This is a genomic window from Arthrobacter sp. zg.Y820 (genome assembly GCF_030125555.1).
Taxonomy (GTDB): domain Bacteria; phylum Actinomycetota; class Actinomycetes; order Actinomycetales; family Micrococcaceae; genus Arthrobacter_B.
In genome coordinates this window covers 225039-279971 of sequence record NZ_JASKLX010000008.1, presented here as the reverse complement: position 1 = coordinate 279971, position 54933 = coordinate 225039, and the positions used below count along the sequence as shown (strand labels likewise).

Genomic DNA, 54933 nt, shown 5'->3' with positions numbered 1-54933 from the left:
CACACACAACACGAAAGTAGAGGCCAGCCATGGGTCCTAATGAGAATGTCATCAACCAGGTATCCACACTCCGCGATACCGATCACGACACCAGCCGCGCCGGGGGAGACATCCCGGCTGGCACCCCGTACCACCGGGTGCTCGACCGGAAAACCAAAGGACGCGGAATACCGCGTGGCATTCTTGCCATCGTGCTTCTTTTTGGAGGATTGCTGGGATTTGGTGCCGTCGCCGCGCAGATCAGTGGACAGATTGATCTCTTGCTTGGCCGAGACAGCATTGTCACTGGCGGCACGGAATTCACGACCGTTACGCTGGCTGGTACCTTCGCCTCGAGCGCGCTACTCATTCCGTGGAGCATGCTCATCCAGCGCTGGCTCTACGGTGTCAAGGGGCGCACGATGCATTCCGTTACCGGAGTGTTCCGAGCGGCAGTGCTGGGTCGGGCAGTACTCGTTCTTGTGCCCGTCTGGGCCGTTTATATGACCGTCCTGACTTTTCTTCAGCCTTCCGTAATGACCGACTGGGCCGTAGGTGACCTCCTCTTCATGTTCGTGGTCACGGTCTTGATCGTGCCGCTGCAGACCGCGGGCGAAGAGTACGGGTTCAGGGGGCTGGTCTTTCGCGTGGCTGCTAGCTGGGGGAGAAGCCCTCGCTCAGCCCTGGCCTTGGGGGTGGTCGTCTCTTCGGTGCTGTTCGCGACGATCCACCTGTCCACCGACCTTTGGCTCAATCTTCAGTTCTTGGCCGTGGGCATCACCTTCGCGCTGATCACTTGGCGTACGGGTGGTCTTGAGACGTCAGTCGTGCTGCACGCGGCCAATAATTCTCTTGGCCTGATGTTGGCACTTGCGCTTCACGCCGACCTCAATGCGACGACAGATCGCTCTTCCGGGGTGGGTTCCATGGCTTTCCTTATCCCCGTGGTCCTGTTGGCGGTAATCACCGGGGTGATCTGGTACCGCACGCGGCATACCGGGCCTGTGCTCACCCCGGCACCTTGATACAGCGTTAGTTCCCCGCGCCAGAGCGACAGGCGCAGGGCAGCAATCCTGATAAGGAGCAGTGTTATGACTGACCGTATGAAAGCAGTTGTGCTCGCCCGCTTCGGTGGAGCCGGTGGTCTCGAACTGCGATCCATCCCCGTGCCGACGATGGAGCGCCGCCGGGTGCGCTGCCACCCAAACGAACCCACGTGGCTCCTGGCTTCGCCGGGTGAACAACGCAGCTGAGGAGCTCACGATGCACGCTTTTCCGTTCTTGGACAAGTCCTCGCCTGAGGCTTGGGGCCCAGCTTGGGGCGGTCAGGGAGGTCGTCGCGACGACCGCACGGGAGAACGAGGTGCCCCTGGGCGTTGTGGAGCAGATGAATCTCAGGATTTCCCAGCTCAACGGCTGTGCGTTCTGCGTCCACGTCCACCACCGGCGGGCTCTCCGGGCCGGTGTGCCCGCGGAGCAGCTTGCACAGCTCCCGGTGTGGAGGGAAACGCCCCGGTTTAATGCTGTGGAGCGGGCGGCCCTGCTGGTCGGGGAGACGATCACGCTTCTGCCCGAGCCATCGATCAGGGATCGCGATCTCCTCGCTGCACTTGCCGTGCTGAGTGAAGGCGCCTTCGCGGCAATCGAGTGGTCAGCGATCCTCATAAACACCTACAACCGTCTCTCCATCGCCTCCCACCACCCCGTGCCCGGGGCGAAGCGCCCCCTCAGCCACCAACAGGAGCAACCATGACCCACGACGCTCTGAACTCCCTGGGACACCGCACCGTCCCCGGCCCTCCCCCCGATCTCGGAGAGCGCCTCACCCCGCGGAACGTGCCGTTGGGCGGGCCGCGGGCCATGACCGTGCGCCGCACCCTGCCGCAGCGGACCCGGTCCCTCATCGGTCCGTGGTGTTTCGTCGACCACTTCGGTCCCGACGACGTCTCCGCCAACGGCGGCATGGCCGTGCCCCGCCACCCCCACACCGGTCTCGCGACCGTGACCCTTCTGTTCTCCGGGCAGGTCCTGCACCGCGACTCGACCGGGTTCACCAACACTGTGCGCCCTGGGGAGGTGAATCTCATGATCGCGGGCCGGGGCATCTCCCACTCCGAGTTCTCCACCCCGGACACCACCCGCCTGCACGGGATCCAGCTCTGGTATGCCCTGCCGGACGACCTCCGCCACGGGCCACCGGAAGCCCAGCATCATGTCCCCACGCCGGAGATCAGGCCCGGGGGTACCGTGCGCACATATGTCGGGCGCATCGCAGGCGCCTGCTCACCGATCGACACCCGGACGCCGGCTCACGCCGCCGAAGCCCTCATCAACCCCGGTGAAAGCCTCGACCTGCCGCTGGACCCGAACTGCGAGCACGGACTACTTCTCGATACCGGTTCGGTCTCCCTCACAGCGTGGGAAGCAGACGGTGTCGAGGCCTCTGCGCGAACCGCACTGTCGCCCGGCGCGCTGCACTATCTCCCCGCCGGGCTGCCTGGCGTGCGCGTGCACGCCAGGCCCGGACCAGGCGTCCGCGTCGTGATCGTGGGTGGCCCACCCTTCGACGAGGACATCGTCCTGTGGTGGAACTTCGTGGCCCGCAGCCACGCCGAGATCGTCGCCTACCGCACCCAATGGCAGCGCGAAATCGGCGCCGAGCCGGGTCCTGCACCGGGACCGGTGCGCTTCGGCCCATACCCCTCCGAGCCTTCGGGTGCGCTGCCCGCACCTGAACTACCCAATGCCCAGATCAGACCCCGTACACGAGCGAGAGGACAGCAATGACAACCGAAAGTGAACGCAGCACGACTCAGACCCAGCCCGTCGAGGTGCGCAACAACTCTGAAGAGAGCCGTTTCGACATTCTGGTAGGGGGCGTCTCCGCGGGGTTCTCGATGTATACCCACCATGACGAGGGTCCATCGCGGCAGCGCATCTTCTACCACACCGTGATCGACGGGCAGTTCGACGGGCGGGGCCTGGCCAGCGTCCTCACCCGCACTGCCCTGAGAACCAGCGTCCAGGAGGGGTATCGCCTGGTGGCGGTCTGCCCCTACGTTGCGAGATGGCTCACGACGCATCGGGACGTCGACGACGCCGTCGACAGGGTCCGCCCAGCCCATCTCGCGGCAGTGCGACGGGCCGCGCAAGGGCCGGCTGATCGATCAAGTACATACCGCCCCTAGAGAGGTTAGTGTCATGTCTGCAGTCCACCACCGCTTTGCGACCATCGAGGGCCGCCGGATCTTCTACCGTGAGGCAGGGTCTCCCGAGTCACCAACGGTCGTTCTGCTCCACGGGTACCCGACCAGTTCGGCCATGTACCGCAACCTGATCCCGTTGCTCGCGGACCGCTACCACGTCGTCGCTCCAGACCATCTCGGCTTCGGGCTATCCGATGCCCCGAGCGTCGACGAGTTTTCGTACTCCTTCGACGCCCTCGCCCGAATCACGTCCTCCCTGCTGGCCAGCCTCGAAATCACCAAGTATGCGATCGTCGTGCAGGATTACGGTGCTCCGATCGGGTGGCGGTTAGCCCTGGAGGATCCGTCGGCGATCACAGCGATCATCAGTCAGAACGGCAACGCCTACGAGGAGGGCTTCGTCGAGTCGTTCTGGAAGGATGTCTGGGCCTACGCGCGGGCCCAGACTCCGCAGACAGAAGCGGCCGTGCGGGCCGCGCTCACGCGTGAGGCCATCCGCTGGCAGTACGTGACTGGCGTTGCCGACCCCACCCTGGTGGACCCCGGAACTTGGGAACGGGATGCTTCGCTGATCGGACGACCGGGCAACGACCTCGTCCAGCTCGCCCTGTTCCGTAACTATGCATCCAACATTCCGCTATACCCCCGCCTACACGAGTACTTCCGTAGTACGCAGGTCCCTTTGCTGGCCGTATGGGGGCAAGGCGATGAGATCTTCGGGTCGGAGGGCGCGCATGCGTTCTCCCGGGACCTCCCCAACGCGCACATTGAGCTCCACCCCGGCGGGCACTTCTTGCTTGAGTCCGGGCTCGAGGCGGCGGCGGCGGTGATCCGCTCGTTCCTCAGCGAAGTCGGCTGGATGGGCAACGCCGTCCTGTCCGCGCCGCCCACGCCCACTGTCTGACACGTTCTGTTGGCCGCGCCCGTCGAGGCAGCAAGGTCCCGACCCACCTGATCGAGTTCGACGCCGGGGGTCCGGCCGGCCAGCAGTCAGGATGCATTCGCTGTGGTGCGGCCGTGCCGCACGAGGATTACTGTTCTCCAGCGGAGTATTACGCCGAATTATGCACTGTTACATTCTCGTCGATCAGGCTTTGTTGCGTTTGGTTTACGTGATCATCACGGGCAAGTAACCCAGCAATAATCTTTCAAGAATCTGGCCGCGATTCTCGGACTGGGCCTTTCATGCGGGCCCCCCCGGTCCGCGGTTTGACCCGACCGCAGAACCACTAGCTGGGACTACTTCTGGAACGCTCATCTGCACGCCTGCACAGGTTCTTTTGGCTCGCACGCTGCGCAGGCGCGCAGGGCGATGAGGGCCCGGATTACACCCCGGGTTGTGCCCGCACATCGGATGATGGCCGCCCTAGCCTCAGAGCCGGCAGTGGATATCTGGCGGAAGCGGTGGGCAAGGGCCATCGATGACCATTTGTACCGGGCAGACAAGCAACGCATCAGTCGAAGTGCGCAGCAGCTGGCTACGGGGGCTAGCCAGTTAGCACTCAACCGGCTGGGCTTCCCGTTCAGGGAGCAGGCGGTCCTTGGCCTCTACGCGTTTGCCTGGAGTAAGGATATAGAAGCGCAGTTTTCCGGTGAGGAGCGCTCGTCGCAGCCGGCAATGCACTAAGACAGAAACACGAAACGACGGCAGGCCTCCCGCACAAGGCGGAAAACCTGCCGTCGTCGTGCGTTCAGCCCCGCCGTCGGCCGGGTTCAGGCCGCGGGTGCGGGTACGCCGGCCAGTTCCTCCAGTTGCGCACCGGTCAGCCGGGCACCGAACGCGGGTCCGCCCGGCTGCAGGAACGAGGTGCCGGCTAGGGTCGCCACGGGGACGGGGTCGTAGCCGATCCGGTCCACCACCGCCGAGACCAGGGCGACTGCCTCAGGCTGGTCACCGGCCACCGCCAGGCCAAGCCGCTCCGGATGCCCGGCCGGACGGCGGTCCGGTTCCAGGCTCTGGTAGCCGGTGTGGTTGAAGGTCTTGACGACGGCGGCGCCCGGGAACATCTCCTGCACCACCACGGACGAGCCCCGTGCCCCCGCGGCGAACGCAGGTATCTCGCCATCCACCGGCGGCCAATAGTTCATCGCATCCACCACAACCATGCCTTCCAGCAGGGCGGGGTCCACGTGCTCCAGCCGGTGCAGGGGCACCGCGAGAATCACCAGATCCGCGTTGGCCACGGCATCCCTGGTCCATTTCGGTTCGGCACCCGGGGTGACAATCTCGGCCATCAATGCCAGCAGCGCGGGGTCACCGGAGGCGGAAAGCGAAACCCGGTAGCCGGCCTCGAGCAGGGAGCGGGCGACGGCGGTGCCCACCCGGCCTGCGCCGAGCACGGCGATGTGCAGGCCCTCCGCAGCGGAGGAAGCCCTCTGGTCGGCGGACGCGTGCGGAGAATTGTGGAGAGGCGTGGTCATGTTTGCTGCAACCCGGTATCGGTGGCCGGCATTCCCGGGAGCGACCCACCGTTCCGGTCGCCTGCGGCAGGTGTCAGGCCTGCGGGGGAGGACCGCCGATCAGGCGGCCCAGCGCTTGCGCCGGAGAATCGATCTCGGCTCCGTGGGCAAACAGGATGCGGGCGGGACCGAGCGCGGCGATCCGTTCCAGGGAATCCTCGGCCTGGTCGGCATCCGCAGTGAACACCTCAGGCCCGCGAATGGCTTCTCCCTGGGCGGAGGCGGCTGCGTCACCGATGAACAGCGTCCCGGTCGGCTCATGGAACAGGCTCACGTGGCCCGGGGTGTGACCCGGGGTGGCGAGAACCCCGAGATCCTGAATGGCGTCATCTTCGCCAATTGGCCTTATCCGGCGGGGAGTCCTGATGTCGGGGGCATCAGGTCCGCCCGCGTAGATGGCTGCCAGCGGAGCCCGTTCGGCGATGGCGAACAGCGAACCGATGTGGTCCTGGTGCAGATGGGTCAGGAAGATGTCGCGGACGTCGGAGAAGGTGCCCCCGAGCGCCTCGATTGCTGCTGCAATGCCTGCCTCGGCGTCGGGCATTCCGGTATCAATGATGACGATCCCCGCCGGCTGGGCCACGGCATAGGAACGGACGTCCATTGTCAGCGGATCCGGTCCCGTGACTCCGGGCGGAATCACGACTTCTCCCACCACTTCTTCGATTCCCAAGGGTGTGCTTCCGCTGCCGGTCTGTGCGCTCATGGCCACGCTCCTTTGCTGGAATACGGCTCTTCCAGCGTATTCCGGGGTTGCGGGCTCCGACACCCCTGCGAACGCTTGGCGGCGCCTCGCTGGGAATCCTGCTGAGAATCGTTACTCTCGCTCCATGACCGGATTTCCTGAGCTGCAAAACACTGTCCTGGATACCACCGACGTCCGCGGGCTGGCCGAGTTTTACCGTCAGCTTCTGGGGCTCCGTTATCTGCCCGGGGATGAGCCCGCGCCGCAGGGCCCGGATGACGTGGACTGGCTGGTGCTGACCGATGGGCAGGGCCGCCGACAGCTGGCGTTCCAGCTGGTTGAGCGGCTCGAGCGGACCACCTGGCCGCGCCCGGATGTGCCGATGCAGATGCATCTGGATTTCACCGTTCCGGACCGGGAATCACTGGCGGACCAGCACGCCCGGGCGCTGGGCCTGGGGGCGGAGCTCCTCCTGGACCGCACGGATGATCCGGGCGAGCCGCTCTACGTATACGCGGACCCGGCCGGCCATCCGTTCTGCATCTTCGTGGGCTGAGCCGTTCCTCAGAACCGGCGTGCTGCCACGTCCACCCGGACGGTGGCGTCGAGAGCAGCTTTGATATCCGTCTCCGGCGTCGGCCCGGGGCCCATCTTTGCCAGCTGCGCATCCGACGCGGAGGGATCGGCGAAGTAGATGCGGCCGTAGGCGGCGGTTTCGGGTTCGAACCGCCAGCTGTCGGCGAGGGTGCCGGCGTCGACCGTGTCGAAACCGAGCCGGTCGATGATGGCGGCCGCCTCGGTCTTGGCCTGGGGATCGTTGCCGGCGATGGGCAGCGCCGAGCGGTCAGCGTCTCCGCTGGCGCGGGCCAGAGCCGGGATATGCGTGGCCGTGATGTTGTTGAACGCCTTCACATAGCGCGCTCCGGAGAGCCAGCGGACCACCAGCTCACTGCCATCGATCCCGGCCAGGTCTTCGACCTCACTCTTCCCCTCGAGGACGCCGCGGAAGGATACCGGGCCATGGACGAACGCCGGGCGGTGAAGGTGCTGCTGACTCCGTAGATCGTTCTCAGTGCTGTCCAGCCGGGGCCGCCGTGTGAGCCCGTCGCCAGAACCAGTTGCTGGTTCCGTTCGTGCCGGTGTCACGCGGCCGGCGGAAGCCGACGAACGTCAGGTAGATCCCTAGCGATGCCTCCCAGATGATCTCCGGCAGGGTGGCCAGGGCCGAGGGAACCGAGGTCTGTCCGTAGGCTCCGAAGAGCACGGCAATACCGGAGAGCGACATCAGCGGACCTCCAACCAGGCCGAACAGTGCCATTGGCCGCGGCACCAGGTGCGAGCGGTACATCAGGAATCCGAGCAGCAGCCCGTTCCCGATGCCGACCACAAAGCCCGGACCCAGCAGGAACGTCCAGCCGTGCACTGCCACCAGGGCACGGGCAACGGGCAGATACTCCGCGGCGTCGGCACCGGCGGTCTGCCGCAGCGTCACCACCGCCAGGAGACTGAGGATGCCGATGGCAATGAACGTGCATTCCACAATCCTGGCCGCCAGGTAGCCAATCGCCGCCGTCTCGCTGTAGCGGCGCAGCACGGGAAAGAGTACGACGGCGGTGCCGATGTTGGTGATGATCAGTACCACTTCGCACACGGCGCCGAGGAGGATCCGGGTGTCCGCGCCGGGACCGGTGAGATAGTCCGGGTTGGTGAGCAGCGGTGCGTAAAGGGCGGCCCCGGTGATGGCCGAGATGAAGGTCAGGAGGAAGAGGATCCCGGCGATCCGGGCTGTCCGGTTGGAGGCTTGCATGGTGTTCCCATCGCCAAAGGTGTACGAAGTACACCGTGTGCGATGAACCTAGGTGTATGACGTACACTCTGTCAAGCATCAGTTCCCAGGAAGGTGGCCTCATTGGTACAGGTATCCAAGGACCGGCAGCAGCCATCCGTGTCCCGAGCGCGCCTGAACCGGGAAACCGTGCTGCGCGCCGGCGTAGAACTGGCTGACCAGGTGGGTATCGAGGGGTTCACCATGCGCACCCTGTCGCAGGAGCTCGGGGTGGTTCCCATGGCGCTGTACAAGCATGTGGCCAACAAGCAGGAACTGCTCGAGGGCATGGTGGATCTCGTCTGGAACGAGGTCACCGAGCCGGACGCCGGGCACGGCTGGAAGCGGGGAATGCGGGAACGGGCTGTCTCACTCCGGAATGCCCTTACCCGGCACCGGTGGGCAGGGGGACGGATGGAGGCAGCGGGACGTCCGGGTCCCGCGAACCTGCGGCAGCACAACGCGATGCTCGGATGCCTGCGAGAGAGCGGCTTTTCGTTCCGGACCACCGTCCACGTCACCAGTCTGCTCGATGCCTATGTGTACGGCTTTGCCCTGCAGCAGAAAACGCTCTCCTTCGAGACTCCGGAGGAGTCCGCTGAGGCTGCCGCGGCAACCCAGGATGCTGAATCCGCTGAAGTAGCGGCCAGGTATCCGTATCTGCTCGAAGTGGTGGGGGAGTTGGCGAAGGAAGGCTATGACTACGACGCCGAATTCACGGTCGGGCTCGATGTCCTGCTGGACGGTGTCGAGGTTTTGCGTGGTTCCTGGCGCGACGCCTAGCTTCGTCTGGTGCCGACGGTGTCCGTCGCGTGGGTTAGTTCCGTCGGGTGGCGGAAAACAGTACGGCAGACATAGCTATTGCCGACGGATTAGCGCGCTGGCTTTTCGGCATCAATTTCGTTATTCAATTGATTCGATCGCTGATAACCATTTTGGGCTGTCCAGGTTCCAAACGATGGCAGTATTTCTATAAGTAATTGACTGTCGGGAGTTTCAGGTTGCACTGACCTGACTACTGACGCACGACCCTCATCATAGAAAAGGCACAACCCTTAATGAGCACCACCGAAACAAGCTATATGCCCATGCCCACCACCGCGCCCAAGAAGTCGTTCATGGTGACATGGCTGCTCGCGCTCTTGCTGGGCGGCCTTGGCATCGACCGGTTCTACCTGGGCAAGATCGGGACCGGTGTCCTGAAGCTCCTGACGGGTGGCGGCTTCGGGATCTGGACGCTGGTCGACCTGATCATCACCCTGACCGGCAACCAGAAGGACAAGAACGGTCAGCCTCTCGCCGGATACCAAGAGAGCAAAAAGATGGCGTGGATCGTCACCGTAGTCGTCTGGGTTCTTGGCGTCGTCGTTTCGATGTCTATGCTCTTCAGCGGAATGCTCGCAATCGGCTCGGCCATTGAAAACAGCCCGGCAGTGTCCCAGGGTGGCAGCGGGATGGTACAAGAGGCCCCGGCCCCGGCAGACTCGGAAGCTCCCGCAGCTGACACCTCGGTTCCCAAGGAGTACCAGTCGGCGCTGACGCAGGCCAACACCTACGCCAAGATGTCCCTGAGCAAGGCCGGCATCTTCGATCAGCTGACCTCTGAGTACGGCGGGAAGTTCACCCCGGAGGCAGCCCAGTACGCGGTAGACAACGTGGACGCGGACTTCAATGCCAACGCGCTTAAGTCGGCGCAGGTGTTCCAGGACGATATGGCGATGTCCCCCGATTCGATCCGGGACCAGCTCATTTCCGAGTACGGCTCAAAGTTCACCGCCGAGGAAGCCGACTACGCCATTCAGAACCTGAAGTAAGTCGGCTTAGCCGGACGCACCGGCACTCTCAAGGAATAGCCAGAAGCGGATTGCTTCTGGCTTTTCCTTTGCCCGGATGACACGGCCCGTCCCAAGCCCATCTTCAGAAATCAGACGCACTTGAGGCGACGGTGCGGCCCGGCCGGAACCTCGGTGCGGATCTCGTCGTCGATGCTTACCAGCCCGCCTGTCAGCACGATGCCCATGATTCCCGTCTTGCGAACGATTTTTCCGGCACTGTCGCGGGGTAACACCGCTTTGAGCAGCCCGGTCTGGAAGCGGTCGATCTGCCGGCAGGGACTCCGCAGGCCGGTTACCTGAACGACGGCGTCGGGCCCGATCCGCAGGAGTGTTCCCTCGGGCAGGTCCAGGAGCTCGATGCCGCGGGTGGTGATGTTCTCCCCGAGGTCACCGGGGTGCAGTTCGAAGCCGTCCTGCTCCAGTTCGTCGAACAGCTCCGCATGGATCAGGTGCACCTGCCGCAGGTTGGGCTCCGTCGGGTGGGACCGTTTCCTGAACACATGCTGCACGGTGGTGCCGGAATGCGCGTCTCCGTCGACACCGAGCCCTTCCACCAGCAGAACCGATTCCACCCGGTCCTTGCTGAAACTGTGCTTGCTGCTTCGGCTGACCGAGAGCACTCTTGAACCCGTCGTCGGAGCGTCCAAAGCTGCCTTCCGCATTTCTGTGACAGGTTCGGCCCCGGGATTCGAGCTAGATGTCATTTGATGGATCATTCCATGTTTCGTGGGGGTCTTGCCGGCATTTCTTCTGCTGGGTCGCCTCCCCGCTCCGACTAACGGACGACATCCCCGGCCAGGTAGCGGTTCCGGGCCTCAATAAGGTTCTTTAGGTAGCGCGCCAGCACCAGTTTCTCGACCAGCTGCCCGACGACGCCGAACGGTGCCTCGAACTCGATCCGGTCAACCATCGTGGTGCCCACCGAATCCTCGCTGAACTCGTGCGAACCCGGTCTCAGCTCACCAAGAGAGTGTGAAGGTTCGCGACGACGGCGCCTGCCTTCCCCGGATATCCTGCGTCTGCAGTCAGCTGGTCCCGGATTAGCACGCGCACCTTTACAGCACCCTCCGACGGCGTGACCATGGGCGCATGGCACCTCTGCCAAAGATGCTTGCCGCACAGCCAGGATCAAGAGCGTCGTGGATGCGTCCATATGCAGGTACCTGAAAGGCGACCCAATGAGACTTTCTCCTTCGCCACGACGGGCTTTGTCCGCAATCCTCGCCGCCATCATTCTGATTTTGGGAACTGGGACAGGCGCATTCGCCTTCTCCCCGGTCCCGCAGTCGCTGCCGGTTGCGCCGTATGAACAGAACGACAATACGGGTCCGCAGTTCTACAACGGCATAACCGTGGACGTGCGGGACGAAGTCTCCGGGGACGTGTACGTGTCGGCCCAGCAGATCACCATCTCCGGCAACGTGACGGGCGACGTCATCGCGGCCGGCCAGACGATCGACATCACCGGAAACGTTGACGGCAATGTGCGTCTCGCCGGGCAGGATGTGACCATCAGCGGGGAGATCTCGCGCAGCGGCACGATCTTCGCTTCGACGGTGGATCTTACCGAGAGCGGTTCCTTCGGAGACGACCTGGTGGGTGCCGCAGGCGATGTCGACATAGCCGGCGCGGTCGGCCGTGATGTGCAAGTTGGTGTTGGCGACCTCACCATTGAGGGGACGGTTGGGGGTAACCTCACCTACAGCTCCAACGACGACGCCCGCATTGCAGACGGGGCGGTCAGCGGCACCGTGGAGCGCATCGCCCCGCCAGACTCCGACGAGCCAACGCAGGGAGAACGGTTCGTCGGCTGGTTGCTTGGCCTGCTTTACGCGCTGGTGGCTCTGAGCCTCATCACCCTCCTCGCGGGATGGCTTTTCCCCCGTTTGCTGCACAACGTTACCGACCGTCTTATGCCGAATCCCTTGAAGGCGCTGCTTGTAGGGTTCGTGGCCTCGATCGTCGTTCCGTTTGCAATTGTGCTTCTGCTGTTCACCTTCGTCGGCGCACCCCTCGCGCTGGCCATCCTGCTGGTCTGGATCACGCTCACCCTCGCGACATTCGTGTTCAGCTCCTACTACATCGGAAGGCTGCTGTTCCGCGGCCGCCAGCGTCCGCTGGTCAAGGCACTCGTCGGCGGGGCCATCCTCATCGTTGCGCTACATATTCCGTGGCTGAACATCGCCGTATGGCTGGGCATGGTTTTCCTCGGGCTCGGCGCGCAGCTCCTGGTGATCTACGACCGGCGCCCGTGGCGGCGGGTAAGCACGGCGTCGCAGGATGACCTCGGCCCGGGCACGGATCACAAAGGTGGGCCCGGGTACGACGGCGGACAGCCCCCGCCGTCCCCGGGGCAGCCGCCGCCCCCGGGGCTGTAACCCCTGGCCGGAAACTCCGGTCCCAAGGAATTGGCGGACCAGCAAAGTCCGTCTGAGACGCCGGCGTCGGGGGCGATCAGGAGGCGGCGATATCCGACGGCCGGGCCAACACACCAAAATGCGGCATCCGGAACGGGTATCGGCTAAAGTCCCCGAGGTCGCCCGGCTGCACTTGGAAGCCGTGCAGCTCCAGTTCGTCGAACAGTTCCGCCTGGATCAGGTGCACCTTGCACTTTTTGGGGATTCCCACTGACAGTCACGGACGGATCATTTCATACCCGACTACGGCCTTCGGGAACGAGCGTAGACCGCGAGCAACGGTAACTTCGCCGGGGTCTACTGCCCCCGGCTCCCTAGCGGAATTCGGTGCTGACCGGCTTAAGAACGAATTGGCACGGGGTGCTGTCGTACTCCACGACCTTAGCCGTGATCCGAACGTTGTCGCCTACACCAATCGTGTCCGGGTTGTCATTGTCCGTGTAATACAGGTCAGAGACGGTGTTTACATCCCTGTATTGGAAGAATGGCCCGACTGCAGTTGTTTCACTAAAATCACCTACTCCAATCAAGATGTCGTATCTCGTGGTGTAGTTGCCGTGAAGCGCCATGGCGCCGATATTTGCGTCGAAGGCAATGGATTGCCCCTTGTATTTGGTCGCAAAGTCTCCAACCGCAGGGCTGCAAGTGTCCAGCGTCAGAAGCTCCGCCAGATCCGTGTTGTTCTCTACGGTGAGCACCGAATCTTCAACAGGCTTGGCTGAGGCCGTCGTCTCGGTGGCTTCCTCACTTGGGGCAGTTTCTGCTGCCGGCGCGGAGGCCGGCGCTCCCGTGCTTGTCTCGGCTGCCGCCGGGGGCGCCGGAGGAGCGGCAGTACCGGGTTCCTCATCGAAGAGACCGAAAACGGCAGCGACGGCAATCAGGACCGCTAAGGCGCCGCCTGCCACCGCTATCAAACGCCAAGGTAACTGACGCTTCGGGCGGCGGAACGTGATCTCGGTGCGCAACGTCCCTTTGTCCTGCGAGACGAACTCCCACCCTAACTTTTCCCACTTCGTAATTGTCCGGGCTTCAGTGCTGCGTATTGCCTGTACGGATTTCAACTCATACTGCACATCGTCGTCAGCCATGCGGCTTCCCGACCCCCAATCGGTTTTTCTCAAAATGAACCATCGGAGCATAGCAACTGAAGAGCAGTAGTCCGCGCTGGGGGTCGCATGGCGAGGCCGAGCCGCCGGACGACGACGGCCTCGGCCGAATCCTGGACTAGTTCGACGGCGTCACTGACGGCATGGCCACCGCTAGCTGGATTCCAGCTCGCCAGCAGCACGGTTGACGGCGTCGGTCTCGTCAGGGGTGAATGCCGCTAGGGCGTCGTCGAGCTTCTGGGCCGCTTGGCACAGATCTAGTGACGGACGGTAGGTCTCCCGCGTCGCGCGGAAGACCTACCGTCTTCGTCATTCGGTTAGGAAACCGGAGCCAGCTCCGGGTAGTCCGTGTAGCCGGCGGCGCCGTCGGTGTAGACGGTGGCCTGGTCGATCTCGTTCAGCGGGTGGTCCTCCTGCCAGCGGCGGGCCAGGTCCGGGTTGGCGATGACGGGACGGCCGACGACGGCGGCGTCGGCCAGGTTCTCTTCGAGCAGCATGACGGCGTCGCTGCGGGTGGTGACCGAGCCGAAGCCGGTGTTCATCAGCACCGGTCCGCCGAAGCGGTGGCGCAGGCCTTGGACCATGCTGTCGGCCGGGTCGGCGTGCAGGATGCTCAGGAAGGCCGGCTTCAGGTCGGCGATGCCGTCCACCAGGGCGGTGTAGGTGGCGGTCACGTCCTCACGGTCGGTTTCCAGCACGCCCTGGATGTTGTGTTCCGGGGAGATGCGGATGCCGGTGTGCTCGGCGCCGACGGCCTCGGCCACGGCACGGACGGCCTCGATGACCAGCCGGGCCCGGTTCGCCGGCGATCCGCCGTAGTTGTCGGTGCGGGTGTTGGAGACGGGGGAGAGGAATTCCTGAAGCAGGTATCCGTTGGCGCCGTGCAGCTCGACGCCGTCGAACCCTGCCTTCATCGCGTTCCGGGCGGCGGCGACGAAGTCCTGCACGATGCCGGGGAGTTCGGCTTCGGTGAGGGCGTGCGGCACGGGGTAGGGCTGCTTGCCGGCGTAGGTGTGGGCCATGCCTTCGAGCGCGATGGCGCTGGGGGCCACCGGCCGGCGTCCGCCGTTGATGTTTTCGTGGGCGACGCGGCCCGAGTGCATCAGCTGGGCGACGATGCGGCCGCCGGCTCCGTGGACGGCGTCGGTGACGCGCTTCCAGCCGGTGACGTGGTCCTCGGTGACCAGGCCGGGCATCAGGGCGTTGCCCTGGCCGGTGAAGGAGGGGTAGATGCCGTCGCTGATGATCAGGCCCATGGAGGCGCGCTGGCGGTAGTGCTCGACCATGATGTCGGTGGGCACGCCGTTGCGGTCGGCGCGGACGCGGGACATTGGGGCCATGACGAGGCGGTTGGGCAGTTCCATGGCGCCGACGGTCAGCGGGGTAAAGAGTTTCACTCAGGGGTTCCTTTTGTCGCGTGCCGCAGGGCGGAGGTGTCCTGGGCTGAAGTTCATCTATCCAGCGACAACCCGGGGCAGGGCACGTGGTATTCCGCGAAGCGCGCCATGTCACACTATGTTCCGCCGGCTCTGGACGGCGGCCTCACGGGGACGAAACCATGGATACAGCCCCGAAACGCCTGTGCCGCTGTCGGGCCGGGCAACACGTCGTCGTGATGTGACCGCACGGTCCGCCGTCGGCCGCGAACCCGGGGCGGGGCGGGCGCCGGGTCCGGGGCCGAAGATGCGGGACGTGCTCCAGGGCCTCATTGACCGGCGGCACCGTGATCGCCATCGACCACGACCTTGACCTGATCACGAACGCGGACTATCTGATCGACTTCGTCCCCGGGGGCGGCACTGCCGGCGGCCGGATCGTCGCCGCCGGCACCCCCGCCGGCGTCGCGCGCAACCCCGACAGCGTCACCGGCCGCTACCTCCGTCCACTGAACACCGGGAACCGGCTGGAGGTGCCGTAGTCGGTGATCCTCAGGCTCCGGAGAAATTCCATGTCCTGGTCGGAGATGGTGAAGTCCACCTGCGCGTTGTTCCTCATATGCTCCGGGTTCGCTGTCTTTGGCAGCGGCACCGTCCCCAGCTGCAGCGCATAACGGATGCACAGCTGTGGGACGGTCACCGAATAACGCTCCGCCACGGCGGCGACCTCCGTGTTCCTGAGCATTTCGCCGTGGGCAATGGGGGAGTAGGCCTCGACCAGAATATTTCGTTCCCAGCAGTAGATCAGGAGGTCGTCCGGGGTGCTGCCAACGTGGAGGAGCACCTGGTTGACCTGAGGCGCCACGGTGCAGTCAGAGAGGATGTTCTCCAGATCCTGCTGCTCGAAGTTGGAGACACCAATGGAGCGGATCTTGCCCGCCTTTTGGGCTTCCTCGAGTGCACGCCAAACCTCCCGGTTGCCCTCGGCATAGGAGCCGCCGCGCCAGTCGTTCCAGGGCTGCGGGCTGTGGATCAGCATCAGGTCGAGGTACTCCAGGCCCATCGTGGCGAGCGATGCATCGATCGCGGCCGCGGCGTTCCGGAAGTCCTTGATTTCGGCGGCCACCTTGCTGGAGATGAACAGCTCCTCGCGCGGCACGCCGCTGCTTCGCACACCTTTCCCGACGCCGTGCTCGTTGCCGTACGCCTGTGCAGTGTCGATATTGCGGTAGCCGATCTCCACCGCCTCCCGGACGGCCCGGGCGGCGCTGCCGTCCTCGATGAACCAGGTGCCCAGGCCCAGCTTCGGAATGGCGTGTCCGTTGGCCAGTGTGTAGGTCTCATTCAGGATCATTGGTCCTGCTCCTTGAGGTTGGCGGAACTGCGTGGTCCTTCCCTGCCATGGTGCCGCAGCCTGCTGCCCGGCGGAACGGCTGGCCGGAAATCGGAACCCTCACTAATCTCGGCTCATGACCGGATTTCCTGAGCTGCTGCATACCGTCTTGGATACAACTGATGTCCGAGCGCTGGCGGAGTTCTACCGCCAGCTTCTCGGACTCCACTACCGGCCGGGAGATGAGCCTGCGACCGAGGGGGACTCGAACGACGCAGACTGGTTGGTCCTCACCAATGCGCAGGGCCGCGCAAAGCTTGCCTTCCAATTGGTGGACCGCCTCGAGCGGACAACCTGGCCGTCGACTGACGTCCCGATGCAGATGCATCTAGACCTCACCGTTCCGGACCGGGAATCTCTGGAGCACCAGCATTCCAGGGCATTGGAACTGGGAGCGGAGCTGCTCTTTGACCGGACCGACGACCCGGAAGAGCCGCTGTACGTGTACGCCGATCCATCCGGGCACCCGTTCTGCATTTTCGTGGCCTGAACGAGTTCCCTCCTGGTCCACACTGTGTGGGGGAGCGATCCCTCAGAACGGGTGCCCGAAATTACGCTTGGGTGCCGAACCAGGACGGTGGCCTGCGTCACTGCCGCATACAGTACTCTGCGATTGATGCTGCGAAATTGTTCGTTGCCTGGCGAGCTGGTGCGCTGCAGCTTGCTCGTGTCTTTACAATCGGGGGCTGTTTTTTGATTCGTTCCAGTGTTCAGAACGTGGCTGTGCTTGCGGGAACGGTGATGCTGTCCATGACCATGATCACCGCTCCCGCACAGGGGAACGATGCATCTGACTCCACGTCGGCGGCTGCCACACCGACCACAGTCGTCGGCTGCGGAACGTCGGGGACATCGCCGATCATGGAGGCTCCTGTGCCCGAGGGGAACCCGGGAGCGATAACGAGCAGCCCGGACGGCTCCAGGCTCTACGTCTCGCTCACAAATCTTGGCGAACTCGGCAGCGGAGTCATATCCGTCCTCGATTCTGAAACCCTTCAAGAAGTAGCGAAAATGCAGGTGCCCGGACATTATCCTTACGCGGGAAAAGTGTGGATGAATGCTGCTGGGACAAAAGGATATTTAGGTACGAATTCTGGCAACGTTCAGGTTTTTGATGCCGCCAGCAATACGATGACTACTTCGATTCCGACCGTGGATCCGCAGTCAATCGCGTTCAGCCCTGACGGAGCAAGGGTCTACATCACTGGTTACAACAACCGCATGACTGTTGTGGATGCACAGACGGACACGGTGGTCGACGAATGGGTGTTTGACCCTGCCTACGGCACCTTCGGCGACCTGGAAATCGATCCCACAGGGTCTTTTGCCTATGTGGGCGGCAGGCGCACGCACTCTGTGTACGTCGTTGATCTCGCCTCAGGTGCCGTGGCCGGCAGCATTGAGGTGGGGGGTCCGCCGGGGACACTGTCCCTGACCAAAGATGGGAAGTCACTCTATGTGACCGATGCCTACAATGAACAAACGATCATCGTAGATACAGCAACTCGATCCATCCGCACCAGCTTCTTTCTAAGAATCGGCTACGGCTTCTTGTTGAGCGAGACCGAGGACCGTGCCTTCGTCACAACGTCCAACCGAAGCCGGGTTGATGTTATCGACCTCACGACCAATGCAATGATCTGCTCCCACTCACTGCTGCCGGATTATCAGAACAGTCCTCAGGACATCGCTCTCAGCCCTGACGGGCGAAGAATGTATGTCGCGAATACTTCCCACAACAACAACACGATCATCGCCCTGGCAGTCCCCGAGGAAAGAAATGCTGCGTTTCGCGATATCCCCAGCGGCACTCAGTTTGAGCGGGATATTCGCTGGACGGGAAATGCCGGTGTTGCGACGGGCTACGAAGATGGCACGTACCGCCCGCTGGAGCCTGTTCGTCGAGACGCCATGGCTGCCTTCCTCTACAGGTTCCATGGGTCCCCTGACTTTGTTCCGCCCTCAACCTCCCCGTTTGTGGATCTGAGAACAACCGACAAGTTCTACAAGGAGATCACTTGGCTGGCGAGCATGGGAATATCCGCTGGGTGGCCTGACGGCACCTACCGTCCTCTCCAGCCGGTGAACCGGGACGCAATGGCGGCATTTATGTTCAGGACGGTCAACACCGCCAACTTCAGTGAGCCGGCGGACAGCCCCTACAAGGACGTGAAGAACACTGATCAGTTTTATCGGGAAATGGCCTTCATGTCCGCAGCAGGTGTCACAACCGGGTGGCCCGATGGAACCTTTCGCCCCCTTGAGCCTGTAAGCCGCGACGCGATGGCCGCCTTGCTCTACCGGCTCAATCCACTGGCACCCACGAATTTGACCCGTTAACCTGCTGAACATCACTACCTGGGGGGATTCCATGACTGCTGCGGGGGCTGTGCTCGAGATTTCCGATCTGTCCGTGGGATACGGCGGCACTCCGGTGTGCGGACCGATCACGGCCCGCGCGGAGGCCGGTGAGATCCTCGGCATGGTGGGCTTCAACGGCGCCGGCAAATCCACCGCCGCCCGCACGATCGCCGGCAAGCAGGCCATGCTCGGCGGAGAAGTGCGCGTCCATGGGCTGCCCGTTTACGAGGACGGCATCCCGTTCCGCCGGCAGGTCGCAGCCCTGTTCGACGAGGATGCCTTCTTCCCCTCCCTGTCCGTGCGGGAGCACCTCCAGCTGGTGGCGCGCGGACACTCGCTGCCGGATCCCGATGCCGCCGTCGACGCCGAACTGGAGTATTTCGCGCTGGGGGAGCGCGCCGACGCCGTTCCCGCCGCCGTTTCCTCCGGGCAGCGGCGGCGGCTGCTGCTGGCCTCCGCACTGATCCGCCCCTCGTCCCTGCTGATTCTGGATGAACCGGAGCAGCGCCTGGATCCGGCCATGCGCGAACGGCTGGGCACACGGATCAAGACCTATGCCGACGACGGCGGCACGGTGCTGCTGGTGACCCACGACCCGGCGCTGCTCCTGGCCACCGCCGGACGCTGCCTGCTTATTGACGACGACGTCCGGGAGATCGCGCCGGAGCAGGCCGCCGCGGAAATCGCCGGGCGGTAGCCGTGGCCCAGGACGCCGCCGTCGGAGGAGTTTCCGCGGACTTCAACCCGGTCCGGTACACCCGGCACGCCTCGAGAACCTTCACCCGCGCCCGGACCCGGATCCGGGATGTCTTCGTGGACGCCTATACCGCTGTTCTTGCGCTGGGAACCATCGGGGCGTTCGCTGCCGGTCTGGTCCTGGCGCTGCGCGAGCAGGTTGCCCAGGCCTGGGATGCGGAAGCCGCCGCCCGCACGCTGCTGCCCCCGCCGTCGTTCATCCTGCCCGACGGTGCCGCAGCGACCGCACTGCTGTTCGCCGTCCTGGCGGCAGCGATGGTCTTGGCCCGGAAACTGGGTCCGGCGGCGGTGACGAGAGCCGAAGGGTACTGGTGGCTGAACCTGCCCCTGGAGCGTCGTCCGCTGGTGACCGGACGGCTGCTCCGCCGGCTGGGCCTTGTGTGGGCGGGTGCGTTCATGCTGTACCTGCCGGTTGGTTTCATCACCGACCTCCAAGCCAGCGTGCCAGGACAGTTTCTGGCGGCGGCAGTGTTCGGAGCGGCCGCCGTCACCGCAGTGCTGCTCGCGGCCCTGCGGCAGATCGGCGCCGGACCTGCGGGGTCCGGGGGCGGTGCCGGTGCCGGTGCGGGGCAGCTTGGGCGAACAGCAAACGGTCCGCTGCCGGGACTGCTGCTGCTGGCCGTGCTGAGTTTCGTGCAGCGGCAGGCCGCCGCCGGTCAGTGGGGTCCGGCCCTTGTTGCTCTGGCGGCCGCCGTCGGGCTCGGGCTCATTGTCTTTCCGCGGCTGGGGACGATTCCCGCCCGGGATCTCATCAGCGCCGGCGGCGTTTCCGGGCATGCCGGTGCCGCCCTGTATCTGATGGACCCGAACGAAGTGGGGCGGGCCCTGTCCCGGAACTACGGCGCGATCGTCTCCACCCGTGCCGGCCGCTGGTATGCGCGGGGCGGCCGGACCCCGTTCGGGGCGCTGCTGCGCGCCGATACCGCAGCCTTCCTGCGCGCCCGGGGCTGGCTGGGCCGGCCGGTGCTGCTTGGGCTGCTGTGTGTCGTCCTCCTGCTCACCGGCGGCACGCAGCCGGTGCCGCTGCAGCTGGCCCTGATCTCGGCGACAGTGTTCGCTGCCGTTCCGGCAGCGGGAGCGTTGGCCCGGCAGACCGCCATCACTCCGGGGTTGGACGTGCTGCTGCCGTTGTCGCCGGCCCTGGTTCGGCTGAGCCGGATGGCTCTGCCCGCAGCGGTCCTGGCACTGTGGGCCGCGGCGTTCCTGGCTGTGCTCGTGCTGCTGGGTGCGGGAAGTGCGGAGCTCATCGTCTTGGGCGCGCTGGCCGGCGTGGGCTTCGGCGCATCGGCGGTGCGGGGTGCGTACCGGCCGGAGCCGGACTGGACGCTCCCGCCCACTGACACCGTTTTCGGACCCGTGCCGTCGGCGCAGACCGGGGCCATGGTCCGCGGACCGGACACCACGCTGCTGGCCCTGGTTCCCCTGCTGCTGGGGATGTTCCTGGGCTATGCGCCCGCAGTGCTGCTGCTGGCCCAGGCCGGCTTTTCCGCCGGGTGTGTGCTGCTGGTGATGTTCTCGGACCCCAAGTAGGGCAGTCTTTTGCGGCTCGGAATTACTCCAGCGCGAGCAGCTCGCGTGAGCGCTGGTATTTGGCGGCCAGGCGGGTCCGGTCCTCATGGTCCAGTTTCTGGACGCGTTCGGGGTTGGTGTTGTCATCAATGTCCGCTGCCTTGACGATGCGGGCAAGGTTGTTGGCCCGGACGCGTTCGAAGTAGCTTTCGACGGGTTCTCCCTGACGTTTGGTCATGGCGTCCACGCCGGCGACGACGGTTTCTGGGAAGCCCTGCTCCCGCAGCCCCTGCAGGGTCACGCCGGTGTCTTCCACCGCGTCATGCAGCCAGGCCACAGCCTGCGCCTGTTCGCGCAGATCCTCCGGCGCCCTTTGCGCCGCGGTCCGGGCGACCCGCTCGGGATGCGTGATGTAGGGGACTCCTGTCTTGTCGGTCTGGCCTTCGTGCGCAGCTCGTGCCACGCTTTCGGCATTGGTGATGAGGTTGTCCATGTATTCCCCCTGCGGCTCGTAGCCGTGTTTGCGATTTGTCAGTTGCTGTTGGTGCCAGCATAGGGGCCGGCTACCCCATTAATGCCGCAAGGTCCTGATGCTCAATGGCGTGGCAGAACCGGCGCCGTCGTCGTCGAGCTGTGCGCCAGGGCTCTACCTCTTCGGCCAGACGCTGCATGGCGCCGTTGCGCAAAACCCATAGTCGATATTCGTACGCAGGAAAAGAGCACTTGACAAAAATGGGCAATTTTCTGGAGACGGGATAGCCTTCGCATTCTGGGACGACACTGTGTAGGCAGTACACGTACCAATGTCAGAATCATTTTGGGGATGAAAAGAGCCGCGTCATGCAATCGAACATTGTGCACCGAGGTGCAGCTACCCGTCCTGTGCAGCAGCACTCCAGCCCAACCACCCTGTGGTCCGTCCTGACCATGGAGCCGGAGCGAAAGGATGTGGGCGACGGAATAGTCCGCCACATGGTTGCCCCGCTGTCTTCCCAAATGCGGCTCGAGGCGGGCCAGTTTAGTTTTTCACGCAGCCTGGAATCCGACCATCCGGCCGTGCTCCTGCATGTGCAGGCCACCGACGACGTCGCTCAGCGCCTGTGGAAGTTTGCCCACGTGCTGGCGGCGGAAAACGTTGCCAGTCTGGGTCCCGTGAAGATCTCCCAGTCGCAGGGCATCGTCTATCCGCCACGGCCGGGCGAGCCGGTGCCTGAGCTGGTGGAAGCGATATTTGCACGGTTCGGTGGGCCAAAGGGCTTGGAACTGACAGGTGAGATTTCTGAGGTGTCCTCGGATTTGGCTTTGTGGGCGGTCGACCGCTTTCCCGGCCTCACCATGCGCTCGATGCTGGCTGCCCTGCTTCTCTTCGACGCCGGCCACGCCATGATGCGGGGACCCCGGTCCGCTGTCTGGCCCGACCGCAGAACCACTAGCTGGGACTACTACTGGAACGCTCATCTGCGCGCCTGCACAGGTTCTCTCGGCTCCCAGTCTGAGCGTGCGCGCAGGGCAATGATGGACCGGATAGCACCCCGGATTATGCCCGCACATAGGGTGATGGCCGCGCTGGCCTCCGAGCCGGCGGTGGATATCTGGCGGAAGCGCTGGGCGCGGGCCATCGATGAGTATTTGTATCGGGCGGACAAGCATCGCATCAGTCGCAGCGCACAGCAGCTGGCTATGGGGGCGAGCCAGCTGGCACTCAACCGGCTGGGCTTTTCGTTCCGGGAGCAGGCAGTCCTCGGCCTATACGCGCGTGCTTGGAGTAAGGACATTGAAGCGCAGTATTCCGGCGAGGAGTCCTCTCGCACCCGTACAAGTCAGGCGGGTAAGAAATGACGGTGTAGGCGGCACCGGCCTGTGTCCCGGATTTAGACGGGGGAGACTCGTCGGAGATCCGTTAAAGCTGGGCGCGCCGCTGCTGCTTCGCGGCGTCTCGGACACGCTGCAGCAACCGGCCGCGCCATACCAGTACCCCGAGGATCACTGCCGCTCCGAGGAACATTCCGGCCATCAGGCCCAGGCCCACGGCCGGGCCCCCGCCGCCCGTCTGCGGATCGGCGGCCAGAACCGCGGAGATGGCGGCGAGCATTCCCGTGCCGGCGACCAGCGAGAGGATCAGGGCGTCCACCCAGCGCGTCGTTCGGCTGGTCAGGAAGGCTCCGCGCCCGGCCAGCGTGAGCAGTCGCCAGATACAGAGCAGCGCCGCCTCGCCGCATGCGATGGCAAGAACCGCCAGCGCGGTCAGGGGAGTCCGCAGATAGGCGACTTCGGGAAAACTGGCCGCCGCCTCCGCAGCAAGCATCGGAAGGACCACCGCCTGTACCGCGACCGCGACCGCGAGCATCGCGCCGATGAGGACTTTTAGTTCAGCGCTTGCCTCTGACCGCATCCGGGTCTCCCATGTATCGATAAGCGGTGAAAAAGTATCGTTGGCCGATGCTTGCACAAGCATCCGCGAGGCACAAGAGCCGGATAACGGACGCTGGAGTCCTAGCGGGTCAACCGGTTCCGGTGCCCGCCACCCACAGTCAGGACGGCGCAGATGGGTCCAGGGGGAGAGTATTCGCGGAAATGAAGGCACCCGACGGCGGCTGCCGGGCGGCGAAAGTCCTAGGCGAACCGTGACCCCGCGGACATCGCGAGGTTGCGGAGGCCGGTGAAGTGCTCGGCTGTGCCCAGACGGTTCAGCAGACGTGCCGCGCGGACCATGGCGTTTCCCCGCCGACGCCGGATGGAGTCGTAGTGCTCCAGCCCGGCGGCAACATCGGGCGCCGAGCTGAGGGCATCGACCAGCGCAACCGCATCCAAAAGTGCCTCACAGGCGCCGCGGCCAAGGTTCGGCGCCATGGCGTGCGCGGCGTCGCCCAGCAGCGCCACGTTGCCGGACACATAGGAGCGGAGCGGCGGAACGTCGAACAGCTCGCGGTAATCTATCGGGCTCCCGTCCAGTTTTCCAAGGACCCGGGCGACGTCCGGGTGCCACCCGCCGTACAGGCTGCGCAGCAGGCCGGCACCCTGGGCGCCGAAGGCATCCGGGGAACCCAGCGGGGGAAGGTCCGCCGAACGGAGACAGGCAAACCAGTTGGTGCTGACGGCATCCAGCGGCGTAATGCCGAACAACCGGCCGCGCCCCCACGTCTCGGTGACCCCGCCGGCCGGGCCGGCAACAACGCCGCGGAAGGCTACCGTTCGCAGCGACCGTGGTGGTGCCGCGTTGCAGGCGGTGCGCAGCCGGCTGGATATGCCGTCGGCGGCCACGACAACATCGGCTCGGGGCAGGGATGCAGGCCCGGCGACCGGCGAATTCCATTGGATAAGCCCGTCGGGAAGGTCCCCGGAAAGGGCCTCCAGCAGGACGGTGCGAGGCACAAACCGAGCGGTCCGGTTGCGACCCATGGCTGCGATCTTGCTTCCGTCGGGTTTCAGAATTCGAGCGCCGTGCTCTTCCATCGAACCGGCGAGGACCGCGTCACTGGCACCCAGCGATTCCAGTGCTCTCAGCGCCTCGGGCCACATGGCCAGCGCCGTTCCGCTGCCGGGCAGGTTTGCGCCGCGTTCGAGCACTTGGACCGACCATCCTGCCCGCAGCAGGCCGCGGGCAGCAGCGGTTCCCGCGATGCCCGCTCCGACGATCAGTGCCGAACCGCGCATGCCTTCTCCTCACCACTGGTTCTTGCGGTTCCGCCGGGGAGCGGCCCCGGCGGAACGGTGATTCAGCTCATCCGGGAATTTACGCTGTCTGCTGTCTGCTGTCTGCTGTCGACATCGGTTGCCAGGCCCGCTCCGGCCTTTTGAGGCCACCCGACCAATAATATGGACGCCAAATCCAGCCGGATCAATTGCTCGTGACGAACTGAACGCGGCGATGCCTGTTCCGAGTGCCTAATAGGAACTTGAGGGTCGCGGGCCTACCCATGCTTCTGTGCAGGTGCTGTCCTTGGAAAGAAGGAATCCGACCGCAGAAGGAGACACCATGCGTGGCGTAATACTGCATGCACCAGGAGATGTGCGCGTCGAGGACCGGGCCGATCCAGCGATTGAAGAACCGACTGACGCCGTAATCCGGCTCGCAGCGACCTGCATCTGCGGATCGGATCTGTGGCCGTACCGGGGTGTGGAGGACGCCCATAACGCACCCATGGGACACGAATACGTTGGCTGGGTGGAGGAGATTGGACCCGAGGTGCGGACCATCAAGGCCGGGGACTTCGTCGTCGGCTCCTTCTGGGCCTCCGACAACACCTGCGAAATCTGCCGGGCCGGCTACCAGAGCCGATGCGTCAATGCCGTGCCGATGGGCATGATGGGAACCCAGGCGCAGTTCGCCCGGATTCCGCTGGCCGACGGCACCTTGGTCGCCACGCCGGAATCCCCGCCGGCGGACCTGCTGCCCTCACTGATGGCGGCCTCTGACGTGCTGGGCACCGGTTGGTTCGGCGCCGTGGCTGCTGAGGCCGGCCCCGGCAAAACCGTCGCCGTGGTGGGGGACGGCGCCGTCGGCGTGTTGGCCGTCCTGGCCGCGCGACAGCTGGGCGCCGAGCGAATTATCGCTTTTAGTCGGCACCCCGAACGCCAGCAGCTCGCCCGGGATTTCGGAGCCACCGATATCATCGCCGAACGCGGTGATGCGGGGGTGGCCGCGCTCAAGGACCTGACCAACGGGCTCGGCGCCCATTCGGTAGTGGAGGCCGTGGGCACGCAGGAGTCAATGATGCAGGCTGTGCGCTCCACCCGGCCGGGCGGCCACATGGGCTTTGTGGGCGTCTCTCATGACGTCGCTCTTCCCGGGCTGGAGTTGTTCTTCGCCGAGATCCACATGCTCGGAGGCCCCGCTCCCGTGCGCCGCTTTCTGCCCGACCTCATTCAGCGGATCTGGGACCGGAAGATCGACCCGGGCCGGGTCTTCGACCTCACGCTTCCGCTAGGCGACGCCGCGGAGGGCTACCGGGCCATGGACGAACGCCGGGCGGTAAAGGTACTGCTGACTCCGTAAATCATCCTCAGTGCCGTCCCGGGGCCGTCGGCTCTATGGCTCGGCGGACATCTGCCGGACACTGAACACATTGGCCTCGGTACCGCGGGGGCGGATACGCATCAGCCCAGCCGCGGGATGCCGCTGCACAAGCACTCTGACGAGGAAGAACAGGCGAACACCGTACCCCGGAAAGGCATTCCGATGAGACTTCCTTCTCCTGCCCGGCGGGCTTTCTCCGCAGTTTTCGCCGTCTGCATTCTGGTTCTGGCGACGGGGTCAGGTGCATTCGCCTCGTCCCCGGTGTCGAGCCCACAGTCCGCGCCCTCTGCCGTGGTGAACGACGGCACCGGCCCGCAGTTCTACAGCGGACTGAACATCGACGTCCAGGAAGACGTTTCCGGTGACGTGTACGCCTCGGGGCAGAGCGTCACCATCAGCGGAAATGTCACGGGGGATGTGATCGCGGCAGCCCAAACGATCACCATTACCGGCAACGTCGACGGAAACGTGCGGCTCGCCGGGCAGGACGTGACCATAAGCGGTGACGTTGCGCGCAGTGGAACGATCTTCGGGGCAGCCGTCACCATCACCGATGCCGGGTCATTCGGCGACGACCTGGTGGGTGCCGCGGGCGACATCACGATCTCCGGTGCGATCGGCCGTGATGTCGAGGTGGGCGTTGGAAACCTCGACATCAGCGGGACGGTCGGGGGCAACGTCACGTACAACTCCAGCGAGGAGGCAAACATCTCCACGGATGCGGTCAGCGGCACCGTGGAGCGCATCGCCCCGGAGCCCGAGCAAGAGCCCTCGGCGGGGGAGAAGTTCGTTGGGTGGCTGCTCGGGTTGCTGTATGCGCTGGTTGCGCTGAGCCTTATCACGGTGCTCGCGGGCTGGCTCTTCCCCAGGTTGCTGCACCGGGTGACCGACCGGCTCCTGCCTCGGCCATGGCATGCGCTGCTGGTCGGTTTCGTGGCATCAATCGCCGTTCCGCTCGTGGTGCTGCTCCTTCTGGCCACGGTCATCGGGGCGCCCCTGGCGCTGTCAGTCCTTTTGGTCTGGATAACGCTAACGCTCGCCACCTTCGTCCTCGGCGCCTATTTCATTGGCAGGCTCATCTTCCGCGGCAACCAGCATCCAGTGATCAAGGCGCTTGTCGGGGGTCTGATCCTCATTGTCGCACTGCATATTCCGTGGCTGAACATCGTCGTATGGCTGGCCATGGTGTTCCTTGGACTTGGTGCGCAGCTGCTGGCAATCTACGACCGTCGTCCCTGGCGCCGCGTACCGCCCGCTTCCGGCATCTCCGGCGTCGAGCAGCGGAGGGGCGACGGCGGGGGCCAGCCCTCAGCCTTCGACTCTCACTGAAACCCTCCGGCGCGCGGGGCGTGCATCATGCCTAACTGCGACGAGGTTCATCCGGGGGTGCCGGGGTGTCCTCCGGGCCGTCATCGCCGCTGATCCACTGTGCGAAGCGCGCACCGGGATCCCCGCCGATCACCAGGAAGCGGGCAAAGAGGGTAAGCGGCACAGCCAGGAGCGAGCCGACCGCTCCCAGCAGGGTTGTCCAGAGGACCACCGAGGCGAAGGTCAGCGTGACGCTCAGCCGAACTGATTCCCCCACGAACCGGGGCTGGATCAGCACTTGGAGAGTGACGTTGACGACGCAGTAAATGGCCAGCACCAGCAGTCCCAGCCCCCAGCCGCCAACCGCGACAGCGAGCACGACGGGAGGCACCACGCCGAGGACGAAACCAATGTTGGGAATGAAGTTGGTGACGAACGCCAGCACCGCCCAGACGAATGGACCGGGTACGCCGAGAACCCAGAGGGCGAGTCCGTCAATCACCGCGACGATCAGCCCGAATATCGAGTTGACGAGGAAGTACCGGTTGGTTCCGGCGGCGAACTGATTGAAAGCGTGCAGTCGCCGGCCGCTCGCCTCCGCGAGCTCCGCCGGTGGGTTCTGCCACCGTGCAGCATCCATCCCGAGAAACATCGCGTAGGTGAAGACAAAAAAGACGGCCGTGCCCAGACCCAACAGTTGCGTGCCGGCGTTGAAAACGGTCGTCAGGAGTGTAGATGGCTGGATTGCCCCGGCAACCTCGTCCATCGATACGGTGCTGAACCCGAGGCTTTGGAAAAACGACTCAAGTGTCTCGGCGCTCTCGTCCAATTGGCCTGCATAGTCGGCCAGAATGCGCCCGAATTGCCCCAGAGCCAGAAGGACCAGCACGGCCAGAACCACCAGGATGCCCCACGCGATCGCCACGACGACGAGCGTGCCTACCCAGCTTGGGGCCCCGCGCCGATCCAATGGTCGTCGAGCGGGCATAGCGATAATGATGAGCGCCGCGGCCAGCACCAGCGGCGCCAGGAGCGATCGGCCTGCCCATACCGTCCAGCAGGCACCACCCGCAGCCGCCAGAGTCAGCAGAATCCGTGTTGGTCTTGCAAGTCCGGGTGGCCCGGGTGGCTCGCGATCGCTCATGGGGCCTCACAGCTGTCAGGGGACGACGACGCTAAAGTCCGGGTTCCGCTGCTTCTTCCCGGCGGCCCCTACCACCACAGGCTGGCGCACAGGGCAATCTCCGTCTAGGGGCAACGGTGTATACCGGGGTCAAAGGGGAGCGAATCGTTCCCGGGCCCGGGCGACTTTGGCGACTTTGGCGCCGGACAGACTCTGTCCAGCAATTGAAGCGCTCCGCGGCCAGGCGCAGCGGGAGATCCACGTTCCGTTTTGTACCTCGCTCCTCTGCGATGCCACGGCGGTTCATCACGCTCGTGAGAGGTGCGGTTGAGGGGCGGGACCGGTGCCAAGGTCCACAGGTAGGGTCGTGTTATCCAAAGAGAGGACCTGCCCGTGGTTTCCATCGCCTGGCTCCGCGACGACTTGCGCACAGCTGACAACCCTGCCCTCCTGGCCGCAGCGCAGGACGGCGGCGCGGTAGCCCTCTATGTTTTGGATGAGGAATCACCGGGCATCCGGCCGCTGGGTGCCGCCGCCAAATGGTGGCTGCATCACGCACTGAAGACCCTGCGGCATGATCTTGAGGCCCTGGGCATTCCGTTGGTCCTGTTGCGGGGGCCGGCAGTCGACGTCGTTCCTGCGTTCACGCAGGAGGTGGACGCGGAGCGGGTCTTCTGGAATCGGCGCTACGGCGGGCCGGAGCGGGAGGTGGACACAGCGATCAAGGAGTGGGCTGCGGGCGCGGATGTGCAGGTGGAGAGCTTTCAGGCTTCGCTGCTGCATGAACCCTGGACTGTGCGTACGGGCGGCGGCGGACCGTACCGCGTTTTCACTCCCTTCTGGCGAACGGTGTCCGCAATGGATTTCCGGGCGCCCTTTCCGGCTCCGGACAAGGGTGCTGCCCCGCCGGACGGCATCCCCGCCGGGGAGCACCTTCAGGACTGGAACCTGCTGCCGCTGAATCCGGACTGGGCCACCGGGTTGGCAGAAGCCTGGACCCCGGGCGAGGAAGCCGGCTTGTCCGCACTCAGCGACTTCCTGGCCGGCCCGGTGCAGAATTACGACGACGGTCGCGACCGCCCGGCGAAGCCCGGAACCAGCCGGCTCTCCCCGTACCTGCGGTGGGGGCATGTGAGTCCGTTCCAGGTGTGGCACGCGCTGTCCCGCGTCCGCGGGAACGGGCCCGGGCCGGATGTGTTCGGCACCGAAATTGGCTGGCGTGAGTTCTGCTGGCACCAGCTCTTTCACAACCCGGATCTGGCCACCAAGAACCTGCGGCCTGCCTTCGACGGTTTCCCCTGGGAACATCCAAAGGGCTCCGGACCGCAAACCCCGGCAATCCTGCGGGGGAGGGCGGGGCAAGCGCCGTCGGGATCCCGGCCTGATGGCCTGGACTCCCTCGATGCGTGGAAGGCCGGGCTGACAGGAATTCCGCTGGTCGACGCCGGCCAGCGGCAGCTTTGGAGCATTGGCTGGATGCACAACCGGGTGCGGATGGTCGCCGCCAGCTTCCTAATCAAGAACCTGGGCATCCACTGGCGGGTGGGCGAGGAATGGTTCTGGGAGACCTTGGTGGACGCAGACCCCGCGAGCAATCCCGCCAACTGGCAATGGGTCGCGGGCTCCGGCGCGGACGCAGCACCGTTCTTCCGGATCTTCAATCCCCAGACACAGGCAAAGCGCTTTGATCCCAAAGGTGAGTACGTCGCCCACTGGGTGCCGGACGCACTGACTCCCGCCTATCCCGAGCCGCTCGTGGATCTGTTGGAGTCCCGCCGGCACGCGCTTGAGGCGTACGAGAGTATTCGCTGAGCTGCGCAGCGCGGCTCAGGCGAGGCACACGCTCGAAATACCCTTAGTGGGCCTGACAGGAACGGTTCGACAGCGGAGCAACCCGTGCCGAGCACGCCGACCTCCTCGACGACGCCGTGGGCGCATGGATCGCCCGGCACTCGCGGGAGGAGGTGATCGCCGCGTTCGAGGCTGCGGACGCCGCAGTGGCACCGATTTATGACCCGTCGGACATCGTTGCCGACCCGCAGTTCAATGCCCTCGGAACCATCCACCGCATTAAGGACGCAGACCTTGGCGACATGGCCATGCAGGGACCGCTGTTTCGGATGTCCAAGGACGAATCGACGATGGGTTCACCGGGCGGGCGCACGGTGCGGACACGGAGGCCGTGCTCACCGAGCTGGGGTACTCTCCCGACGAATTGGCGGCGTTGTACGACGAGGAAGCATCGGATGAGTCGGCCAATCGTCGTAGCACTCTACGCACCCGCTGACCGGCCCGAGCGCTTCGAAAAGGCGCTGCGGGCCGGGGCGGATGCGGTCATTGTTGATCTCGAAGACGCCATCACCGCATCGCCCCAGGCGGATGCCCGTGCCGCGCTAGCTTCAGGGCCGGCAGTGGATATCTGGCGCAAGCTGTGGGCACCGGCCATCGATGACTATTTGTACCGGGCGGACAAGCAACGCCTCAGTCGCAGTGCGCAGCAGCTGGTTACGGGGGCCAGCCAGCTGGCACTCAACCGGCTGGGTTTTTCGTTCCGGGAACAGGCGGCCCTTGGACTATATGCGCGTGCCTGGAGTATGGATATTGAAGCGCAGTATTCCGGTGAGGAGCGCTCTCGCCCCCGCTAAGTCATCCGAGTAAGAAACGACGACGGCCCCTCCACTGCATGCCGAGGGCACGCCGTCGTCGTGCGTTTCCGGCCAAGAAATCGGGGCCAGCTCGGCGTAGTCCGTGTAGTCGGCGGCACCGTCGGTTTCCAGCACGCCCTGGATGTTGTGTTCCGGGGAGATGCGGATTGCGGTGTGTTCGGCGCCGATGGCCTCGCCACCGTCGTCAACCAGAAAGGAGCGATGCAGCGCGCGTCGCTGGTTCACAAACCCCATAGTCGCACTGCGTGCGCAGGAAAAGCCCCCTGGCACAAATGGGAAATTTCCTAAGGCCCGTATGGACATTCCACACATTTTGGCAACACACTGTTGGCAACTCACCTACCGAAGTCAAGACGATCAGTTTTGGGGATTATAGGAGCCACGTCATGCAATCGACCACTGTTCATCGAGGAGCAGCTACCCGTCCTGTGCAGCAACACGCCAGCACAACTACCTTGTGGTCCATCCTGACTATTGAGCCGGAGCGTAAGGATGTCGGCGACGACATTATCCGCCATATTGTTGCCCCTTTGTCTTCCCAAGTGCCGGCCGGGGAGGGATACCGGTTTCGGTTGTCACGCACGCTGGAATCCGACCATCAGGCTGTGCTCCTGCATTTGCTTGCCACCGACGACGTCGCTCAGCGCCTATGGAAGTTTGCGGACGCGCTGGCGATCGAAAACGTTGCCACGCTGGGTACCGTGAAGACCTTCCACTCGCCGGGGGTCGTTTATCCGCCACGGCCGGGCGAACCGGTACCCGGGGTGGTGGAAGCGGGACTTGCACGGTTCGGTGGGCCAAAGGGCTTGGACCTGGCAGCGGAGATTGCTGAGGTGTCCTCGGATCTGGCTTTGTGGGCGGTCAACCGCTTTCCCAGCCTCAACATACGCTCGATGCTGGCTGCCCTAATTCTCTTCGACACCGGCCACGCCATGATGCGGGGCCCCCGGTCCGCGGTTTGGCCCGACCGCAGAACCACTAGCTGGGACTACTACTGGAACGCTCATCTCCACGCCTGTACAGCTTCTTTTGGTCCGCACGCTGCGCAGGCGCGCAGTGCAATGAGGGCCCGGAATGCACCACGGATTGTGCCCGCACACAGGATGATGGCCGCCCTTGCCTCGGAGCCGGCGGTGGATATCTGGCGGAAGCGCTGGGCGAGGGCCATCGATGAGTATTTGTACCGGGCGGACAAACAACGCGTCAGTCGCAGTGCGCTGCAGCTGGCCATGGGGGCCAGCCAGATGGCACTCAACGGGCTGGGCTTTTCGTTGAGGGAGCAGGCGGCCCTTGGCCTTTACGCGTCTGCCTGGAGTAAGGATATAGAAGCGCAGTATTCCGGTGAGGGGCGCTCGTCGCGGCTGGCAAAGCACTAAGACAGAAACACGAAACGACGGCAGGCCTCCCGCACTAGGCGGAAAACCTGCCGCCGTCGTACGTTCAGGAGAGAACCACCTGGCCGCCGATCGCGGCGCCCGCTGCTGACCGGACGGCTGCTGCGCCGGCTTGCCCTGGTCTGGGCCGGCGAGTCAGTGCTGTACCTGCCGGTTGGTTTCATCACCGATCTTCACGCCGGTGGGCCAGGACAGTTCCTGGGCGCTGAAGCCGATGCGGCTATAGAGCTGGGGGTAGCGGGCGAGTCGCTTTTCGATGCCGGGCATTCGGGTCTGCCCGTCGATCCGTAGCCTGTGCGGACGAGCTGGGTGTCGAGCAGAAGGCCAACATGTCCTGCGGGCAGGACCAATTCATCCCGTGCCGGCAGACCGGGTGGATGGGAACTGCTGAAGAACCCGGGACAACAGGGCATGGGTAGGGGCGCATTCCTTCGAGGTACTCGGACTCCTCCTGGATAAGGTTGCAGGCGCACAACGCAGACATCTTCCTTATTCTGCGTCGTGAAATTCCATCGGTACCGCATCGGGATCGCCGTCTGGAGCTAGAAAAACGTGCATATGGCCGCCCCCAGAATCTATGGTCAGAGTATCCAATTGGGCCGCTCCAGCCTGCCAAAGACGAACTGCAGCGTCGCGTCGCTCAGCAACACTGTCAAGCAAAAGGTTCCGATCCTCGGCAGGGCTTGATGAGAGTCGGTTGTAGTCCTGGACCGCCGTTAGAAGTAACTGGGCCGCACCGACGAAGGCTTCCTGCGCAACCGACTGATCGCTCGTTCCCTCTTCAACAGTCTCGAAAGCCGTCGCCGCAACACTGAGGTCGCGCATCCATGCGTCGACATCACTTGTATCAGCAAACGGGGGGCTATCTGCTTGCTCCACGGGTACTGCAGTTGCTAGCCCCTCCAAAGTGCGTGCCATGCGTCCGTGTGCCGTTTCTGCTGCCATTCCAAGGTCTTTGGTGATCTCAGCCTTTTCAAGAGCCTGCCCTTTAGAAAGCTCTTTGGCGATAGCTTCGACTGACCCGGGGGCGGGCGCGATCTCAGCAGTCGTTGCTCGCATACTCATGGATGCGGCGACCGCTCCTACAAAGATGACTGCAATGGTTATTAGAACAATCACCCATGTAAGAGAAAACCTGCGCGTCTCGCGGTTCAAAAGATGAAGCCACCTTTGTGGAGGAAAGTGTTTTGGAGCTAGGCGATTTTCTCACGATACACGGCTTATACATCGCGAATGTGTGCAGTAGTTTCCGTAAGGCCCTGCCGTACTACGTCCCGCGGTGGCAATACGTAGTACGGCAGGCTCTTGCAGCTAGTTGTGCTCTTCTTGCCAAATCTGTAAGTCACGAACTTTCTCAGTCAGCAGAACCTGCACCTGAGATCCACGGCCGACGTGAGCCTTAACCTGAGCCGCGGCTGCATTGAGCTTATCTGCCGAATCAGCGTGCCGACCAGCCTCCGCTAGGTCCTTTGCCTTATCCAATTGTTTGGTCACCTGTGCCGCCGCTTTCGCAGAGACCGCTCCTTCGGCAACCAGGTCACCAATCAATGATTCGACTTCGTGCCACGTGACGCAGTCGCCACCTCCACTGACTGCGCCAGCGGACCAGGAGATACCCCCTAGAAGGTGCTGCAGGAAGGCAGGGTCTGTGTACGATGCTTCGGTGTGTCCTCCGCCGGTGTACCACGAACGAGATGACTCGAAGTTATGGCACCAAGCTATCGGATGATCGGAACCCATCGCACCACGACGAGCGTTGTAGGTTGTCTCGTCGAGATTTATGAGAACACGAACAGCGTCGCGCGGACTCTGATTGAAGTTGTACCACTCATCAAAACGCGTCCATGTTTCTGGGAGATGCTCTGTTGAAGGATGGGTCCGGTCCTCAACCAGCTGAGAAGCAGTCTGCTGCTCTGGATGGCTGATGAATCGAGCACCGCCGCCGGTCAACTGGCTATACCACGGGACAGTGTGCATAGAATCTGTCGCCGCGTGAACACCCGCAAAACCACCACCGGAACGGATATATCCCTGAAAAGCGGCCAACTCAGTTTCATTTAGAAGCGTCGGCGTTGCAGGGTCGAGGGAATTGGTTCCATCAACCGTGGAGACAAAGACAATGGTTTCGTATTTGGCAAGATCAGAGGAGGTCGTGAAGGGTGTGCTGGGTAGGGTCCGGTCGGGCTGTCCCTGATTACCCGGTGACGTTGCAGGATCCCACACGTCAACACTGAACCCATTGGCGTTACCAAGTGCCATGATGGCGGTAGTGGCTTCATCAATACTGCTGTGACGAAAGCCCGTCGTTTTTCCTACGACGAGCACATCGTAAGGTTCCGCCATTCCAATCTGATCGGAACCGGCTTCAGCTTGAGCGGGAGTCATTGCTAACACGGGCACGACAAGCGCTACCCCACATGCTCCGAGGGCTGCCTGACTGATAAATCGCTTCATTGCGCTCCTTAGTCATTCAATCGACAATGCCTCTGGATCGGCGATTACCGAACTGGACACACGATCTGAAGCCGTCGAAGCAGCACCTAGCGCACCTCACGAGGAATAAGCGCTGGTCGACAACATATTCAGGTTAGCTTCTAACCTGCTGAAAGGTCTAGGTAAAAGTGATCTTTAAATTTTCCCAGACCAGAGCGATCGTATGACTTTCATGTCGGGGGCAGCACTCACTAGCGAGATGTCTTTTCAGACGATCTCGCCGTTTGGTTGAATAGGCCCGGCCAACAGCATTCCAGCGCTCAGGCTTCCTGGCTGAAGGCGGCATCGAACGAGGTGTCCGATGGCGCGAAGCCGAAGCGTTTCAGGAACGCCAGGGCCTCGGGCGCCCCTTGCAGGCGGTCCATTCCGGCGTCCTCCCACTCCACCGAGATGGGACCGGTGTAGCCGATGGCCGTCAGCGCCCGGAAGTTGTCCTCCCAGGGAAAGTCGCCGCGGCCCGTCGAGACGAAGTCCCACCCCCGGCGCGGATCCCCCCAGGGCAGGTGCGAGGACATGATGCCGTTGCGGCCGCCGCCCATCCGCATCTTCGTGTCCTTGCAATCCACGTGGTAGATCCGGTCCTCGAAGTCGGAGATGAACGCCACCGGGTCTATCTGCTGCCACATGAAGTGGCTCGGATCCCAGTTGAGACCAAAGGCCGGGCGGTATCCGATCGCCTCGAGGGTGCGCTGCGTGGACCAGTAGTCGTAGGCGATCTCGGAGGGGTGGACCTCGTGGGCGAAGCGCACTCCGCACTCGTCGAAGACGTCGAGGATGGGGTTCCAGCGATCCGCGAAGTCCTGGTATCCGGCGTCGATCGCGGAAGCGGGCACCGGGGGGAACATGGCCACGTACTGCCAGATGGAGGAGCCCGTGAAACCGACCACGGTGTCCACGCCGAGTTTCTTTGCGAGCCGCGCGGTCAGCTTCATCTCCTCCGCTGCGCGCTGCCGGACTCCCTCGGGGTCGCCGTCGCCCCACACCTTCGGCCCCACGATGGCCTGGTGCCGGAAGTCGATCGGGTTGTCGCAGACGGCCTGGCCCTTGAGGTGGTTAGAGATGGCCCAGACCTTCAGGCCGTGCGCTCGAGGATCGAAGGAGGGAGTCGGCTGGCGGTTCTCCGAGACGGCCTCGACGAAGTCCTTCACCTGGTGATGATCTGCTGCTCTGGGCCGTCTATGAGCGCGACACCGACGGGCAGATAAGCGCGCACATTACCGGCATCGAACTTGAGGATCTCAGTTCCAACACCCCCGAACTCCGGGCCGCCCTATCCCTGCTGGGACTCTCCTGCCGGGAACGGAACTGGATTCCGTCGCAGAAATCCGAGCCGTCAGGATTTTTCCGGGTCCACAGGAACTGTGACTCCTGGGTGAGCAGCCGGTTTTCCGCGTTCTTCAGCGCAGCGGCGTCGAAGTCCTTCAGGTTGTAGGCCAGAGCTTTGCCCTTGAACAGCGGATGCAGGGCCGCTACCGTCTCGGCGGCCGTGATATCAACATAGCGGCCCGTCAGACGAGCTGTGCCGGCGACCCGGCTCACCAGCCACTGGTCAATGTCCAGTTCCCCGGGACGTGCGCTGGGGAACTGCTCCGCATCATCGTCATCCTCAACGATGTCATCGATCTCGATCTCGGCCCCGTTCCACCGCGCGTCCTCCACGCAACCGCAATCGCCACAGTCATCCGCGTAACCGGTGGCACCTTCCGCCTGGTCGACAGACTCGTCACCCAGATAGAACGCATCCAAAAACTCAACAAGCTCGACGGGCTCACACCAGAAATCGTCGACGCCGCCCGCTCTCTCCTTATCGGCCATTTAAATGTCGCTAGAAACAGGCCAGTTACCTCTGCGACTCACATGCGATCGCGCAGTCTTAGCGGCGCTGAGTGTCCTGCAGCTATGTATTGGAACTTCTCATTGAGCTTTTTGATGCGGTCCTTTGATGCAAGACACTTTTGGCTAATTCGGGCGGCAACCGTCGGCGTGTGTCGAGCCGCCGTTTGAGAACTCGCACGGCCGGGCTAAGAAGACTCTTGACGTGACCCGCACCACATGTAACCTGATCATATACGATTTCGTACTTGATCCAGGAGAGACATGGGCAACGACGCCACCAAGGACACGCTGAAGCAGGCCGGCAAGGTCATTGCCGTCCACATCAACTACCCTTCACGGGCAGCAGAACGCGGACGCACCCCGGAACAGCCCTCCTACTTCCTCAAGCCCAGCTCCTCCCTGGCCCTGACCGGCGGCGCCGTGGAGCGCCCGGTCGGCTGCGAACTGCTCGGCTTCGAAGGCGAAATCGCCCTCGTCATCGGCAAGATCGCTCGCCGCGTAACCGTCGAAGACGCGTGGAGCTACGTCGGGGGAGTGACCGCCAGCAATGACCTGGGCGTGTACGACCTGCGCTGGGCAGACAAAGGCTCCAACCTCCGCTCCAAGGGCGGTGACGGCTTCACCCCCGTCGGCCCCCACATCCTCGACGCCTCAACTATCGACCCCGCCGCACTGCGCGTCCGCACCTGGGTCAACGGCGAACTCGCGCAGGACGACACCACCGCTGACCTGCTCTTCCCCTTCGCACGGTTGGTTGCGGACCTTTCCCAGCTGCTCACCCTGGAACCGGGCGACCTGATCCTTACCGGAACCCCCGCCGGTGCCTCCGTGGCCGTGCCGGGCGACCGCCTCGAGGTCGAAGTCGACGTTCCCGGCACGGACAAAACCACCGGCCGCCTCACCACCACCGTCACCGAAGGCACGACGCCGCTGGCACGCTTCGGCGCCCAGCCGAAAATCGACGACAAGCAGCGCGAAGAAGCCTGGGGCTCCGCAGAAAAGGCCGGCCTCGCCCCGCAGCAGGAACAGCCCAAAACCCTTACCCCGGAACTCAAAGCCAAACTCGAATCCGTTGCCACCGCCACCCTGTCCTCGCAGATGCGCGCCCGCGGCCTGAACAACGTCTCCATCGACGGCCTCACCGGCACCAAGACCGGCCGCAAGGTCGTCGGCACCGCCCGCACCCTGCGCTTCGTCCCCAACCGCGAGGACCTCTTCAAGACCCACGGCGGCGGCTACAACGCGCAGAAACGCGCCATCGACTCCGTGGGGGAGGGCGAAATCCTGGTCATGGAAGCCCGCGGCGAAAAGGGCACGGGCACTCTGGGCGACATCCTCGCCCTGCGCGCCAAGCACAACGGCGCCGCAGCCATCATCACCGACGGCGGCGTCCGCGACTACTCCACCGTCGCCGGCATCGACCTGCCCGTCTACTGCGCCAACCCGCACCCCGCCGTCCTCGGCCGCAAGCACGTCCCCTGGGACACCGACATCACCATCGCCTGCGGCGGCGCCACCGTGCAGCCCGGCGACATCATCGTGGCCGACGACGACGGCATCCTCGTCATCCCGCCGGCCATCGCCGAGGAGCTGGTGGAGGCCTGCCTGAAGCAGGAACACCAGGAAGAGTTCATCGCCGAAATGGTGAAGGCCGGCCACGGTGTCGACGGGCTGTACCCGATGAACGCCGCTTGGAAGGAAAAGTACGAGGCCTGGGCAGCGGAACAGGCATGAGCAGCGTGAGTGGCCCCGCGACCGGCACCGGGCAAGCCAGCAGCACCGCCACCGGCTCCAAATCGGAGCAGGCTTATACCCAGCTGAAGGACCGCATCCTCGGCGGAGAAATGAGCCCGGGCTACCGCCTGGTGCTCAGCAGTATCGCCACGGAGATGGGCTTCAGTGTGGTCCCCGTCCGGGAAGCCATCCGCCGGCTCGAAGCCGAAGGGCTGGTGCACTTTGAACGCAACGTGGGCGCCACAGTGGCCGGCATCGATCCGGACCTGTACCTGCACACCATGCAGACCCTCAGCATCATCGAAGGCGCCGCCACCGCCCTGGCCGCCCCGGACATCAGCAAAGAGGAACTGGCGAAAGCCCGGGAACTCAACAACCAAATGCGCGAGGTCCTGGACAACTTCGACCCGGTCCGCTTCACCGCCCTGAACACCGAGTTCCACGCCCTGCTCTACGCCCGCTGCCCCAACCCGCACATCCTGGACCTGGTGCACCGCGGCTGGAACCGGCTGGGCCGGATACGCTCCTCCGTCTTCCGATACGTCCCGGACCGCGCGCACGCTTCGGTGTCCGAACACGAAGCGCTGCTGCACCTGATCGAGGCACACGCCCCGGCCCCCGACGTCGAACACGCCGCCCGCGCGCACCGCACCAACACGCTCAACGCCTTCCTGGCTCAGAACCACCAGCCGCCCTCACCGATCTAAAAGCCTTCCGATATAAAGACTCGAAAGAGGAAACTATGAGCACGCACTTCGTCCCGGAGAACCTGCCCACCCACATCCAGCACTTCATCAACGGCAAGTTCGTGGACTCCGCCAGCGGTGCCACCTTCGACGTGCTGGATCCGGTCACCAACAAGACCTACGCCACCGCCGCCGCGGGCCAGAAGGAAGACATCGCCGCCGCCGTCGCCGCCGCCCGCGAAGCCTTCGTCAACGGCCCGTGGCCGAAGATGAAGCCGCGCGAACGCGCCCGCATCCTCAACAGGATCGCCGACGCGGTCGAAGCCCAGGAAGAACGCCTGGCCGAAATGGAAACCTTCGACACGGGCCTGCCCATCACCCAGGCCAAGGGCCAGGCCCTGCGCGCCGCGGAGAACTTCCGCTTCTTCGCGGACCTGATCGTGGCCCAGTTCGACGACGCCATGAAGGTCCCCGGCGCCCAGATCAACTACGTGAACCGCAAGCCCATCGGCGTCGCCGGGCTCATCACCCCGTGGAACACCCCGTTTATGCTCGAGTCCTGGAAGCTTGCCCCGGCCCTGGCCACCGGCAACACCGTGGTGCTCAAGCCGGCCGAGTTCACCCCGCTGTCCGCCTCGCTCTGGGCCGACATCTTCACCGACGCCGGCGTTCCCGCCGGGGTGTTCAACCTGGTCAACGGCCTCGGCGAGGAAGCCGGCGACGCGCTGGTGAAGCACCCGCAGGTCCCGCTGATCTCCTTCACCGGCGAAACCACCACCGGGCAGACGATCTTCCGCAACGCCGCCGAAAACCTCAAGGGCCTGTCCATGGAGCTCGGCGGCAAGAGCCCCTGCGTCATCTTCGCCGACGCGGACCTCAACGCCGCGATCGATTCCGCACTGTTTGGCGTCTTCTCCCTCAACGGCGAACGCTGCACCGCCGGCTCCCGCATCCTGGTCGAACGACCCGGCTACGACGAATTCTGCGAACGCTTCGCCGCCCGCGCCAAGACCATCGTCGTCGGCGACCCGCACGATCCGAAGACCCAGGTGGGCGCCCTCGTGCATCCCGAACACTTCGACAAGGTCGCCTCCTACGTGGAAATCGGCAAGACCGAAGGCCGCCTGCTCGCCGGCGGCGGACGCCCCGAAGGGCTCGAGGAGGGCAACTACATTGCACCCACCGTCTTCGCCGACGTCGCCCCGGACGCGCGGATCTTCCAGGAGGAGATCTTCGGCCCCGTTGTCGCCATCACCCCCTTCGACACCGAAGCCGAGGCCCTGGAACTGGCCAACAACACCAAGTACGGCCTCGCCGCCTACATCTGGACGCAGGACCTCACCCGCGCGCACAACTTCGCGCAGAACACCGAGGCCGGCATGGTCTGGCTCAACAGCCACAACGTCCGCGACCTGCGCACTCCGTTTGGGGGTGTGAAGGCCTCCGGCCTGGGCCACGAGGGCGGCTACCGCTCCATCGACTTCTACACCGACCAGCAGGCCGTGCACATTTCCCTGGGCAAGGTCCACACCCCGAAGTTCGGGACCGACGACGCCGCCAAGGTCGACGGCTAACCCTTCCCCGACACTTCCCCCGCCTTTTGCAAAGGAGCAAAACCATGGAGATCGAAAGCCGCATTCCCACCCCGAGCATCGCCCCGCCGGACATTGTCCGCTGCGCCTACACGGACCTGGTGGTCACCGATCTGGAACGGTCCCGGAAGTTCTACGTGGATGTCCTGGGCCTGCACGTCACCGAAGAGGACGACGACGCCATCTACCTGCGCTCCCTTGAGGAGTTCATCCACCACAACCTGGTGCTGCGCAAGGGTCCGGTGGCCGCCGTCGCCGCCCTGGCCTACCGCGTCCGCACCCCCGAAGACGTGGACGTCGCCGAGGCCTACTACCAGGAACTGGGCTGCCGCACCGAACGACGGAAGGACGGCTTCACCAAGGGCATCGGCGACTCTGTGCGGGTGGAGGATCCGCTGGGCTTCCCCTACGAGTTCTTCTACGAAACCGAGCACGTGGAACGCCTCACCCAGCGCTACGACCTCTACTCCGCCGGGGAACTCGTCCGCCTGGACCACTTCAACCAGGTCACCCCGGACGTGCCCCGCGGCCGCGCCTATCTGGAGGACCTGGGCTTCCGCGTCTCCGAGGACATCAAGGATTCCGACGGCGTCACCTACGCCGCCTGGATGCACCGCAAGCACACCGTCCATGACACCGCCCTGACTGGCGGCGACGGCCCGCGGATGCACCACCTGGCCTTCGCGACGCATGAAAAGCACAACATCATCCAGATCTGCGACAAGATGGGCGCCCTGCGCATCTCCGACCGGATTGAACGCGGCCCCGGCCGGCACGGCGTCTCCAACGCCTTCTACCTCTACATCCTGGATCCGGACGACCACCGCATCGAGATCTATACGCAGGACTATTACACCGGCGATCCGGACAACCCCACCATCACCTGGGACGTCCACGACAACCAGCGCCGCGACTGGTGGGGTAACCCCGTGGTCCCGTCCTGGTACACCGAGGCCTCCCTGGTGCTGGACCTGGACGGCAACCCGCAGCCGCTCACCGCCCGCACCGAGACCTCCGAAATGGCGGTCACCATTGGCGCCGACGGGTTCTCCTACACCCGCCCCGACGACGACGCCGGCAGCTCCGAGGGCGAGGCCGCGCAGGGCTTCAAAATCGGCACCCAGCTCTAGACCGTCAGATCAAACAGAAAGCAGAGCCGTGCTAGATCAACAGACTCTCCGGGCGGTGGCCGATGAGCTGCTCGAAGCCCAACGCACCCGCACCCCGGTGCCGCGCCTGACCACGCGCTACCCCAACATGACCATCGAGGACTCCTACGCGGTGCAGAACCTGTGGCGGGAGCGGATGATCGCTGCCGGGCGGTCCCTGGCCGGCCACAAGATCGGCCTCACTTCCAAGGCCATGCAGGCCGCCACCGGCATCACCGAACCCGACTACGGCGTCATCCTCGACGACATGGTGCTGGAAAACGGCTGCACGCTGGAGTGGGACCGCTACACCCATCCCCGTGTGGAGGTGGAGCTGGCGTTCGTGCTGGGCAAGCCGCTCTCCGGGCCGAACTGCACGCTCTTCGATGTCCTGCATGCCACGGACTACGTGGTGCCCGCACTGGAAATCCTGGACTCCCGGATCGAGATGGAGGGCCGGACCATCGTGGACACCATCGCGGACAACGCGGCGATGGGCGCCATGGTGGTCGGCGGCAATGCGGTGAAACCAGCCGACGTCGACCTGCGCTGGGTGTCGGCGCTGCTCTACCGGAACCAGAGTATCGAGGAGACCGGCGTCGCCGCCGGAGTGCTCAACCATCCCGCCGCCGGCGTGTACTGGCTGGCGAACAAACTGTCCGCCCACGGCACCTCGCTGGAAGCCGGAGAAATCATCCTGGCCGGATCCTTTACCCGCCCGATGTGGGTCTACAAGGGGGATTCGGTCTACGCAGACTACGGACCGTTGGGAACCATCACATGCCGATTCGAGTAAACGCCGAGGAAACCTTCGGAGCCCGGCTGGCCACTGCCGGCCGGCATCAGGCCGGCATGTGGGTCTGTTCCGGCAGCCCGCTGGTTGCCGAAATCTGCGCTGGCTCCGGGCTGGACTGGCTGCTGATCGACGCAGAGCACAGTCCCAACGGGCTGGAGTCGCTGCTGGCGCAGCTGCAGGCGGTGCACGGCTACCCGGTTAGCCCGGTGGTCCGGCCGCCGTCGGGCGACCCGGTGCTGCTCAAGCAGTACCTGGACCTGGGGGCGCAGAACCTGCTGATTCCCATGGTTGACACGCCCGAGCAGGCCGCCGAGCTGGTCCGGGCCGTGCGGTATCCGCCGCAGGGCATCCGGGGTGTGGGCAGTGCCCTGGCTCGGGCCTCGCGCTGGAACCGGATCGAGGGGTACCTCGAGAACGCCGCCGAGTCCGTAACGCTGCTGGTGCAGATCGAAACGGCCGCCGCCGTGGAGAACGTGGCGGCGATTGCCGCGGTGGACGGGGTGGACGGGCTGTTCATCGGGCCGTCGGACCTCGCCGCGTCCATGGGACATCTCGGCCAGCAGGAGCATCCCGAGGTGATTGCCGCCGTCGAGCACTGCATCCGCACCGTGAAGGCCGCCGGGAAACCGGTGGGCGTGAACGCGTTCGCTGAAGCCGCCGCCCGGCGCTACCTCGACGCCGGCGTGGACTTCATCCTGGTGGGCGCCGACGTCGCACTCCTGGCCCGGGGCAGCGAAGCCCTGGCCGCGAAGTATCTCCCCGCCGCCGACGACGGCGTCCGCGCGAGTTACTGACGGCTCGTCCTCAGGGTGCCTCCACCGTGGAGGCCTCCTGCGGCAGCATGTTCTCGCGGGGGAGAAAGGTGCTGCCGCGGGCGGGCTTCTCGCCGAAGGACCGGAAAACCAGCGGCAGTCCGCGGGCTGTCCACGGGTCCGTTCCGTCCATTGCCTGCACGTGCACATGGGGCTGGGTGGAGTTGCCGGAGTTCCCGCAGGCCGCGATCTGCTGACCCTCGCGGACCTGCTCTCCGGTGCGAACACGGACAGTGCCGGCCTGCAGATGCATCACGCCCACCACCGCGTTGCCGTCGGGCGTTGCGATGAGGACATAGTTGCCCGCAACGGCTCCGATTCCGCTGCGCAGCCGGGCCGGCTGGCCCAGCAGGTAGGGGAGGAGGGCCAGCTGGGAACGGCGCGCCTCGTGGTCCTGCTCGCCGTCGTGCACCGCGACAACCTCGCCGGCGACCGGAGCGAGGATCGGGCGCCCGAAGGCGAAGAACAGCTCCGGAGGTTCGGTGGCGAACGCCGTCCGCCAACCGACGGCGGGAGCCGACCGGCCGGCGTCGTCCACTCCCACGAAGTCGATGGCATACGTGGTGGCGAGCAGATGGGTGCCGTGGCTGGGCACCCGGCGCAGGGGACTGTTTTCCACCCTCCACTTTCCGGTGAAGGGAAGGGACACCGCCACGGTACCGTCCTGACCAATTGTCATGGTTCCAGGCTTCTGCCCCGGATGCGTCCCCTGGGCCCGGCGTACCGCACGTTTTCCACGGCCACCAACGCGGCAATGATGACGGTGACGAGCAGGAGGGCCGCCAGGGAAGTGAGCTGGGGCCGAGCGGCCAGCAGGGCCAGCAGGAGTGCGGCCGTTCCGAGGCGCCACTTTTTCCAGCCGGCGCCCATCCGCCGCCAGAAGGCCGCAATGGCAAGCAGGTACAGTGCCGGTCCGCCGAACAACGCGAAGGCCCCGACGCGGCCCAGGCTTTTCCCCTCCTCCACATGCGCCAGCGCGTCCTCCACGCCCAGGGCAGTGAGGACAATCCCGGCCACGAGGGGCAGATGCAGGAAGGTGTACGCGACGACGGCGGCCGAGGAGCGGGCGGCTCCGTGCAGTGCGGCGAAGCGGTGTTCGGCAGCGATTGCCGTGACGTCGAAGTAGAGCCACCAGAGTCCGATGGACAGGCAGATTCCTGCCGCCGCACCGGTAAGCACCGGTACGCTCACGGGCACCTCGGACGCGCCGGCACCGATGGAAACGATGGATTCGCCGAGCGCGAGGATGACCACGAGCCCGTACCGTTCGGTCCAGTGCGCGGCGGACTGAACCCGCCAGTTCCCGTGCCACGAGATGAGGAAGGTGAGGCCGGTGTCCAGCACCATGCCGGCCAGCCAGAACCAGGTCTGTGCGGGTCCGCCCAGCAGCGCCCCGGTGATGACCAGCGCCGCTCCCAGGACAGCGGTGACGGTCAGTTTGGCGATCTGGCGCCGCAGGGGCTGATCGTTCCCGGCCGCATACACGTACAGGCCCAGGTGCAGGATCCGGACCGCGGTGTAGGCCAGGGCAAGGACCAGCGGGCCGTCGAGTCCGCCGTCGAGGTCGTCGAAGGCCTCCGGAATGGCCAGCGCGGCAATGAAAATCGCCACCATGACGGCGGACAGGCCGAACCGCATGAGTCCTTCATCGGCGTGCGCCTGGTTCGCGAGCCAGGAGAAGGGCGCCCAGGACCACCACAGCAGAACCAGGATGACGATCCCCTGCAGCACACCCAGGAATGAGTACTCATGCACCATGAACCCGGTGACCTGGGTGAAGGCGAACACGAACACCAGGTCAAAGAACAGCTCAAAGGTGGTGACCCGGTGCGTCTCATCCGAGATGCGGGCAGCAGAGCGCGGCGGGCGCGGCAGATGCGGCATGGCACCAAGGATAGGAGGCCTCCAGCCGTGAATCACCCCTGCAGTGCCCGGCCGCTCCGGCTGGCAGTATCCGCGGTAAATGAAACCCGACGTCCCGGGTATATTGTTCGCATGCCCAACAAGAATGTGTTCCCCACCACTTCCGATCGGATCAGGGTTCCGGTGGCCGGCGGAGGCGCCGTTGCCGGAACCCTGCGGATACCGGTCGGAGCGTCGCCCGTCGCCGCGGTGGCCATCCATCCGGCGACGGCGGTGGCCGAACGCCTGTACACGGGCTTCGCCGAGTATCTTGCCGAGAACGGATTTGCCGTCTTCACCTACGACTACCGCGGCACCGGGGCCTCCGGCAGCCCGAAGGCCAACCGCACGCTGCGGATGCGGGATTGGATGTTCCAGGATGTCCCCGCGGTGGCTGCCTGGATGGCAGGCAGGTTTCCGGACCTGCCGCAGCTCGCCGTCGGGCACAGCATCGGCGGCCATGCACTGGTCCTCAACAACGGAACCGCCGGCCTCTCCGGGTTTGTCGCCGTCGCATCCCACGGCGGGGTCACCCGGGCCATCGAAAACCGCAGGGAGCGCATCCGGGTGACGCTGGTCCTGCGTGTCCTGGGGCCGCTGGCTGCACGGGTGCTTGGTTTCGTGCCGGGTAAGCGCATGGGGCTCGGTGAGGACATGCCCGGCGCGGCGATGCTGGAATGGAGCCGCTGGTCCCGGATGCCCGGCTACTTCTTTGACGACCCCGGCATGCGGGCGTCCGAGCGGGCTGCCAAGGTGGATACCGACGTCTTCGCCATTGGATTCAGCGATGACCCATGGGCCACGCCGAAGCAGATTGACGCTGTTTACGGCTGCCTGGTCAATGCGGCGGTGGAGCGACGCACCTATACGCCCGACGACGGCGGAGTCCCCGCGATCGGGCACATGGGCTTTTTCCGGCGAGGTGTCCGGGACACCCTCTGGCCGCAGGTCCGGGACTGGCTCAGTGAGCGGGCCGGAACTTAGATGGCGGCAGTTGGCCGGGCAGGCGCATCTGCTGAGATGGGCTAATGCGCCAAGATCCCTCCAACTGGACTCCTGCCAGCACCGAGCGGCTCCTGCTGCGCCGGCTGGAACCGGAGGACCGGGAAGACGCTGTCCGGATCCACGCCGATCCCCGGACCAACCGCTACAACCCCGACGACTTCAGCGCGGCTGCTGCCGAGGTGCTTTTTGAGATGTTTCTGGAGCACTGGAACCGGGAGGGGTTCGGCTACTGGGCAGTGGCCGAGCGAGCAGCTCCGCAGACGGTGATCGGGTTTACCGGCCTGCACCTGGGCCGGGTGGATGGCCGGGAAATTCTCAACCTTTACTACCGCTACGATCCCGCGGTGTGGGGCCGCGGGTACGCGACTGAAGGAGCCGCCGAGGCCGTCCGCAGGGGGCTGGTCCACTTTCCGGACGTGCCGGTATTGGCGCGCACAAATGACCTTAACCGGCCTTCCCAGCACACCGCGCTGGCGGCGGGGCTGCTGCGCCGCGCAGATCTGGACCGGCGAAGCGGTGAGCGCCTGAATGTGTATTTTGCCCTCGGCTGGCCGGACTGATCGGGCCGTCGGCCGGGAGCAGCGGAGCAACCCGTCTCAGAGGCCGCCGGGACTTTCACCGTTGGCTGTCGCTTCGATCCAGTCAACGCCGGCGTCCGAGAAGGAGAAGCCGTCCGGCCCGCTGCCGCCGAACCACCAGGCGCCGTCGGCCGGCGCACCTCCTGCCTCCTCGATCTCCTGGAGGATGCCGCGCGGCACCACGTCGCCGTTGTTGTTCATCAGCCATGACCGGGTTGATGCGGGCAGCAGAGGCCACCACTGTTCAATGTCGATCCGGGAGCTGTCCATACCTCAAAGTGTTCCACTCCGCTGACGGATCGTCGACGGATGGATCGGGTCAGCTGGGGCAGGAGTGGTACACGCCGTCAGCCACCGCAAACTGGAACGCGATGCTCAGGGTTTTCCTGTTCTCCTCGGTGGGTTCGACCCCCTCGGCTGTTGCCGGCGGATATGGCGTCGAGCCGATGTCCAGCGCGTAGGCCGCAGTTTCGGGGTCGGGAAGCTTGCAGGTGTCCTTGACGGTCCTGGCGACGGCGAGCATGTTCTCGGCCTCCACGAGGTTTGCCGAATGGCCTGCATCCACCCACTCGTTGAATTCGGCGATGTGGGTGGCTGCCTCCCGCCGGGACTCCGCGCCCTCAAGGTCGTAAAGCTTGTCATGGAGCGTGCTGCTGGTCTCGGCGTGCTTCCGGTCCAGGGCCTCGGTATTCAGGAGCGTGAGGTCATCCCAGGCCGATCCGGTAAAGACATGCTCATCAATCAGGGCAGCCACCTCGGGATCGGCCTTGAGGAGCCGAACTTCCTCCTCGGTCTCCGGATCGATGGCTTCATCTGCAATCCGGATAATGTCTGCGACGAGGGGCCGGTCGTTACTTGCCGCGGCTTCGGCGGCTTCCGCTTTCTCGATGCTGATCAGGGCACCGATGCAGCTGGCAAGAACGGCGGCCAGGCCCAGGCCCAGGAGTGCGTAAACATACGGTGGCAGGCGTCCGGCGGACGTGGTCATGGGATTCCTCACTGGACGCGCGGACGTTTTCGTCCATACTAGCTGGAGGATTCCGGGGACGGCGCGGCACTGCTGCCGACACGGTCGGTCGCCCAGTAAACCAGCGCCAGGACCGGCAGGATCACGCCGAGACCGGTGAACAGTTCCAGCGCCGCCGGCCCCTGTCCGCTGACCTCGCCCGTGAGCATCATCGTGATGGTGATGGAGGAGAGCATAAACACCGGCAGCATCGCGGCTCCCAGCGCGATGCCCCAGGCGCGCGCCGCCGCGCGTCGTCGTCGTACCGAGACCCACAGCGCCGGCAGGACCAGCGCCATCCAGACCCAGTGGTGGAACCAGGAAATCGGCGAGATGGCCAGCATCACCACGGCATTGGCGCTGATGGCCGCCACCGTGTCCCCGCGCCCGTCGGCACGCTTGATGGCCAGGAAACCCAGGACGACGACGGCGGCGGCGGCGAGCAGCCAGAGCGGACGCTGCAGGAACCCGGGGGCGCCCAGATGCGTGATCAGCGAGTTCAGCGACACGTTGTACATGTCGGTGGTGTCGCCCACCCGGCTGGGATCGGAGAGGGCGTGAAACCAGAAGATGCGGGACTGCTCCGGCGCGGCCAGCCAGCCCGTGGCGACGGTGGCCGCGAACGTGAGACCCAGGGTCAGGATGGCCCGCCAGTCGCGCCGGACCAGGAAGATCAGGCCGAAGGCCAGCGGCGTGAGTTTGATGCCGGCGGCGAGGCCAATCAGAATACCGCGGGGGATCCGGCCGGCGGGACGGATCAGATCCGCCACGATCAGCACCATGAGCATCGGATTGATCTGCCCGAAGCCCAGGCCCTCGCGCCACGGTCCGAGCACGCCGATCAGCAGGGTCGCCAGCACGACGACGCCGGCCGTGCCGCCCAGCGCTGCCCGGATCCGTTCCGGCAGTGCGTCGTTGTCGCAGAGGTAGCGGGCCACCAGGATCGCGGTCAGCACCAGGCAGAGGCACGAGGTCGCCGTCAGCAGCACCAGCCCGGCAGCCTCCGGAAGGAAGGCGAAAGGCGTCAGCAGCAGTGCGGCGAACGGGGGATAGGTGAAGGGCAGGCCGCGGGTGTCCGTCTGCACCAGGGCCGGATCGTACAGGCGGTGCTCGCCCATGCCGAGGAAGGCCCGCGCACCCTCGCGGTAAACGGTGAAGTCCAGTCCGTGGATCTGCGCCCCGAGGACCACCAGCACCAGCGCCGCCGGCAGCCCCAGAATCAGCCAGAGGAGCTTCGTGCGGGGAGAGGTGCGCTGCTGGGAGCGGGAATCCGCCGTCGATAATGCCATGCCTGCAAGTTTAGATGGAAGGCTCAGGGTGCCGGCGCTGCCCGACCAGCGCCCGGCCGATGATCCGGGCGCCCTCGGGAAACGCCCCGGGGTTCACGCCCGCGTAGTTCAGCCGCAGGTAGGGGCCGGTCGGTTCGGCCGGGAACCACTCGTTGCCCGCGGCCACGGCGGGGTGGTGGTCGGTTTTCCGGTCCTGACGTCCTACGCCCTGACCACGGCGCCGGCCAGCCACGGCGCCGTCGTCATTGGCCTGCTGCCCGCCGCGACCGCCGTCGCTGCGGTCCTGCGGGGCCGCGAGCGGCCGCCGGTCTCGTTCTGGCTGACGGCGGGCGCCGGGGCTACGGCCGTACTGGTGTTTGCCACGGTGGCCGGGGGAGGATTCGGCGGGCTGCACCGGTCCGATCTGCTCCTGATCGGCGCCGTGATCGCCGGTGCCGTCGGCTATGCCGAGGGCGGGCTTCTTTCCCGCGAGCTTGGCGCCTGGCAGACAGTGTCCTGGGCGCTCGTCCTGGCCTCGCCGGTGATGTTGGTGCTGACCGGCGTCTCCGTGATCCGGCAGCAACCCGGCCGGCACCGCGGCGGAGTGGGCGGCGCTGGCCTATCTCGGCGTCGTCAGCATGTTCCTGGGCTTTTTCGCCTGCCGCGGGCTGGCGATCGGGCCGATCGCCCAGGTCAGCCAGGTCCAGCTGGTCCAGCCGGTGCTGACCATCTGCTGGGCGGCGCTGATCCTAAACGAACCGCTCACCTGGCCGACGATTCTGGGCGGAGCGGCGGTGATTGCCTGTGCCGGAGTTTCGGTCCGGGTCCGGCTACGCCGATAAGAATCGGCAGGCTCAGTCCAGGACCGTTGCATTTGCCTGCTTCATCCGGTCCGCCAACGCCGGGTTCCGGTAGGGGCCGGGCTGCTCGAGGTGGTCAATAATTCGCCGAATAGTCTCCGGCTCCTTGTTCTGGTTCATCTTTTCCTTGCCCTCGATGCGCGTAATCGGCAGCCGGATTCCCACCGTGCCGCGCACAATCCGGTGGGCGTATTCACTGTTCTCCAGTGTGGCGTGCAGCAGATGCGGTTCCGGCAACGGGGATTCGAAGTGGGTCACCAGGCGGTCCAGGACCGCGAGGTTGTCCGCATCGGAAAGGATTTCCGGGGTTCCCCAGAGATGGGCGGTGGAGAAGTTCCAGGTGGGCACGTTGGGGCGGGACCCGTACCAGCCGGGAGAAATGTAGCCGTGCGGGCCGGAGATGATCGCCAGCATTTCACCCGCGCCCAGGCCGTGCCGGATTTCGTCCGGACGGCCCATGTGGCTGAGCAGCACGATGCCCTCGGCCTCTTCATCCAGCAGCACCGGGTAATGCGAGGCAATGATGCCGCTGCCCGGGACATGGCTGACGAGCGTGCACCACGGGTGATCGCGAATCAGTTCCTTAATGGCTTCGATGTCGTCCAACGCGTAGGTCGGGTTGTGCCTCATTGGTCTGCTCCCATGGTTTCCGGCCGGTTGGACCGCTCCCGGGAAAATCTACCCGACCGCAGGCTCAAAGCCGCTGCTTCAGCCCTCCACGTCGTAGACCATGGCGGGGTCGCGTTCGAGGATCCGGTCGCGCATTTCGACCTTGAGGTCTTCCAGGTGGGCGAGCTCTGCCGCGGTCTTGTCCGGCTTCGCGGTGAGATTGATGAACTCGTCCGCAACGATGCCGTCGTCGCGGATGATGCACGTGACGCATGCGTCGCCTGCGCTCACCTCGAACACGTAGCGGGCCAGGGTGTTGCCTCGTTCGGCCCGGGCGAGCTCCGGAAGCACGGCGTAGCGCTCCCCGGTGACCGCGCGGGTCACGAGCTCGAAGGCATCCCGGGCGCCGGGGCCGGCGAAGGGTGTGCGCACCCGGATGTCGCGGCGCTCGACGCGGCCGCCGGGGATGCGGGCTGCAAGCTCAGGCAGTGCCCGCCCGAGCGCTGCAAAGGCGTGAGCCACTCCGCCCGGGAAGCCCGGCCCGTGATATTTCATGCAGTCGGCGAAGGTGAAGCTCAGCTGCACCCCGTCCTCCCACAGGGTGAGCGTGCGCTCGGGGTTCGGAACGGCTGACTGGGTGCGTGCGGTCGGTGCTGAATTGCTGCTCATGTCCGGATCTCAATCTTGGTGTCTGGGGGTCTCGGCGGGGGAAAGCCGAACAAAGAACCGTATCAGGACAGGAAATCTCCGGTCTAACTGCCTGTCCTTCGTGGGGTCCATTCCTTCCTGTCCCGGCTCTGCCCTGACGGTGTGTCGTCCCGGGCTGAGGCTGACGGCGCTGGCAGGATCGGGCCATGAAACACATCGGAATTCTGATCTTTGACGGGGTGGAAGAACTCGACGCCGTCGGACCGTGGGAAGTGCTGGCCTACTGGGCCCGGAACTTTCCGGAGGACGGATACGACGTCGCGCTGCTCTCGGCGGACGGCGGACCCGTGATGGCGGCCAAGGGAATGCTGCTCACGCCGCACGTCTCCCGCGCCGCCGCTCCGGACTTCGACGTCTTTCTTCATCCGGGCGGCCATGGCACCCGTCCGCTGGCCCGGGATGAAGAACATCTGGAGTGGATGCGCAAACTGCGCGAAGACGTGCCGCTGATGACCAGCGTGTGCACCGGCAGCCTCGTGTATGCCGCGGCCGGACTGCTCACAGGCCGCCCCGCCACCAGCTACTGGGACGCGCTGGGTGACCTGGCCGGGCTGGATCCCAGCATCGCTGTCCGCCCGGAGGCCCGCTGGGTCGACGACGGCGACGTCGTCACCAGCGCCGGCGTCAGCGCCGGCGTCGACATGGCGCTGCACCTGGTTCGCCGTCTGGCCGGCGAGCAGCGTGCCCGCGAGGTTCGGCGCGGCATTCAATACGACCCGGAGCCTCCGGTTTAGGGCGGAGGGGTCCGGTGTCAGGGCCAAAGGGGGAGGGGCTGTCCCTGGTCCGGGACAGCCCCTCGCGCGGCGGTACCGCGTGCCGTTAGAAGCAGATCTTCCGAAGATACCGGTAGCCGACTTCCGCGGTCCTCAGCGGTGTGACGTCCGGCTGGTCGTTTTCGACGATGTACTCCTGCGGCTGGTGCGCTTTGAAAATGCGTGAGAAATCGATGGTTCCGGCACCCAGATCTGCGAAATCGCCGGTAGCATCGCGGTCCTTCACGTGGTACTGCAGAACCTTCTGCGGTGCCTGTTTAATCGTGTCGATAGCGAACCGGACGGGGTCGGCAGCTCCGACTCCAACGCCGCCGGTGACCGCCCAGTACAGGTCGACTTCCAGATGGACCAGCCTCGGGTCGAGGCGGCTTGTGAAAATGTCCCAGGGGGTGAGCCCGCCCCCGAGGTCAGTGGTGAACTCGTGCGCGTGGTTGTGATAGCCGTATTTGATCCCGGCCCTGCGTACGACAGCCGCTTCGGCGTTCATTTGGTCTGCCCACCGGTACCAGTCATCCGCATTGTCGGACGCAAGGTACGGAACAACCATGTACGTCTGGCCGAGCGTCTGTGCGTTGGAGATCTTTGTGCGCAGTTCCGCGGGTGTCGCGCTGATCCCTTCGTGGCTGGAAGAGGCCTGAATTCCGACACGCTTCAGGGTTCTCCGCATTTCTTTGGCTGTACGACCGTAGTACCCGGCCAGTTCGACGCGCTTGTACCCGTACCGGGCAAGCTGTTGGAACGTCCTGTCGACATTCTCCTCGGTGATGATCGACCGCAGCGTGTAGAGCTGAATGCTGATGAGCCCCGGGGAAACCCGCCGATTGTCCCTGTGCCCGTGCCCGGGCTTGCCCTGGTGCCCCGGCCCGCGGGCGATGGCAGGAGCCGCCCCGGAACCGGCCAGGCCGACGCCAACGCCCGCGGCGAGTGCTCCGCGGATGAAATTGCGCCGGTCCACCCCCTTCTTCTCGAGAGAACGATTTAGTGCACCTGATGCGTCAAATCCAAAGCACATGCTGTTGCCTTTCTGACAGTAGAACGCATTGTCGCCGCCTCCGTTGGCAAGGGCGAGAACACGCACTGGAAGGTCGCTGGTGCAGTTCACCGAGCTGATCGAGAAAGGCCGCCGTCGCCGACAAGCTGTCCGCAACAACTCGGTACCAGCATTAGGGTCAAGATGTCCGTTTTGTTGTCTGGAACCACTAGCAGGCGCCGGGCCGTACCGTTGGTGGAGCAATGGCGGTGACTGGAAATGAGTCCGTCGCATGAGGCTAGGTCGGACTTTTGGTGTCTGTCAAGCAAAAGTCGCCGACGGGACGCCGGGGGAGCTCAGCTGGTACTTGTTTCCGAGAGTCCGGAGACCATGGCGTCGATGCGCTGGGGGGACATGGCGTGGTGAATGGCCAGCATGCTCGCGCCCAGCACGCCGGCGTCGAGACCGGAGCTGGAATGCACGATCTGAAGGTGCTGGGTGGCTAGCGGGACGGTACGCGAGTACACCGTTTCCCGGATGCCGGCGATGAAATGTTCGCCCGTCAGCGCCATGGATCCGCCAATGACGATCACCGAGGGGTTGATGAGGCTGATGCATGCCGAAAGTACGTCGCCGACGTCCCGCCCCGCCTGCCGCACTGCGTGGATCGCCTCCGTGCTTCCGGCGCGAACGAGTTCCACGACGTCTTCACTGCCGCTGGCCTCAAAGCCCTGGCGGCGCAGCTTGGCCGCCACGGCCGGGCCGGATGCTATGGCTTCCAGGCAGTCCGTATTTCCGCAGTGGCAGGGGACTCCGCTGCCGCCGTGCACGCGGATGTGCCCGATGTCTCCGGCGACACCGTCAGCCCCGCGCTGCAGCATGCCGCTGGAGACAATGCCTGAACCGATTCCGGTGGCAACCTTGACGAAAAGCAGGTTGTCCACCTGGGGCCAGGCCATATTGCGCTCGCCCAGGGCCATGATGTTGACGTCATTGTCGACCAGGACAGGTACATGGAATCGTGCCTGCAGGTACCCGGGGACGTCATAGCCGTTCCATCCGGGCATGATGGGGGGATTGATGGGCCGGCCGGTGCGGTGTTCCACGGGCCCGGGCAGTCCGATGCCAACAGCCAGGAGGTCGGTCAGGGAACGTCCGGTGCCGTCGAGCAGTTCCGTGCCGAGTTCGACAACCGCCTCCAGGACTGCCTCCGGACCCCGCGTGATTTCCAGTGCGCGCGCAGACTGGGACAGCAGATGCCCGGTGAGGTCGGTGACGGCCATCTGGAGGTGCGACGCGCCAATGTCCACTCCGAGCACGACCCGGCTGCCTGCCTTGAGCGCAATCCGGGACGAAGGCCGCCCGCCGGTGGATACAGCATCCTGAACGAACCCTACGAGTCCCAGGTCCATAAGTGCTTCGATCCGAAGCGTGACTGTTGAGCGCGCCAGTCCCAGCTGCTCGGCGAGCTCTGACCGGGTGCGTGGGTTCCCGTCGCGGAGGATTTGGAAGAGCTCGCTCGCTCCGGACGATGCAAGACCGTTAACGTTACTTATGTCACTCACCGACTCATTACAGCATAAAGGCGACGGAACCCTTGACTTCACTGCCGTCGCGCACTCGTCCGCACAAAGTATCGACTGAATGACGGTACCGCGAAGCAAAGATATATCGGAATACCTCATAAGTTCGTTGGTCCCTGACGTTACCTATGTTAGGTTCCCTGTGACGGGCGTCACCG

58 protein-coding genes and 3 pseudogenes (1 of these 61 cut by a window edge) are annotated in these 54933 nt (G+C 64.8%); 32 read left to right on the top strand and 29 right to left on the bottom strand.

Annotated features, from left to right (window positions below; genetic code table 11):
- The 6 genes from QNN99_RS08860 to QNN99_RS08835 all read left to right on the top strand — a co-directional run.
- Positions 1-40, top strand: partial view of an alpha/beta fold hydrolase gene (locus tag QNN99_RS08860; protein WP_229966091.1) — the 3' portion only. Its footprint begins 881 nt before the window's first position; only the last 40 of its 921 coding nucleotides appear in the window; its start codon lies off the left edge, out of view; its stop codon occupies positions 38-40.
- Positions 30-1004: a CPBP family intramembrane glutamic endopeptidase gene (locus QNN99_RS08855; RefSeq protein WP_229966090.1), complete on the top strand. Its 975-nt coding sequence runs from the start codon at positions 30-32 to the stop codon at positions 1002-1004. The genes QNN99_RS08860 and QNN99_RS08855 overlap by 11 nt, the downstream gene beginning before the upstream one ends.
- A 338-nt stretch (positions 1005-1342) precedes the next feature.
- Positions 1343-1732 carry a carboxymuconolactone decarboxylase family protein gene (locus tag QNN99_RS08850; RefSeq protein WP_229966089.1) on the top strand — a complete coding sequence of 130 codons (390 nt, stop codon included), beginning with the start codon at positions 1343-1345 and terminating at the stop codon, positions 1730-1732.
- A complete protein-coding gene (locus QNN99_RS08845) occupies positions 1729-2766 on the top strand; it encodes a pirin family protein (protein WP_229966088.1) in 1038 nt (345 codons plus the stop codon). The genes QNN99_RS08850 and QNN99_RS08845 overlap by 4 nt, the downstream gene beginning before the upstream one ends.
- Entirely contained in the window at positions 2763-3167 is a 405-nt protein-coding gene (locus tag QNN99_RS08840) for a GNAT family N-acetyltransferase (protein WP_269439180.1), read from the top strand. The genes QNN99_RS08845 and QNN99_RS08840 overlap by 4 nt, the downstream gene beginning before the upstream one ends.
- A 13-nt stretch (positions 3168-3180) precedes the next feature.
- On the top strand, positions 3181-4089 hold the full coding sequence (locus QNN99_RS08835) for an alpha/beta fold hydrolase (RefSeq protein ID WP_229966086.1): 909 nt from the start codon (positions 3181-3183) through the stop codon (positions 4087-4089).
- Between the two features lie 809 nt (positions 4090-4898).
- On the opposite strand, the gene QNN99_RS08830 is transcribed toward QNN99_RS08835, so the two are convergent.
- Positions 4899-5606, bottom strand: a complete 708-nt coding sequence (locus tag QNN99_RS08830) for an NADPH-dependent F420 reductase (RefSeq protein ID WP_229966085.1) — start codon at positions 5604-5606, stop codon at positions 4899-4901.
- Between the two features lie 73 nt (positions 5607-5679).
- Positions 5680-6351 carry an MBL fold metallo-hydrolase gene (locus QNN99_RS08825; RefSeq protein ID WP_229966084.1) on the bottom strand — a complete coding sequence of 224 codons (672 nt, stop codon included), beginning with the start codon at positions 6349-6351 and terminating at the stop codon, positions 5680-5682.
- Positions 6352-6475: 124 nt separating this feature from the next.
- On the opposite strand from QNN99_RS08825, the gene QNN99_RS08820 reads away from it, so the two are divergent.
- Positions 6476-6886 carry a VOC family protein gene (locus tag QNN99_RS08820; protein ID WP_229966083.1) on the top strand — a complete coding sequence of 137 codons (411 nt, stop codon included), beginning with the start codon at positions 6476-6478 and terminating at the stop codon, positions 6884-6886.
- A gap of 8 nt (positions 6887-6894) precedes the next feature.
- On the opposite strand, the gene QNN99_RS08815 is transcribed toward QNN99_RS08820, so the two are convergent.
- The gene (locus QNN99_RS08815) at positions 6895-7272 is read right to left on the bottom strand and encodes an NADPH-dependent F420 reductase (RefSeq protein ID WP_229966107.1); all 378 of its coding nucleotides are present in this window, start codon (positions 7270-7272) and stop codon (positions 6895-6897) included.
- Positions 7273-7284: 12 nt separating this feature from the next.
- On the opposite strand from QNN99_RS08815, the pseudogene QNN99_RS08810 reads away from it, so the two are divergent.
- Positions 7285-7392, top strand: a pseudogene (locus QNN99_RS08810) (IMP dehydrogenase); the annotation flags it as partial.
- Between the two features lie 7 nt (positions 7393-7399).
- Here the strand turns inward: QNN99_RS08810 and QNN99_RS08805 are convergent.
- Positions 7400-8137 (bottom strand): DUF4386 domain-containing protein, encoded by a 738-nt coding sequence (locus QNN99_RS08805; RefSeq protein ID WP_229966082.1) that lies wholly within the window; start codon positions 8135-8137, stop codon positions 7400-7402.
- A 102-nt stretch (positions 8138-8239) separates the two neighbouring features.
- On the opposite strand from QNN99_RS08805, the gene QNN99_RS08800 reads away from it, so the two are divergent.
- Both QNN99_RS08800 and QNN99_RS08795 read left to right on the top strand, forming a co-directional pair.
- Positions 8240-8938 carry a TetR/AcrR family transcriptional regulator C-terminal domain-containing protein gene (locus tag QNN99_RS08800; RefSeq protein WP_229966081.1) on the top strand — a complete coding sequence of 233 codons (699 nt, stop codon included), beginning with the start codon at positions 8240-8242 and terminating at the stop codon, positions 8936-8938.
- A gap of 275 nt (positions 8939-9213) precedes the next feature.
- On the top strand, positions 9214-9969 hold the full coding sequence (locus QNN99_RS08795; RefSeq protein ID WP_229966080.1) for an Ltp family lipoprotein: 756 nt from the start codon (positions 9214-9216) through the stop codon (positions 9967-9969).
- A 110-nt stretch (positions 9970-10079) separates the two neighbouring features.
- Here the strand turns inward: QNN99_RS08795 and QNN99_RS08790 are convergent, their stop codons facing one another.
- Entirely contained in the window at positions 10080-10652 is a 573-nt protein-coding gene (locus tag QNN99_RS08790; RefSeq protein WP_229966079.1) for an MOSC domain-containing protein, read from the bottom strand.
- A 113-nt stretch (positions 10653-10765) separates the two neighbouring features.
- Positions 10766-10912 (bottom strand): SRPBCC family protein, encoded by a 147-nt coding sequence (locus QNN99_RS08785; RefSeq protein WP_229966078.1) that lies wholly within the window; start codon positions 10910-10912, stop codon positions 10766-10768.
- A 319-nt stretch (positions 10913-11231) separates the two neighbouring features.
- Here QNN99_RS08785 and QNN99_RS08780 point away from each other — a divergent pair, with 319 nt between their 5' ends.
- Positions 11232-12368, top strand: a complete 1137-nt coding sequence (locus tag QNN99_RS08780; RefSeq protein WP_229966077.1) for a polymer-forming cytoskeletal protein — start codon at positions 11232-11234, stop codon at positions 12366-12368.
- Positions 12369-12444: 76 nt separating this feature from the next.
- Here the strand turns inward: QNN99_RS08780 and QNN99_RS08775 are convergent, their stop codons facing one another.
- The 3 genes from QNN99_RS08775 to QNN99_RS08765 form a co-directional block, all read right to left on the bottom strand.
- Positions 12445-12594, bottom strand: coding sequence for a hypothetical protein (locus QNN99_RS08775; RefSeq protein ID WP_229966076.1), 150 nt, complete (start codon positions 12592-12594; stop codon positions 12445-12447).
- A 127-nt stretch (positions 12595-12721) separates the two neighbouring features.
- Positions 12722-13495: a DUF4839 domain-containing protein gene (locus QNN99_RS08770; protein ID WP_229966075.1), complete on the bottom strand. Its 774-nt coding sequence runs from the start codon at positions 13493-13495 to the stop codon at positions 12722-12724.
- A gap of 335 nt (positions 13496-13830) precedes the next feature.
- Positions 13831-14910, bottom strand: coding sequence for an alkene reductase (locus QNN99_RS08765; RefSeq protein WP_284015819.1), 1080 nt, complete (start codon positions 14908-14910; stop codon positions 13831-13833).
- A 326-nt stretch (positions 14911-15236) separates the two neighbouring features.
- Here QNN99_RS08765 and QNN99_RS08760 point away from each other — a divergent pair, with 326 nt between their 5' ends.
- Positions 15237-15431 carry a hypothetical protein gene (locus QNN99_RS08760; protein WP_229966074.1) on the top strand — a complete coding sequence of 65 codons (195 nt, stop codon included), beginning with the start codon at positions 15237-15239 and terminating at the stop codon, positions 15429-15431.
- Here the strand turns inward: QNN99_RS08760 and QNN99_RS08755 are convergent.
- Entirely contained in the window at positions 15386-16243 is an 858-nt protein-coding gene (locus tag QNN99_RS08755; protein ID WP_229966073.1) for an aldo/keto reductase, read from the bottom strand. The two genes, QNN99_RS08760 and QNN99_RS08755, sit on opposite strands and share 46 nt — an antisense overlap.
- Positions 16244-16358: 115 nt before the next feature.
- On the opposite strand from QNN99_RS08755, the gene QNN99_RS08750 reads away from it, so the two are divergent.
- Complete coding sequence (locus QNN99_RS08750; protein WP_229966072.1) at positions 16359-16772, top strand: VOC family protein; 414 nt, start codon at positions 16359-16361, stop codon at positions 16770-16772.
- Positions 16773-16992: 220 nt separating this feature from the next.
- Here QNN99_RS08750 and QNN99_RS08745 read toward each other — a convergent pair whose 3' ends face one another.
- A complete protein-coding gene (locus tag QNN99_RS08745) occupies positions 16993-17145 on the bottom strand; it encodes a hypothetical protein (protein ID WP_229966071.1) in 153 nt (50 codons plus the stop codon).
- A 10-nt stretch (positions 17146-17155) separates the two neighbouring features.
- Here QNN99_RS08745 and QNN99_RS08740 point away from each other — a divergent pair, with 10 nt between their 5' ends.
- The 3 genes from QNN99_RS08740 to QNN99_RS08730 are packed head-to-tail and all read left to right on the top strand — an operon-like array spanning position 17156 to position 20929.
- Positions 17156-18622, top strand: coding sequence for an S-layer homology domain-containing protein (locus QNN99_RS08740; protein ID WP_229966070.1), 1467 nt, complete (start codon positions 17156-17158; stop codon positions 18620-18622).
- Between the two features lie 31 nt (positions 18623-18653).
- Positions 18654-19340 (top strand): ABC transporter ATP-binding protein, encoded by a 687-nt coding sequence (locus QNN99_RS08735; RefSeq protein WP_229966069.1) that lies wholly within the window; start codon positions 18654-18656, stop codon positions 19338-19340.
- A gap of 2 nt (positions 19341-19342) precedes the next feature.
- Complete coding sequence (locus tag QNN99_RS08730) at positions 19343-20929, top strand: DUF6297 family protein (RefSeq protein WP_229966068.1); 1587 nt, start codon at positions 19343-19345, stop codon at positions 20927-20929.
- 22 nt (positions 20930-20951) lie between these two features.
- Here QNN99_RS08730 and QNN99_RS08725 read toward each other — a convergent pair whose 3' ends face one another.
- Positions 20952-21401 (bottom strand): HD domain-containing protein, encoded by a 450-nt coding sequence (locus tag QNN99_RS08725; RefSeq protein ID WP_229966067.1) that lies wholly within the window; start codon positions 21399-21401, stop codon positions 20952-20954.
- A gap of 479 nt (positions 21402-21880) precedes the next feature.
- Here QNN99_RS08725 and QNN99_RS08720 point away from each other — a divergent pair, with 479 nt between their 5' ends.
- Complete coding sequence (locus QNN99_RS08720) at positions 21881-22747, top strand: lantibiotic dehydratase C-terminal domain-containing protein (RefSeq protein WP_229966066.1); 867 nt, start codon at positions 21881-21883, stop codon at positions 22745-22747.
- Between the two features lie 61 nt (positions 22748-22808).
- Here QNN99_RS08720 and QNN99_RS08715 read toward each other — a convergent pair whose 3' ends face one another.
- Entirely contained in the window at positions 22809-23300 is a 492-nt protein-coding gene (locus QNN99_RS08715; protein WP_229966065.1) for a DUF2975 domain-containing protein, read from the bottom strand.
- 221 nt (positions 23301-23521) lie between these two features.
- On the bottom strand, positions 23522-24562 hold the full coding sequence (locus tag QNN99_RS08710) for an FAD-dependent monooxygenase (RefSeq protein WP_229966064.1): 1041 nt from the start codon (positions 24560-24562) through the stop codon (positions 23522-23524).
- Positions 24563-24884: 322 nt separating this feature from the next.
- Between QNN99_RS08710 and QNN99_RS08705 the strand changes: the two genes are divergently transcribed.
- Both QNN99_RS08705 and QNN99_RS08700 read left to right on the top strand, forming a co-directional pair.
- Entirely contained in the window at positions 24885-25904 is a 1020-nt protein-coding gene (locus QNN99_RS08705) for a zinc-dependent alcohol dehydrogenase family protein (RefSeq protein WP_229966063.1), read from the top strand.
- A 282-nt stretch (positions 25905-26186) separates the two neighbouring features.
- On the top strand, positions 26187-27254 hold the full coding sequence (locus QNN99_RS08700; RefSeq protein ID WP_229966062.1) for a DUF8173 domain-containing protein: 1068 nt from the start codon (positions 26187-26189) through the stop codon (positions 27252-27254).
- Between the two features lie 31 nt (positions 27255-27285).
- On the opposite strand, the gene QNN99_RS08695 is transcribed toward QNN99_RS08700, so the two are convergent.
- The gene (locus tag QNN99_RS08695; RefSeq protein ID WP_229966061.1) at positions 27286-28377 is read right to left on the bottom strand and encodes an AI-2E family transporter; all 1092 of its coding nucleotides are present in this window, start codon (positions 28375-28377) and stop codon (positions 27286-27288) included.
- 372 nt (positions 28378-28749) lie between these two features.
- Here QNN99_RS08695 and QNN99_RS08690 point away from each other — a divergent pair, with 372 nt between their 5' ends.
- From QNN99_RS08690 to QNN99_RS08680, 3 genes are all read left to right on the top strand, one after another.
- Complete coding sequence (locus QNN99_RS08690) at positions 28750-30168, top strand: cryptochrome/photolyase family protein (protein ID WP_442860498.1); 1419 nt, start codon at positions 28750-28752, stop codon at positions 30166-30168.
- A gap of 116 nt (positions 30169-30284) precedes the next feature.
- Positions 30285-31001, top strand: coding sequence for an aldolase/citrate lyase family protein (locus tag QNN99_RS08685; protein ID WP_229966060.1), 717 nt, complete (start codon positions 30285-30287; stop codon positions 30999-31001).
- Between the two features lie 407 nt (positions 31002-31408).
- Positions 31409-32398: a lantibiotic dehydratase C-terminal domain-containing protein gene (locus QNN99_RS08680; RefSeq protein ID WP_229966059.1), complete on the top strand. Its 990-nt coding sequence runs from the start codon at positions 31409-31411 to the stop codon at positions 32396-32398.
- A 153-nt stretch (positions 32399-32551) separates the two neighbouring features.
- Here the strand turns inward: QNN99_RS08680 and QNN99_RS08675 are convergent, their stop codons facing one another.
- The 5 genes and pseudogenes from QNN99_RS08675 to QNN99_RS08655 all read right to left on the bottom strand — a co-directional run bounded on the left by QNN99_RS08675 (position 32552) and on the right by QNN99_RS08655 (position 36724).
- Positions 32552-32683: a hypothetical protein gene (locus tag QNN99_RS08675; RefSeq protein WP_269439179.1), complete on the bottom strand. Its 132-nt coding sequence runs from the start codon at positions 32681-32683 to the stop codon at positions 32552-32554.
- 222 nt (positions 32684-32905) lie between these two features.
- The gene (locus QNN99_RS08670; protein ID WP_229966058.1) at positions 32906-33571 is read right to left on the bottom strand and encodes a hypothetical protein; all 666 of its coding nucleotides are present in this window, start codon (positions 33569-33571) and stop codon (positions 32906-32908) included.
- Between the two features lie 156 nt (positions 33572-33727).
- The gene (locus QNN99_RS08665) at positions 33728-34870 is read right to left on the bottom strand and encodes a ThuA domain-containing protein (RefSeq protein WP_229966057.1); all 1143 of its coding nucleotides are present in this window, start codon (positions 34868-34870) and stop codon (positions 33728-33730) included.
- Positions 34871-35169: 299 nt separating this feature from the next.
- Positions 35170-35991: pseudogene (locus QNN99_RS08660) on the bottom strand (sugar phosphate isomerase/epimerase family protein); the annotation flags it as partial.
- A gap of 94 nt (positions 35992-36085) precedes the next feature.
- Positions 36086-36724, bottom strand: coding sequence for a hypothetical protein (locus QNN99_RS08655; protein WP_229966056.1), 639 nt, complete (start codon positions 36722-36724; stop codon positions 36086-36088).
- A 282-nt stretch (positions 36725-37006) separates the two neighbouring features.
- On the opposite strand from QNN99_RS08655, the gene QNN99_RS08650 reads away from it, so the two are divergent.
- Genes QNN99_RS08650 through QNN99_RS08625 form a run of 6 tightly spaced genes read left to right on the top strand, consistent with a single transcriptional unit; the run spans position 37007 to position 43495 of the window.
- Positions 37007-38479: a fumarylacetoacetate hydrolase family protein gene (locus QNN99_RS08650; protein ID WP_229966055.1), complete on the top strand. Its 1473-nt coding sequence runs from the start codon at positions 37007-37009 to the stop codon at positions 38477-38479.
- Complete coding sequence (locus QNN99_RS08645; RefSeq protein WP_229966054.1) at positions 38476-39186, top strand: GntR family transcriptional regulator; 711 nt, start codon at positions 38476-38478, stop codon at positions 39184-39186. Before QNN99_RS08650 ends, QNN99_RS08645 begins: the two co-directional genes overlap by 4 nt.
- A 35-nt stretch (positions 39187-39221) precedes the next feature.
- Positions 39222-40739: a 5-carboxymethyl-2-hydroxymuconate semialdehyde dehydrogenase gene (gene hpaE / locus QNN99_RS08640; RefSeq protein ID WP_229966053.1), complete on the top strand. Its 1518-nt coding sequence runs from the start codon at positions 39222-39224 to the stop codon at positions 40737-40739.
- 44 nt (positions 40740-40783) lie between these two features.
- A complete protein-coding gene (gene hpaD / locus QNN99_RS08635) occupies positions 40784-41887 on the top strand; it encodes a 3,4-dihydroxyphenylacetate 2,3-dioxygenase (protein ID WP_231712728.1) in 1104 nt (367 codons plus the stop codon).
- A 28-nt stretch (positions 41888-41915) separates the two neighbouring features.
- Positions 41916-42701 (top strand): 2-oxo-hept-4-ene-1,7-dioate hydratase, encoded by a 786-nt coding sequence (hpaH, locus tag QNN99_RS08630; RefSeq protein WP_229966052.1) that lies wholly within the window; start codon positions 41916-41918, stop codon positions 42699-42701.
- Complete coding sequence (locus QNN99_RS08625) at positions 42686-43495, top strand: HpcH/HpaI aldolase family protein (protein ID WP_229966051.1); 810 nt, start codon at positions 42686-42688, stop codon at positions 43493-43495. The genes hpaH and QNN99_RS08625 overlap by 16 nt, the downstream gene beginning before the upstream one ends.
- A gap of 10 nt (positions 43496-43505) precedes the next feature.
- On the opposite strand, the gene QNN99_RS08620 is transcribed toward QNN99_RS08625, so the two are convergent.
- Complete coding sequence (locus QNN99_RS08620; protein ID WP_229966050.1) at positions 43506-44192, bottom strand: M23 family metallopeptidase; 687 nt, start codon at positions 44190-44192, stop codon at positions 43506-43508.
- On the bottom strand, positions 44189-45397 hold the full coding sequence (locus QNN99_RS08615) for a low temperature requirement protein A (protein ID WP_229966049.1): 1209 nt from the start codon (positions 45395-45397) through the stop codon (positions 44189-44191). Before QNN99_RS08615 ends, QNN99_RS08620 begins: the two co-directional genes overlap by 4 nt.
- A 111-nt stretch (positions 45398-45508) precedes the next feature.
- Here QNN99_RS08615 and QNN99_RS08610 point away from each other — a divergent pair, with 111 nt between their 5' ends.
- Both QNN99_RS08610 and QNN99_RS08605 read left to right on the top strand, forming a co-directional pair.
- Positions 45509-46399: an alpha/beta hydrolase family protein gene (locus tag QNN99_RS08610; protein ID WP_229966048.1), complete on the top strand. Its 891-nt coding sequence runs from the start codon at positions 45509-45511 to the stop codon at positions 46397-46399.
- Between the two features lie 44 nt (positions 46400-46443).
- Positions 46444-46980 carry a GNAT family N-acetyltransferase gene (locus tag QNN99_RS08605; protein WP_229966047.1) on the top strand — a complete coding sequence of 179 codons (537 nt, stop codon included), beginning with the start codon at positions 46444-46446 and terminating at the stop codon, positions 46978-46980.
- Between the two features lie 36 nt (positions 46981-47016).
- On the opposite strand, the gene QNN99_RS08600 is transcribed toward QNN99_RS08605, so the two are convergent.
- Genes QNN99_RS08600 through QNN99_RS08590 form a run of 3 tightly spaced genes read right to left on the bottom strand, consistent with a single transcriptional unit; the run spans position 47017 to position 49293 of the window.
- Positions 47017-47268 carry a hypothetical protein gene (locus QNN99_RS08600; protein WP_229966046.1) on the bottom strand — a complete coding sequence of 84 codons (252 nt, stop codon included), beginning with the start codon at positions 47266-47268 and terminating at the stop codon, positions 47017-47019.
- A 49-nt stretch (positions 47269-47317) separates the two neighbouring features.
- Positions 47318-47986: a hypothetical protein gene (locus QNN99_RS08595; protein WP_229966045.1), complete on the bottom strand. Its 669-nt coding sequence runs from the start codon at positions 47984-47986 to the stop codon at positions 47318-47320.
- 38 nt (positions 47987-48024) lie between these two features.
- Positions 48025-49293 (bottom strand): glycosyltransferase 87 family protein, encoded by a 1269-nt coding sequence (locus QNN99_RS08590; RefSeq protein ID WP_229966044.1) that lies wholly within the window; start codon positions 49291-49293, stop codon positions 48025-48027.
- Positions 49294-49459: 166 nt separating this feature from the next.
- Here QNN99_RS08590 and QNN99_RS08585 point away from each other — a divergent pair.
- A pseudogene (locus QNN99_RS08585) lies at positions 49460-50114 on the top strand (DMT family transporter); the annotation flags it as partial.
- Between the two features lie 12 nt (positions 50115-50126).
- On the opposite strand, the gene QNN99_RS08580 reads toward QNN99_RS08585, so the two are convergent.
- Together QNN99_RS08580 and QNN99_RS08575 are read right to left on the bottom strand one after the other, a co-directional pair.
- Positions 50127-50762: an FMN-binding negative transcriptional regulator gene (locus QNN99_RS08580; protein ID WP_229966043.1), complete on the bottom strand. Its 636-nt coding sequence runs from the start codon at positions 50760-50762 to the stop codon at positions 50127-50129.
- A gap of 78 nt (positions 50763-50840) precedes the next feature.
- Positions 50841-51410, bottom strand: a complete 570-nt coding sequence (locus QNN99_RS08575) for a hypothetical protein (RefSeq protein ID WP_229966042.1) — start codon at positions 51408-51410, stop codon at positions 50841-50843.
- 185 nt (positions 51411-51595) lie between these two features.
- Here QNN99_RS08575 and QNN99_RS08570 point away from each other — a divergent pair, with 185 nt between their 5' ends.
- Entirely contained in the window at positions 51596-52183 is a 588-nt protein-coding gene (locus QNN99_RS08570) for a DJ-1/PfpI family protein (protein ID WP_229966041.1), read from the top strand.
- Between the two features lie 85 nt (positions 52184-52268).
- Here the strand turns inward: QNN99_RS08570 and QNN99_RS08565 are convergent, their stop codons facing one another.
- The gene (locus QNN99_RS08565) at positions 52269-53177 is read right to left on the bottom strand and encodes a TIM barrel protein (RefSeq protein ID WP_229966040.1); all 909 of its coding nucleotides are present in this window, start codon (positions 53175-53177) and stop codon (positions 52269-52271) included.
- Positions 53178-53548: 371 nt separating this feature from the next.
- On the bottom strand, positions 53549-54748 hold the full coding sequence (locus tag QNN99_RS08560; RefSeq protein ID WP_229966102.1) for an ROK family transcriptional regulator: 1200 nt from the start codon (positions 54746-54748) through the stop codon (positions 53549-53551).
- Positions 54749-54933 lie beyond the last annotated feature (185 nt).

Coding starts and splice junctions, on each gene's coding strand:
- QNN99_RS08575 (WP_229966042.1), bottom strand. CDS start 51,410: ATGAGCAGCAATTCAGCACCGACCGCACGCACCCAGTCAGCCGTTCCG.
- QNN99_RS08820 (WP_229966083.1), top strand. CDS start 6,476: ATGACCGGATTTCCTGAGCTGCAAAACACTGTCCTGGATACCACCGAC.
- QNN99_RS08650 (WP_229966055.1), top strand. CDS start 37,007: ATGGGCAACGACGCCACCAAGGACACGCTGAAGCAGGCCGGCAAGGTC.
- QNN99_RS08830 (WP_229966085.1), bottom strand. CDS start 5,606: ATGACCACGCCTCTCCACAATTCTCCGCACGCGTCCGCCGACCAGAGG.
- QNN99_RS08590 (WP_229966044.1), bottom strand. CDS start 49,293: ATGGCATTATCGACGGCGGATTCCCGCTCCCAGCAGCGCACCTCTCCC.
- QNN99_RS08840 (WP_269439180.1), top strand. CDS start 2,763: ATGACAACCGAAAGTGAACGCAGCACGACTCAGACCCAGCCCGTCGAG.
- QNN99_RS08610 (WP_229966048.1), top strand. CDS start 45,509: ATGCCCAACAAGAATGTGTTCCCCACCACTTCCGATCGGATCAGGGTT.
- QNN99_RS08675 (WP_269439179.1), bottom strand. CDS start 32,683: ATGCCCGGCATCGAAAAGCGACTCGCCCGCTACCCCCAGCTCTATAGC.
- QNN99_RS08710 (WP_229966064.1), bottom strand. CDS start 24,562: ATGCGCGGTTCGGCACTGATCGTCGGAGCGGGCATCGCGGGAACCGCT.
- QNN99_RS08735 (WP_229966069.1), top strand. CDS start 18,654: ATGACTGCTGCGGGGGCTGTGCTCGAGATTTCCGATCTGTCCGTGGGA.
- QNN99_RS08725 (WP_229966067.1), bottom strand. CDS start 21,401: ATGGACAACCTCATCACCAATGCCGAAAGCGTGGCACGAGCTGCGCAC.
- hpaE (WP_229966053.1), top strand. CDS start 39,222: ATGAGCACGCACTTCGTCCCGGAGAACCTGCCCACCCACATCCAGCAC.
- QNN99_RS08795 (WP_229966080.1), top strand. CDS start 9,214: ATGAGCACCACCGAAACAAGCTATATGCCCATGCCCACCACCGCGCCC.
- QNN99_RS08665 (WP_229966057.1), bottom strand. CDS start 34,870: ATGAAGCGATTTATCAGTCAGGCAGCCCTCGGAGCATGTGGGGTAGCG.
- QNN99_RS08745 (WP_229966071.1), bottom strand. CDS start 17,145: ATGATCGGCGATGTCCCCGACGTTCCGCAGCCGACGACTGTGGTCGGT.
- QNN99_RS08715 (WP_229966065.1), bottom strand. CDS start 23,300: ATGCGGTCAGAGGCAAGCGCTGAACTAAAAGTCCTCATCGGCGCGATG.
- QNN99_RS08580 (WP_229966043.1), bottom strand. CDS start 50,762: ATGAGGCACAACCCGACCTACGCGTTGGACGACATCGAAGCCATTAAG.
- QNN99_RS08680 (WP_229966059.1), top strand. CDS start 31,409: ATGCAATCGACCACTGTTCATCGAGGAGCAGCTACCCGTCCTGTGCAG.
- QNN99_RS08705 (WP_229966063.1), top strand. CDS start 24,885: ATGCGTGGCGTAATACTGCATGCACCAGGAGATGTGCGCGTCGAGGAC.
- QNN99_RS08825 (WP_229966084.1), bottom strand. CDS start 6,351: ATGAGCGCACAGACCGGCAGCGGAAGCACACCCTTGGGAATCGAAGAA.
- QNN99_RS08845 (WP_229966088.1), top strand. CDS start 1,729: ATGACCCACGACGCTCTGAACTCCCTGGGACACCGCACCGTCCCCGGC.
- QNN99_RS08655 (WP_229966056.1), bottom strand. CDS start 36,724: ATGGCCGATAAGGAGAGAGCGGGCGGCGTCGACGATTTCTGGTGTGAG.
- QNN99_RS08770 (WP_229966075.1), bottom strand. CDS start 13,495: ATGGCTGACGACGATGTGCAGTATGAGTTGAAATCCGTACAGGCAATA.
- QNN99_RS08595 (WP_229966045.1), bottom strand. CDS start 47,986: ATGACCACGTCCGCCGGACGCCTGCCACCGTATGTTTACGCACTCCTG.
- QNN99_RS08695 (WP_229966061.1), bottom strand. CDS start 28,377: ATGAGCGATCGCGAGCCACCCGGGCCACCCGGACTTGCAAGACCAACA.
- QNN99_RS08790 (WP_229966079.1), bottom strand. CDS start 10,652: ATGCGGAAGGCAGCTTTGGACGCTCCGACGACGGGTTCAAGAGTGCTC.
- QNN99_RS08855 (WP_229966090.1), top strand. CDS start 30: ATGGGTCCTAATGAGAATGTCATCAACCAGGTATCCACACTCCGCGAT.
- QNN99_RS08570 (WP_229966041.1), top strand. CDS start 51,596: ATGAAACACATCGGAATTCTGATCTTTGACGGGGTGGAAGAACTCGAC.
- QNN99_RS08625 (WP_229966051.1), top strand. CDS start 42,686: ATGCCGATTCGAGTAAACGCCGAGGAAACCTTCGGAGCCCGGCTGGCC.
- QNN99_RS08835 (WP_229966086.1), top strand. CDS start 3,181: ATGTCTGCAGTCCACCACCGCTTTGCGACCATCGAGGGCCGCCGGATC.
- QNN99_RS08805 (WP_229966082.1), bottom strand. CDS start 8,137: ATGCAAGCCTCCAACCGGACAGCCCGGATCGCCGGGATCCTCTTCCTC.
- hpaD (WP_231712728.1), top strand. CDS start 40,784: ATGGAGATCGAAAGCCGCATTCCCACCCCGAGCATCGCCCCGCCGGAC.
- QNN99_RS08620 (WP_229966050.1), bottom strand. CDS start 44,192: ATGACAATTGGTCAGGACGGTACCGTGGCGGTGTCCCTTCCCTTCACC.
- QNN99_RS08755 (WP_229966073.1), bottom strand. CDS start 16,243: ATGATCCTGAATGAGACCTACACACTGGCCAACGGACACGCCATTCCG.
- QNN99_RS08600 (WP_229966046.1), bottom strand. CDS start 47,268: ATGGACAGCTCCCGGATCGACATTGAACAGTGGTGGCCTCTGCTGCCC.
- QNN99_RS08750 (WP_229966072.1), top strand. CDS start 16,359: ATGACCGGATTTCCTGAGCTGCTGCATACCGTCTTGGATACAACTGAT.
- QNN99_RS08645 (WP_229966054.1), top strand. CDS start 38,476: ATGAGCAGCGTGAGTGGCCCCGCGACCGGCACCGGGCAAGCCAGCAGC.
- QNN99_RS08615 (WP_229966049.1), bottom strand. CDS start 45,397: ATGCCGCATCTGCCGCGCCCGCCGCGCTCTGCTGCCCGCATCTCGGAT.
- QNN99_RS08720 (WP_229966066.1), top strand. CDS start 21,881: ATGGTTGCCCCGCTGTCTTCCCAAATGCGGCTCGAGGCGGGCCAGTTT.
- QNN99_RS08605 (WP_229966047.1), top strand. CDS start 46,444: ATGCGCCAAGATCCCTCCAACTGGACTCCTGCCAGCACCGAGCGGCTC.